The sequence below is a fragment of the Streptomyces sp. NPDC007945 genome, assembly GCF_042958885.1.
Lineage (GTDB): Bacteria > Actinomycetota > Actinomycetes > Streptomycetales > Streptomycetaceae > Streptomyces.
The window spans coordinates 55,823-112,330 of record NZ_JBIBJV010000014.1 but is presented as its reverse complement, the minus strand read 5'-3'; the positions used below and the strand labels follow the sequence as shown (position 1 = coordinate 112,330).

46 protein-coding genes and 6 pseudogenes (2 of these 52 only partly in view) are annotated in these 56,508 nt (G+C 73.6%); 18 read left to right on the top strand and 34 right to left on the bottom strand.

All coding sequences use genetic code 11. The features are described 5' to 3' along the window. The 11 genes from ACFZCF_RS30570 to ACFZCF_RS30520 form a co-directional block, all read right to left on the bottom strand. A protein-coding gene (locus ACFZCF_RS30570) for a dipeptide epimerase (RefSeq protein WP_388449629.1) crosses the window boundary here: on the bottom strand, nucleotides 1-101 show its 5' portion. It extends 907 nt beyond the left edge of the window; the window shows 101 of its 1,008 coding nt (coding positions 1-101); the start codon lies at nucleotides 99-101; its stop codon lies beyond the left edge, outside the window. Beyond that, nucleotides 98-1,474 (bottom strand): DUF6025 family protein, encoded by a 1,377-nt coding sequence (locus ACFZCF_RS30565; RefSeq protein WP_388449630.1) that lies wholly within the window; start codon nucleotides 1,472-1,474, stop codon nucleotides 98-100. Before ACFZCF_RS30565 ends, ACFZCF_RS30570 begins: the two co-directional genes overlap by 4 nt. Further along, nucleotides 1,471-4,047 (bottom strand): aconitate hydratase AcnA, encoded by a 2,577-nt coding sequence (gene acnA / locus ACFZCF_RS30560; protein ID WP_391290276.1) that lies wholly within the window; start codon nucleotides 4,045-4,047, stop codon nucleotides 1,471-1,473. The genes ACFZCF_RS30565 and acnA overlap by 4 nt, the downstream gene beginning before the upstream one ends. Next, the gene (locus ACFZCF_RS30555) at nucleotides 4,044-5,525 is read right to left on the bottom strand and encodes a citrate/2-methylcitrate synthase (protein ID WP_391290274.1); all 1,482 of its coding nucleotides are present in this window, start codon (nucleotides 5,523-5,525) and stop codon (nucleotides 4,044-4,046) included. Before ACFZCF_RS30555 ends, acnA begins: the two co-directional genes overlap by 4 nt. A gap of 67 nt (nucleotides 5,526-5,592) precedes the next feature. Then, nucleotides 5,593-7,155, bottom strand: a complete 1,563-nt coding sequence (locus tag ACFZCF_RS30550; protein ID WP_391290272.1) for an amino acid adenylation domain-containing protein — start codon at nucleotides 7,153-7,155, stop codon at nucleotides 5,593-5,595. A gap of 232 nt (nucleotides 7,156-7,387) precedes the next feature. Further along, nucleotides 7,388-8,611, bottom strand: coding sequence for an MFS transporter (locus tag ACFZCF_RS30545; protein ID WP_388449634.1), 1,224 nt, complete (start codon nucleotides 8,609-8,611; stop codon nucleotides 7,388-7,390). 64 nt (nucleotides 8,612-8,675) lie between these two features. Further along, entirely contained in the window at nucleotides 8,676-9,353 is a 678-nt protein-coding gene (locus ACFZCF_RS30540) for a response regulator (RefSeq protein WP_388449635.1), read from the bottom strand. Continuing rightward, a complete protein-coding gene (locus tag ACFZCF_RS30535) occupies nucleotides 9,350-10,141 on the bottom strand; it encodes a sensor histidine kinase (RefSeq protein WP_388449636.1) in 792 nt (263 codons plus the stop codon). Before ACFZCF_RS30535 ends, ACFZCF_RS30540 begins: the two co-directional genes overlap by 4 nt. A gap of 88 nt (nucleotides 10,142-10,229) precedes the next feature. After that, nucleotides 10,230-10,973: a signal peptidase I gene (gene lepB / locus ACFZCF_RS30530; RefSeq protein ID WP_388449637.1), complete on the bottom strand. Its 744-nt coding sequence runs from the start codon at nucleotides 10,971-10,973 to the stop codon at nucleotides 10,230-10,232. Between the two features lie 122 nt (nucleotides 10,974-11,095). Further along, nucleotides 11,096-13,087, bottom strand: coding sequence for an MFS transporter (locus ACFZCF_RS30525; protein WP_391290268.1), 1,992 nt, complete (start codon nucleotides 13,085-13,087; stop codon nucleotides 11,096-11,098). Between the two features lie 139 nt (nucleotides 13,088-13,226). After that, on the bottom strand, nucleotides 13,227-15,518 hold the full coding sequence (locus ACFZCF_RS30520; RefSeq protein WP_391290266.1) for a serine hydrolase: 2,292 nt from the start codon (nucleotides 15,516-15,518) through the stop codon (nucleotides 13,227-13,229). 306 nt (nucleotides 15,519-15,824) lie between these two features. Between ACFZCF_RS30520 and ACFZCF_RS30515 the strand changes: the two genes are divergently transcribed. The 3 genes from ACFZCF_RS30515 (at nucleotide 15,825) to ACFZCF_RS30505 (ending at nucleotide 18,096) form a co-directional block, all read left to right on the top strand. Next, a complete protein-coding gene (locus ACFZCF_RS30515; RefSeq protein WP_388449640.1) occupies nucleotides 15,825-16,523 on the top strand; it encodes a GPP34 family phosphoprotein in 699 nt (232 codons plus the stop codon). Nucleotides 16,524-16,745: 222 nt separating this feature from the next. Continuing rightward, nucleotides 16,746-17,606 carry a helix-turn-helix domain-containing protein gene (locus tag ACFZCF_RS30510; RefSeq protein WP_388449641.1) on the top strand — a complete coding sequence of 287 codons (861 nt, stop codon included), beginning with the start codon at nucleotides 16,746-16,748 and terminating at the stop codon, nucleotides 17,604-17,606. A 289-nt stretch (nucleotides 17,607-17,895) separates the two neighbouring features. Further along, nucleotides 17,896-18,096: a DUF397 domain-containing protein gene (locus ACFZCF_RS30505; protein WP_031013475.1), complete on the top strand. Its 201-nt coding sequence runs from the start codon at nucleotides 17,896-17,898 to the stop codon at nucleotides 18,094-18,096. 123 nt (nucleotides 18,097-18,219) lie between these two features. Here ACFZCF_RS30505 and ACFZCF_RS30500 read toward each other — a convergent pair whose 3' ends face one another. From ACFZCF_RS30500 to ACFZCF_RS30490, 3 genes are all read right to left on the bottom strand, one after another. Continuing rightward, the gene (locus tag ACFZCF_RS30500; RefSeq protein ID WP_391290263.1) at nucleotides 18,220-19,314 is read right to left on the bottom strand and encodes an ADP-ribosylglycohydrolase family protein; all 1,095 of its coding nucleotides are present in this window, start codon (nucleotides 19,312-19,314) and stop codon (nucleotides 18,220-18,222) included. A gap of 142 nt (nucleotides 19,315-19,456) precedes the next feature. After that, nucleotides 19,457-22,087, bottom strand: a complete 2,631-nt coding sequence (locus ACFZCF_RS30495) for a bifunctional FO biosynthesis protein CofGH (RefSeq protein WP_391290261.1) — start codon at nucleotides 22,085-22,087, stop codon at nucleotides 19,457-19,459. A gap of 53 nt (nucleotides 22,088-22,140) precedes the next feature. Beyond that, a complete protein-coding gene (locus ACFZCF_RS30490) occupies nucleotides 22,141-22,974 on the bottom strand; it encodes a TIGR03619 family F420-dependent LLM class oxidoreductase (protein WP_391290259.1) in 834 nt (277 codons plus the stop codon). A gap of 299 nt (nucleotides 22,975-23,273) precedes the next feature. On the opposite strand from ACFZCF_RS30490, the gene ACFZCF_RS30485 reads away from it, so the two are divergent. Next, a complete protein-coding gene (locus ACFZCF_RS30485) occupies nucleotides 23,274-24,041 on the top strand; it encodes a GNAT family N-acetyltransferase (protein WP_391290257.1) in 768 nt (255 codons plus the stop codon). Nucleotides 24,042-24,214: 173 nt separating this feature from the next. Next, nucleotides 24,215-24,430 carry a hypothetical protein gene (locus ACFZCF_RS30480; protein ID WP_388449646.1) on the top strand — a complete coding sequence of 72 codons (216 nt, stop codon included), beginning with the start codon at nucleotides 24,215-24,217 and terminating at the stop codon, nucleotides 24,428-24,430. A 92-nt stretch (nucleotides 24,431-24,522) separates the two neighbouring features. On the opposite strand, the gene ACFZCF_RS30475 is transcribed toward ACFZCF_RS30480, so the two are convergent. From ACFZCF_RS30475 to ACFZCF_RS30460, 4 genes and pseudogenes are all read right to left on the bottom strand, one after another. Continuing rightward, nucleotides 24,523-26,088, bottom strand: coding sequence for an amino acid permease (locus ACFZCF_RS30475; protein WP_391290254.1), 1,566 nt, complete (start codon nucleotides 26,086-26,088; stop codon nucleotides 24,523-24,525). Nucleotides 26,089-26,380: 292 nt separating this feature from the next. Beyond that, nucleotides 26,381-26,769: pseudogene (locus ACFZCF_RS30470) on the bottom strand (aldehyde dehydrogenase family protein); the annotation flags it as partial. A gap of 263 nt (nucleotides 26,770-27,032) precedes the next feature. After that, entirely contained in the window at nucleotides 27,033-27,980 is a 948-nt protein-coding gene (locus tag ACFZCF_RS30465) for a hypothetical protein (protein ID WP_391290252.1), read from the bottom strand. A 737-nt stretch (nucleotides 27,981-28,717) separates the two neighbouring features. Further along, nucleotides 28,718-29,943: pseudogene (locus ACFZCF_RS30460) on the bottom strand (amidohydrolase family protein). Nucleotides 29,944-30,479: 536 nt separating this feature from the next. On the opposite strand from ACFZCF_RS30460, the gene ACFZCF_RS30455 reads away from it, so the two are divergent. Together ACFZCF_RS30455 and ACFZCF_RS30450 are read left to right on the top strand one after the other, a co-directional pair. Then, nucleotides 30,480-33,350 (top strand): BTAD domain-containing putative transcriptional regulator, encoded by a 2,871-nt coding sequence (locus ACFZCF_RS30455; RefSeq protein WP_391290250.1) that lies wholly within the window; start codon nucleotides 30,480-30,482, stop codon nucleotides 33,348-33,350. A gap of 214 nt (nucleotides 33,351-33,564) precedes the next feature. After that, nucleotides 33,565-33,774, top strand: a complete 210-nt coding sequence (locus tag ACFZCF_RS30450) for a hypothetical protein (protein WP_388449650.1) — start codon at nucleotides 33,565-33,567, stop codon at nucleotides 33,772-33,774. A 223-nt stretch (nucleotides 33,775-33,997) separates the two neighbouring features. On the opposite strand, the gene ACFZCF_RS30445 is transcribed toward ACFZCF_RS30450, so the two are convergent. Continuing rightward, nucleotides 33,998-34,672, bottom strand: a complete 675-nt coding sequence (locus ACFZCF_RS30445; RefSeq protein ID WP_391290248.1) for a hypothetical protein — start codon at nucleotides 34,670-34,672, stop codon at nucleotides 33,998-34,000. Between the two features lie 132 nt (nucleotides 34,673-34,804). Beyond that, a pseudogene (locus ACFZCF_RS30440) lies at nucleotides 34,805-35,377 on the bottom strand (AMP-binding protein); the annotation flags it as partial. 71 nt (nucleotides 35,378-35,448) lie between these two features. On the opposite strand from ACFZCF_RS30440, the pseudogene ACFZCF_RS30435 reads away from it, so the two are divergent. Beyond that, nucleotides 35,449-36,227: pseudogene (locus tag ACFZCF_RS30435) on the top strand (enoyl-CoA hydratase/isomerase family protein). On the opposite strand, the gene ACFZCF_RS30430 reads toward ACFZCF_RS30435, so the two are convergent. Beyond that, nucleotides 36,193-36,789, bottom strand: coding sequence for a hypothetical protein (locus tag ACFZCF_RS30430; protein WP_391290247.1), 597 nt, complete (start codon nucleotides 36,787-36,789; stop codon nucleotides 36,193-36,195). The pseudogene ACFZCF_RS30435 and the gene ACFZCF_RS30430 sit on opposite strands and share 35 nt — an antisense overlap. A 140-nt stretch (nucleotides 36,790-36,929) precedes the next feature. On the opposite strand from ACFZCF_RS30430, the gene ACFZCF_RS30425 reads away from it, so the two are divergent. Further along, nucleotides 36,930-37,745 carry a hypothetical protein gene (locus ACFZCF_RS30425; RefSeq protein ID WP_391290245.1) on the top strand — a complete coding sequence of 272 codons (816 nt, stop codon included), beginning with the start codon at nucleotides 36,930-36,932 and terminating at the stop codon, nucleotides 37,743-37,745. Here ACFZCF_RS30425 and ACFZCF_RS30420 read toward each other — a convergent pair. Then, nucleotides 37,742-40,114, bottom strand: a complete 2,373-nt coding sequence (locus tag ACFZCF_RS30420; RefSeq protein ID WP_391290243.1) for a PQQ-binding-like beta-propeller repeat protein — start codon at nucleotides 40,112-40,114, stop codon at nucleotides 37,742-37,744. The two genes, ACFZCF_RS30425 and ACFZCF_RS30420, sit on opposite strands and share 4 nt — an antisense overlap. Before the next feature lie 123 nt (nucleotides 40,115-40,237). Further along, complete coding sequence (locus tag ACFZCF_RS30415; RefSeq protein ID WP_388449655.1) at nucleotides 40,238-41,128, bottom strand: VOC family protein; 891 nt, start codon at nucleotides 41,126-41,128, stop codon at nucleotides 40,238-40,240. Between the two features lie 244 nt (nucleotides 41,129-41,372). Between ACFZCF_RS30415 and ACFZCF_RS30410 the strand changes: the two genes are divergently transcribed. Next, a complete protein-coding gene (locus ACFZCF_RS30410) occupies nucleotides 41,373-42,020 on the top strand; it encodes a TetR family transcriptional regulator (protein WP_383817248.1) in 648 nt (215 codons plus the stop codon). A gap of 122 nt (nucleotides 42,021-42,142) precedes the next feature. Here the strand turns inward: ACFZCF_RS30410 and ACFZCF_RS30405 are convergent. Then, nucleotides 42,143-42,376: pseudogene (locus ACFZCF_RS30405) on the bottom strand (nitroreductase family deazaflavin-dependent oxidoreductase); the annotation flags it as partial. Here ACFZCF_RS30405 and ACFZCF_RS30400 point away from each other — a divergent pair. The 3 genes and pseudogenes from ACFZCF_RS30400 to ACFZCF_RS30390 all read left to right on the top strand — a co-directional run. Further along, nucleotides 42,377-42,745 (top strand): annotated as a pseudogene (locus ACFZCF_RS30400) (acetyl-CoA acetyltransferase); the annotation flags it as partial. It abuts the pseudogene before it with no gap. Nucleotides 42,746-42,807: 62 nt separating this feature from the next. Beyond that, nucleotides 42,808-43,470 carry a pyridoxal 5'-phosphate synthase gene (locus ACFZCF_RS30395; protein WP_391290240.1) on the top strand — a complete coding sequence of 221 codons (663 nt, stop codon included), beginning with the start codon at nucleotides 42,808-42,810 and terminating at the stop codon, nucleotides 43,468-43,470. A 32-nt stretch (nucleotides 43,471-43,502) separates the two neighbouring features. Continuing rightward, nucleotides 43,503-43,751, top strand: coding sequence for an SCO4226 family nickel-binding protein (locus ACFZCF_RS30390; protein WP_388449657.1), 249 nt, complete (start codon nucleotides 43,503-43,505; stop codon nucleotides 43,749-43,751). 31 nt (nucleotides 43,752-43,782) lie between these two features. Here the strand turns inward: ACFZCF_RS30390 and ACFZCF_RS30385 are convergent, their stop codons facing one another. From ACFZCF_RS30385 to ACFZCF_RS30365, 5 genes are all read right to left on the bottom strand, one after another. Further along, nucleotides 43,783-45,633 carry an AMP-binding protein gene (locus ACFZCF_RS30385; RefSeq protein WP_391290238.1) on the bottom strand — a complete coding sequence of 617 codons (1,851 nt, stop codon included), beginning with the start codon at nucleotides 45,631-45,633 and terminating at the stop codon, nucleotides 43,783-43,785. A 167-nt stretch (nucleotides 45,634-45,800) separates the two neighbouring features. Next, on the bottom strand, nucleotides 45,801-46,391 hold the full coding sequence (locus tag ACFZCF_RS30380; protein WP_391290302.1) for a TetR family transcriptional regulator: 591 nt from the start codon (nucleotides 46,389-46,391) through the stop codon (nucleotides 45,801-45,803). Nucleotides 46,392-46,539: 148 nt separating this feature from the next. Next, complete coding sequence (locus tag ACFZCF_RS30375; protein WP_391290236.1) at nucleotides 46,540-47,883, bottom strand: cation:dicarboxylate symporter family transporter; 1,344 nt, start codon at nucleotides 47,881-47,883, stop codon at nucleotides 46,540-46,542. A gap of 319 nt (nucleotides 47,884-48,202) precedes the next feature. Then, nucleotides 48,203-48,637, bottom strand: coding sequence for a UTRA domain-containing protein (locus tag ACFZCF_RS30370; protein ID WP_391290233.1), 435 nt, complete (start codon nucleotides 48,635-48,637; stop codon nucleotides 48,203-48,205). Between the two features lie 48 nt (nucleotides 48,638-48,685). Next, a complete protein-coding gene (locus ACFZCF_RS30365; protein WP_388449661.1) occupies nucleotides 48,686-48,952 on the bottom strand; it encodes a DUF4229 domain-containing protein in 267 nt (88 codons plus the stop codon). Between the two features lie 211 nt (nucleotides 48,953-49,163). Here ACFZCF_RS30365 and ACFZCF_RS30360 point away from each other — a divergent pair, with 211 nt between their 5' ends. Beyond that, entirely contained in the window at nucleotides 49,164-49,697 is a 534-nt protein-coding gene (locus ACFZCF_RS30360; protein WP_391290231.1) for a GNAT family N-acetyltransferase, read from the top strand. Between the two features lie 106 nt (nucleotides 49,698-49,803). Next, on the top strand, nucleotides 49,804-50,670 hold the full coding sequence (locus ACFZCF_RS30355) for a GyrI-like domain-containing protein (RefSeq protein WP_391290229.1): 867 nt from the start codon (nucleotides 49,804-49,806) through the stop codon (nucleotides 50,668-50,670). A gap of 59 nt (nucleotides 50,671-50,729) precedes the next feature. Here the strand turns inward: ACFZCF_RS30355 and mqnE are convergent, their stop codons facing one another. Both mqnE and ACFZCF_RS30345 read right to left on the bottom strand, forming a co-directional pair. Beyond that, nucleotides 50,730-51,893, bottom strand: coding sequence for an aminofutalosine synthase MqnE (gene mqnE / locus ACFZCF_RS30350; protein ID WP_388449715.1), 1,164 nt, complete (start codon nucleotides 51,891-51,893; stop codon nucleotides 50,730-50,732). A 50-nt stretch (nucleotides 51,894-51,943) separates the two neighbouring features. Continuing rightward, nucleotides 51,944-52,399, bottom strand: a complete 456-nt coding sequence (locus ACFZCF_RS30345) for an Lrp/AsnC family transcriptional regulator (RefSeq protein WP_128976305.1) — start codon at nucleotides 52,397-52,399, stop codon at nucleotides 51,944-51,946. A 125-nt stretch (nucleotides 52,400-52,524) separates the two neighbouring features. Here ACFZCF_RS30345 and ACFZCF_RS30340 point away from each other — a divergent pair, with 125 nt between their 5' ends. After that, nucleotides 52,525-52,650, top strand: coding sequence for a hypothetical protein (locus ACFZCF_RS30340; RefSeq protein ID WP_267883599.1), 126 nt, complete (start codon nucleotides 52,525-52,527; stop codon nucleotides 52,648-52,650). On the opposite strand, the gene ACFZCF_RS30335 is transcribed toward ACFZCF_RS30340, so the two are convergent. Genes ACFZCF_RS30335 through ACFZCF_RS30325 form a run of 3 tightly spaced genes read right to left on the bottom strand, consistent with a single transcriptional unit; the run spans nucleotide 52,647 to nucleotide 55,700 of the window. Beyond that, nucleotides 52,647-53,330, bottom strand: a complete 684-nt coding sequence (locus ACFZCF_RS30335) for a UbiX family flavin prenyltransferase (RefSeq protein WP_388449664.1) — start codon at nucleotides 53,328-53,330, stop codon at nucleotides 52,647-52,649. The two genes, ACFZCF_RS30340 and ACFZCF_RS30335, sit on opposite strands and share 4 nt — an antisense overlap. Nucleotides 53,331-53,340: 10 nt before the next feature. Beyond that, nucleotides 53,341-54,243 carry a menaquinone biosynthesis prenyltransferase MqnP gene (mqnP, locus tag ACFZCF_RS30330; protein ID WP_388449665.1) on the bottom strand — a complete coding sequence of 301 codons (903 nt, stop codon included), beginning with the start codon at nucleotides 54,241-54,243 and terminating at the stop codon, nucleotides 53,341-53,343. Then, a complete protein-coding gene (locus tag ACFZCF_RS30325) occupies nucleotides 54,243-55,700 on the bottom strand; it encodes a menaquinone biosynthesis decarboxylase (RefSeq protein WP_388449666.1) in 1,458 nt (485 codons plus the stop codon). The genes mqnP and ACFZCF_RS30325 overlap by 1 nt, the downstream gene beginning before the upstream one ends. Nucleotides 55,701-55,790: 90 nt before the next feature. Between ACFZCF_RS30325 and ACFZCF_RS30320 the strand changes: the two genes are divergently transcribed. Then, nucleotides 55,791-56,186, top strand: coding sequence for a PLD nuclease N-terminal domain-containing protein (locus tag ACFZCF_RS30320; RefSeq protein ID WP_388449667.1), 396 nt, complete (start codon nucleotides 55,791-55,793; stop codon nucleotides 56,184-56,186). 34 nt (nucleotides 56,187-56,220) lie between these two features. Further along, nucleotides 56,221-56,508, top strand: partial view of a LysR substrate-binding domain-containing protein gene (locus ACFZCF_RS30315; protein ID WP_391290224.1) — the beginning only. 594 nt of this gene lie beyond the right edge of the window; 288 of the gene's 882 nt are visible here — the first part of the coding sequence; the start codon lies at nucleotides 56,221-56,223; its stop codon lies beyond the right edge, outside the window.

Below are 56,508 nucleotides of genomic sequence, written 5' to 3'. Positions count from 1 at the left end.
GTGAGCTCGACGACGCGCTGGCGCACTTCGGTGGTGACGCCGGTGTTGCTGACGAAGGGCTCGCGCAGGGCGATGACGATCTCGTGGTGGGCGAGCCTCATCCGAGGACCTCCTCGAACGCGGCGACCGCGCCGCACGCCTGCCGGAAGGTCAGCGTCCGGAAGCCGTCGGGTTCGACGGGGACGGCGGGCTCCCGGACGGTGCCGTCGGCGGGTACGCCGCTGCCGCCGGCGAACCGGCCGCGCAGGTACGGCGAGAGCCGCTCGGCGTGGCCGTCGAGCCAGCGGAGCGTGGTGTCGTGAGCGGCGGCCGGGTCGGCGGCGGCGAGCCGGGCGAACAGGCCGGCCATCAGGTCGACGTCGCGGGGCGAGGTGCTGGGCGGGCAGAGCATGAAGGTCTGGGCGGGCAGCAGGACGAACGCCACCGGGCGGGCGGCCTCGAAGTGCGCGACCAGCGGGTCGGTGATGGCCCGCAGGGACCGCACGGTGGAGCGCCTCGTCAGGTAGCCGTGGCGGCGGGGCGGGCAGCCGGCCATGGCGCGGGCTCCCCAGTGCAGGTGGGTGATGAACGGCTGCTCCGGGGGGCCGGGCGGCGCGTCGGGGTGGTGCATGTCGAGGAGCGCGAAGAGGACGTTGGTGAGCTGGAGCGACATCACCGGCAGCAGCGGCGGCAGTTCGGGCAGCCGGGCGAAGAACGCGGCCGGGTCGACGAGCGCGTGGACGGTCACCATGACCGCCTCGGCGAGCGAGCGCGCCGAGGGGTGGTACTGGTCCTCCAGGAGGTAGCCGGAGCCTTCCGGGCGCACCCGGCAGCGGGCCACCTCGCCGTCGGAGCGCACGGCCTGGCTGATGAGTTCGGCGAAGGCCTGGTTGCGGCCCTGGGCGCCGGCCTGCTCCAGGAGCAGGGTGAGCATGTCGGTGACGAGCTCGGCGCGGTCGGTCAGGGCGGTGGCCCAGTGGCGGAAGCGGTAGCCGGGCAGGGCCTCCATCCGCTGCCGGTGGAGGTCGACGAGGGGGACGAGCTCCCCGTCGACCTCGGCCTGCACCAGGGGGCAGAAGAGTGGTGCGGAGCGGTCGCGGCGCACGAAGCGGGAGCCGTCCCAGGTGTGCAGCGGCAGGACGTGCCGCTTGCCCTGGTCGATGAGGGAGCCGGGCTGGTAGGCCTCGTCGCCGCCCTCGGTGTCGGCCTCGGTGCGGGTGAAGCCGTAGATCAGCGGGTAGCCGTGGCCGCCGCCGCAGATGGCGGTGTTGAAGTCCATCGGCCCGGCGCGGCCGGCCGCGATGTCCTCCCAGTTGCCGAGGTGGCCGGTGCGCGGCGGCAGCAGCGACGGGTCGTCGGCGAGGGCGTCCAGGAGCAGGCCGACGGGCAGGTCGTGGGTGCCGGTGTGGACGGGGACGAAGGTCTTGGCGCCCGCGGCGAGGGCGTCGGCCTCGACCGCGGCGCGCAGGCCCAGGGTGTCCAGGATGTGCGTCATGCCGGGTCCTCCGGTCGGGCGCCCATGGTCCGCAGCAGGTAGGGCAGGGTGCCGCCGGCGAGCAGGACGTCCCATTCGCCGGCGGACCGCACGTCGGCGCGTACGGCGAAGGCGGTGCCGTCGGCGGTGACGTGGGCCTCCCCGGTCTCGCGGACCCGCGACAGGTCGACGGAGAACTCCTCGCGGCCGGTGAGGCCGAGGTCGCGCCAGCTCCGCCCGGCGGGCAGGAGCAGCGGCAGGATGCCCATGGCGCACAGGTTGGCCCGGTGGATGCGCTCGAAGTCCTCGGCGAGGACCGCGCGGACGCCGAGCAGCCAGGGGCCCTTGGCGGCCCAGTCGCGGGACGAGCCCATGCCGTAGCCGCGCCCCGCCAGGACGATCAGGGGGGTGCCGCTCTCGGCGTAGCGGCGGGCGGCGTCGTAGACGGGCAGCCGTTCGCCGCCGGGCAGGTGGAGGGTGGTGCCGCCGCTGTCGCCGTCGCCGACGAGCAGGTTGCGCAGGCGCGGGTTGCTGAAGGTGCCGCGGGCCATCACCTCGTGGTTGCCGCGCCGGGAGCCGTAGGAGTTGAAGTCCCGTACGCCCCTGGCCCGCAGGTACTCCCCGGCCGGGGAGTCCGCCGGGACGGCGCCGACGGGGGAGATGTGGTCGGTGCTGACGTGGTCGCCGAGGGCCACCAGGGCGCGGGCACCGGTCAGGACGGGCAGCCCGCCCTCGGAGTCCACGTACGCGGGCGGCCGGATGTAGGTGGAGGTGTCGTCCCACGCGTACACCTCGCTGTCGGGGGCGGTGATCGCCTCCCACGCGGGCTGCGGCGCGGCGTCGGGGGCGAACACCTCGGGGGTGACGTACCGCTCCTCCAGTTCGCGCAGTTCGGCGGCGTGCGGCCACAGGTCGCGCAGGTGGACGGGGACGCCGTCGCGGTCGACGCCGAGCGGCTTGCTCTCCAGGTCGGTGCGGACGTCGCCGACGAGGGCGAGCGCCACGACCAGGGCGGGCGAGGCGAGGTAGCCGGCGCGGACCTGGGCGTGGACCCGGGAGGCGAAGTTGCGGTTGCCGCTCAGGACGGCGGCCACCGTGAGGCCGCCGCGGTCGACGGCCTTGCCGACGCCCTCGTTGAGGGGGCCGCTGCCGCCGTTGCAGGTCATGCAGCCGTAGCCGGCGACGTGGAAGCCGAGGGTCTCCAGGTGGGTGAGGAGCCCGGCGTCGGCCAGGTAGCGGGTGACCGCCCTGGAGCCGGGCGACAGGCTGGTCTTGACGTGGGCGGGGACCCGCAGGCCGCGTTCGACGGCGCGCTTCGCGAGCAGCCCGGCGGCGAGCATGGCCTTGGGGTTGGAGGTGCTGGTGCAGGAGGTGATGGCGGCGATGACGAGGTCGCCGTCCCGGACGCCGCCCTCGCTCCGCGGCCCCTCGGGGCAGAGCGCGGCCAGCGAACCGGGCAGGTCGCCCAGGGAGATGCGCTGGTCGGGGCGGCTGGGGCCGGCGAGGCCCGGGCCCACCTCGCTCAGGTCGAAGGCGATGCTCCGCCCGAAGACGGGCTCGGCGGCCTCCCGGAGCAGGCGCTGCTCCCGGCAGTACTCCCGTACGCGGGTCACCGCCGGCTCGTCGCGGCCGGTGCGCCGCAGGTAGGAGAGGGTCTCCTCGTCGACGGGGAAGAACGCCGACATGGCGCCGTACTCGGGGGCCATGTTGGCGACGGTGCAGCGGTCGGGGGCGGAGAGCTCGTCGACGCCGGGGCCGGTGAACTCCACCATCAGCCCCTGGACGTTCTCCTCGCGCAGGCGGCGGGTGAGCGCGAGGACGACGTCGGTGGGCGAGGTCCCGGGGCTGATGGTGCCGGTCAGCCGCACCCCGACGATGGCGGGGATGCGGATGGCCTGCGCCAGGCCCAGCATCTGCGCCTCGGCCTCCAGGCCGCCGACGCCCCAGCCGAGCACGCCGAGGCCGTTGACCATGGTGGTGTGGCTGTCGGTGCCGAGGACGGTGTCGGGCACGAGGGAGCCGTCGGGGGCCTCGGTCACGACGGTGGCCAGCTGCTCCAGGTTGACCTGGTGGACGATGCCGCGGCCCGGGGGGATCACGCGTACGCCGTCGAAGACGCCTTCGGCCCACTTGAGAAAGGCGTACCGCTCGCGGTTGCGGTCCATCTCCAGGGCCTCGTTCAGGCCGAGGGCGTCGGGGCGGCCCGCCCAGTCGGTCTGCACCGAGTGGTCGACGACCACGTCGACGGGGAGGGCGGGGTTGACGCGGCCCGGCTCGGCGACGCGGTCGCGGAGCACGGCCAGGTCGACCAGGAGCGGGATGCCGGTGTAGTCCTGCACCAGGATGCGGGCGGGGCGGAACGGCATCTCCAGGGCCGGGTCCTCGCCGAGCGCGAGGCGCTTGCCGAGGACCGCGGCCTGCGCGGGGTCCCCGGCCCGCAGCAGCGATTCCAGCAGGACGCGGCCGGTGTAGGGGACGGCTCCGAGGTCGAAGCCGTGCTCCGCGGCGAAGTCCGGCAGCCGCGCGGGCGCGGCGGCCGGCGTGGCAGGGGCGGCCGGGGCGGAGAGGCCGGAAGGGGCGGACGCGGGGCTCATCGCGCGGCTCCCGAGGGGTAGGTGAGGCCGCGCGGGCCCGCGTAGGCGAGCAGCGGGCGGATGAGGACGTTGTTGGCGTGCTGTTCCAGGGCCTGGGCGACCCAGCCGGGCGTCCGGCCGATGACGAACAGGGCGACGGCCAGGTCGTCCGGGAGGCCGAGGAGGCGGTAGGAGAGGCCGGCGTAGAGGTCGACGTTGGGGGCGACGCCGTGCCGCTGCCGGGGCCGCATCGCGGCGGCGACCGCGTCGAGGACGTCGAGCCCGGTGCGGTCGCCGCGCTCCTCGCTGAGCTCGACGACGCTGGCGCGCAGGTGGCGCATGCGCGGGTCCTCGGTGCGGTAGACGCGGTGGCCGAAGCCCATGACGGGTTCGCCGCGGCTCTGCAGGGCGGCGACGTGCGCCTCGGCGTTCTCGGGGGTGCCGACCTCGTCGACGAGTTTGATGGCGCGTTCGGCGGCGCCGCCGTGCACCGAGCCGGAGAAGGCGGCGATGGCGGCGGTGAGCGCGGCGGTCATGTCGGCGCGGCAGCCGATGGCGACGCGGGCGGTGAACGCGGAGGCGTTGGAGCCGTGGTCGGCGTGGACGACGAAGCCCTTGTCGATGACGCGTACGGCGGTGGGGGTGGGTTCCTCGCCGAGGAGCACGGTGAGGAACGCCTCGGCGTGGCCGGCGTCCTCGCGGGGCCAGCGCGGTTCGCGGCCGCTGCGGAAGGCGTGGTGCGCGGCGACGATCATCGGTATGCGCGCGATGAGTTCGATGCCGGCCTCGCGGGCCTCGTCGAGGGTCTCGTCGGTGCCCGCCGCCCGGTGCGGGCCGTACGCGCCGAGCGCGGAGACGCAGGTGCGCAGCGCCTCCATCGGGTGGGCGTGCGCGAGGGTCCGGGCGAGTTCCAGGACCGGCGCGGGCAGTGTGCGGGCCGCGCGCAGCTGCTTGGTGAAGACCTCCAGGGCGGCCGGGTCGGGGAGGTGGCCGTGGACCAGCAGGTGGGCGACCTCCTCGAAGGAGGCGTGCTCGGCGAGGTCGTGGATGCTGTAACCCCGGTACTCCAGGGTGCCTTCGGCGCCGTCGATGAGGGTGACGGCGGAGTGGTCGAAGGTGACGCCCTCCAGGCCCCGGTGGACGGTGACGGCGGGCGGGGTCGCGGGCGCGGGCCCGTCGACGCCCCCGGGGGCCGTACCGCTCACGGAGTCGGATCCGGTCGCGGAGCCGGTACGGCCGGCGCCCTCCGCGCCGGTCGCGGAGCCGTCGGCGGCGGTGCCGGCCAGGCCGTCGGCGAAGGCGCGGACCGCGTCGAGCGTGCGCAGTTCCAGCATGAGGTCGTCGTCGACCTCGACGCCGTACTCCTGCTCCAGGGCGACCATCAGCGCGACGTGGCCCAGCGAGTCCCACTCGCGGACGGACTGGTAGGCGAGATCCGCGGTGAGGCGGTCCTCGGGGATGCCCAGGGTGCGGGCGACGAGCTGGTCGACTGTGCTCACGATGGGCTCTCTTCGGGTCGCGGATCGCGGGGCGGGGTCGTCGGGGGCACGGATGAGGGGGTGCGGGTCACAGGCCCGCCCGGAGGAGGTCGCGGAGCGCGCCCCGGTCGGTCTTGCCGTTGCCGTTGAGGGGCATCTCGGGCAGCACGTGGATCCGGGCGGGCGTCATGTAGGACGGCAGCGCGGCCTCGCAGGCGGCGGTGAGCTCCGCGGGGTCGGCGTCGCCGCAGACGACGGCGGTCACGGTGTGGTCGTCGGGCCACTGCAGCGCGACCGCCTCCACGGCGCCGGCCCGCCGCAGGACCGCCTCGATCTCGCCGAGTTCGACGCGGTAGCCGCCGATCTTGACCTGCTGGTCGTTGCGGCCCAGGTGGACGTAGGCGTCGTCCCGCAGGCGCACCAGGTCGCCGGTGCGGTAGTAGGTGCGTCCCTCGTACGGAAAGTAGCGCTCGGCGGTGAGGTCGGGCGCCCGCCAGTAGCCGGGGGTGGTCTGCGGGCCCGCCACGCACAGTTCGCCGGTCCCGCCGTCCGCGACGGGCGCGCCGTCCTCGCCGATGACCAGCGCGTGCAGGCCCGGGTAGGGGCGGCCGATCGGCACGTTGCCGTGGACGCAGGACGCGGGGCCGGTCACCGGGTCCCAGCGGTGGACCGTGCAGGCGATGGTCAGCTCGGTGGGCCCGTACAGGTTCTCCACGACCGACCGCGGGGCGGCCGCCTGCCAGGCCTCGGCGGTCTCGCGGGGCAGCGCCTCGCCGCAGAACAGGCTCCAGCGCAGGGTGGGCATCGTCCCGGGCAGGAGCTTCCCGCGCCGCCGCAGCACGGCGGCGACGGACGGCACGGAGAACCAGACGGTGATCCCGTTGCGCTCCAGGTACCTGAACGGCGACAGCAGCTCGATGGGGTCCATCGAGCAGACCCGGGCGCCGTTCTCCCAGGCCATGAAGAGGTCGAAGACCGACAGGTCGAAGGTCTGGTCGAAGGTCTGCGTCAGCCGGTCGTCGGGGGTGAGCCGGTAGCGCTCCTGGTTGGCGTCGAGGAACGCGCGGACGTTGCCGTGGGTGACGGGCACGCCCTTGGGCTCGCCGGTGCTGCCCGAGGTGAACAGCAGGTACGCGAGGTCGTCGGGGGCGACCGGGGGCAGGTCCTCCAGCGGCGCCGCGGCCGCCAGGTCCCGGGCGTCCAGGACCCGCGCGTCGCCGAGGTCGCCGGCCTCGGCGCGCTCGGTGTCGGGGAGCAGCACGACCGGCGTGCGCGGCAGCCCCCGCAGGAGGCCGGCGAGGCCGGGCAGGGAGGCGGCGTCCACGACGAGCGCGTCGACGTCGGCGCGCTCCAGCATGGAGCGGGTCCGCTCGGCGGGGAACCTGCGGTTCAGCGGGACGAACGCGGCGCCCGCGTACAGCGCGGCGACGACTCCCAGGTAGGAGACCTCGCTGCGGTGGGCGAAGACCCCGACCCGGGCCGGCCGGCCGCCGGCGGCCTCGACCAGCGGGCCGGCCCAGCGGCGCGCGGTGGCGGCGGCCTCGGCGTAGCTCACCTCCCGGCGCCCCAGGGTCAGCGCGGTGCGGTCCGGCTGGACGAGCGCGTGCTTCAGGAGGCCCGCGCCCAGGCGTACGTCCGTTGCTGTGGTCATGTCTGTCCGAACTCGTCGACGGCGGATCGGCTCGAAGCTATCGACGGCCCGGGAGGGCGGTCCCGGTTGTGCGCACTGGCGCGCTAAACACCCTTGACCGGGGAAAAGCGCGTTCTGCTCGTTTTCCCCGCAGACAGGTGCGCCGGGTGCGCCGGGCGCGTCGGCGGACCACGCGACGGCGACGGCGACGCGCCCCGGGCCGGGGCACGTCGCCGTGGAGGGAGGGGCGCGCTCAGACGGTGGCGGCGTCCTTCGCCGGGGCCTCTGCCCTGCGGGTGCCGAGGGAGACGACGGCCGGGACGACGGCGCCGAGGACGGTGTAGGCGACGGCCAGGACGACCCAGCCGACGGCGCCGTGACCGATGATCAGCCAGGCGAGGACGGCGGGGGCGAACATCTTGCCGATGTCCTGGCCCATCTTGTACGTGCCTTGGTACTGGCCCTGCGCGTGGTCGGGCGCCAGGTCGAAGACGATGGTCCAGCTGCCCGCCGCCTGCCGGATCTCCCCGAACGCGTGCAGCAGCGCGCCGGCGGCGAGGAGCACGCAGGCGGCGACGACCTCGGCGCCGTCGGTGAGGGCGAAGAGCAGGCAGGCGGCCGCCACGCAGCCGGCGCCCTGGAGGCTCGCGAAGGACGCGGACCTCGGGCCGTCGACGCCGCGCGCGGCCCGGGTCTGGAAGGCCACCACGAGGACCGTGTTCAGCAGGAGCAGGGCCGCGCTGGTCCAGCGGGGCGCGTCCGTGTGGTGGACGACCCACAGGGGCAGCACGAGGTCGAGCAGCAGGGCGTGGGTGGCGAGGGCGCCGTCGAGGACGGTGAACGCCAGGAACGGCGTGTCCCGCAGGACCGAGAAGGCCGCGCCGGGCGTGGCGGGCGCCGGGGGCACGGGCCGCTCCTTGAGCGTGAGGAGTCCCGTGACCAGGAAGCAGAGGGCGGTGAAGAGGACGGCGCTCTGGTAGCCGACGCGTTCGTCCCAGACGAGGACGAGGCCGGCCAGGCAGGCGCCGACGGCGAGGGTCGCGTTGACCGCGGCCCGGATGTACGCCATGACGTGGACCCGCTTCTCCCGGGGCACGTTGGCCGCGATCATCGCCTTGCGGGCGTTGTTGCCGGCCCGGTAGGCGAGCCCCTGCACGGAGGTGACGACGAGGTACGACCAGAAGCCCTGCGCCGCGACCAGGGCGGCGGTCAGCGGGGCCAGGGCGAGGAACGACCACAGCTGCACGGTGCGCGGGCCGGCCCGGTCGGCGAGGTGGCCGAGCGGGATGCTGGACACCAGGACGAGGACGGCCGTGACGCCGAGGGCGACGCCCAGCTCGCCGGGCGACATCCCGACGACCGTCACCGCGTAGATGGCGCTGAGGGCCATCCACAGCCCCTGCCCCAGGCTCATCACCATGGTGATGAACGTCAGCAGCCGGGTGGGGCCGGGCTCGGGGAGTATGCGGATCGGCACTGTCGTCTTCCTGTCGCGTGGTGGAGGGTGCGGGGCGGTGCGGAAGGGCGGGCGGACCGCCGCCTCACGCCCGGGAGTAGAGGTGCTCGGGCCGGCCGCTGGTGCCGTACCGGAGGGTGAGCCGCAGCCGCCCGCGGTCGGCGAGGTGCTTCAGGTACCGCTGGGCGGTCGAGCGGCTGATGCCCGTCAGCTCGGACACCTCCTGGGCGGCGAGCTCCCGCCCGGCACCGTGCTCCTCGACCATGCGGGAGACGAGGTCCGCGGTGCGCTCGGAGAAGCCCTTGGGCAGGTCACGCACCGCGTCCGGCGGGGAGCCGCCGCCGAGGGTCCGGTCGACGGCGTCCTGGTCCATCTCCGTGGCGTCGGCGAGCGCGGCGCGCGTCCGGGCGTACGACTCCAGGCGTTCGCGGAGGTCCTCGGGGGTGAACGGCTTGACGAGGTAGTGCACGACGCCCGCGCGGCGGGCCGCGCGGACCGACTCGGGCCTGCGGTCGGCGGTGACCATGAGGACGTCGACGTCCAGGTCGAGGCCGCGGAGGCGGCGGGTGACGGAGAGTCCGCTCTCGTTGGGGAGGTGCTGGTCGAGCAGGACGAGGTCGATGCCGCCGCGCTCGACGGCCGCCAGGGCCGGGGCCGCGCTGTGGGCGATGCCCGCCACCCGGAAGCCGGGCGTCTCGGACACGTAGTGGGCGTTGATCCTCGCCACGTAGAAGTCGTCGTCGACGACGAGCACGTTGATCACCGGCCCTCCCGCGGCCGGCCCGGCGCGTCCGCCTCCCCCGGGCACGCCGCCCTCGGGCGGGCGCCCCGGTGCTGCTCGCCGGCGCGCATCCGGACGGTGAAGACGGCGCCGCCGCCCCGCCGGGCCCGCACCTCGACGGATCCGTCCCGCGCCTCTGCGACGGCGCGGACGAGCGCGAGGCCGATGCCGCGGGGGCGTTCGGCCGAGGCCGGTTTCGTCGAGGTGCCCCGCTCGAAGACCCAGCCGCGCAGGTGGGGCGCCACACCGGGGCCGTTGTCGTGGACGGAGAGGTCGACGGTTCCCCGCTCGTACCGGAGCGCGACCTCGACGCGGGGTTCCGGCCGTCCGGCGCCGGTGACGGCGTCCAGGGCGTTGTCGACGAGGTTGCCGAGGACGGCGCCGATCTCCCCCGCCGCCTCCAGGCCGTCGGGCAGCCGGGAGGCGGGACAGAGCCGGAGGTCCACGCCGCGCTCGGCGGCGGCGATGAGCCGGCCCACGGCCTGCGCGCGGACCAGGGGGTCGGCGATCCGGCGGGTGATCGCCTCGACCGTGGCGACCGGCACCCCGTAGGAGGCGGCGAAGGCGTCCGCCCGCTCCTCCGCGAACCGGGCCAGCACCTGCAGGCCCCTCAACGTGTGGAGCGCGTTGCGGCGTTCGTGCCGCCGCACCTCCGCGTCGACCAGGTGACGGGCGCTCTGGAGGCCGGCGAGCCAGGCGCGCTCCGCCGCCGTGGGAAGCGCGACCCGGGACTGCGGCGCGATCGCGTACAGCTGGCTGTGGTGGGTCATGACGGACTTTCCGTGGTCCTCGCACCGGTGAAGGTGAACCATTGGACCCGATCCCACCGAACACTTCAACGCATGTGGCGTGAATAGATCACCTCGCTCGGTTCTCCGGTGTGAAGGCGTCCGGGACCGGCAGGGTCGACCAGTTCGTCAGCGGCCAGGCCACGACGACGGCGCGGCCCACGACGTCGTCGAGGGGGACCATGCCGCCGTGCGGGTCGTCCTGGTGGTAGCGGGAGTCCTGGGAGGCCTGGCGGTGGTCGCCCATGACCCAGAGGTGCCCGGCGGGGACGGTGACCTTGAAGCGGCCGCCCTCGTCGTCGCTGCACGGGGTGTTGCCGGCGTACACGTACGGCTCCGTGAGCGGCGTCCCGTTGAGCTGGAGCGGGCCCGTGCCGGTGCACTCGACGGTGTCGCCGGCGACGCCGATGACCCGCTTGATCAGGTGCTGCTCACCGGCCGCGGGCATCAGGCCGACGAAGCCGAGGGCCTTCTGCACGGTGCTCGGGGGCCGCGTCTCGTGTCCGGCGAGCCAGTCGGCGGGGTCGCGGAAGACGACCACCTCGCCCCGGTCGGGTTCCGAGCCGAACCACGGGGTGAGCTTGTCGACGAGGACCCGGTCGTCCTCCTGGAGGGTGTTCTGCATGGAGCCCGAGGGGATCAGGAACGCCTGGAGCAGGAAGGTCTTGATCAGGAAGGCGAGGCCCAGGGCGACCACGGCGAGGAGGGGGTACTCCAGCCACGGGGAGAGGGTGCGGCGCCGGCCCTTCCGGGGGGCCGCCTCCGGTTCCGGGGCCGGCCTCGGCTCCGTCGACACGTCCGTGCTGTCCGTCATGTCCGCCCGCCCCGATTCAGTTGGTTCCTGCCGCATGGGTCGACCCTAGGGCCCGTGGCCGCCGTGGAGCAGTCCCCCGGCGGGTTCGCCCTCCTTACGGGTGACCCGCCGGCGGCGCGGGATCAGCGCAGTTCCTCCGGGCAGGCCGTGCCGCGCGGGAAGAGCTTGTACGGGGCGGCCAGGCGGTACGTGCCCGCCTTCGGGGCGACCAGTTCCGTCCACTCGTCGCCCTGCTCGTCCGGCTCGGCCTTCACCAGGCAGCCGTTCTCGTTGGCGAAGACCTTCGGGAGCTCCGTCTCGGACTCCTCCCGCGCCCGCTTGGACTCCTCGGTCTCCTGCGGGGGCTCCACCTTGCCGCCGTTCTCGTCCATCAGCGCCAGCCACGGCGAGTAGGGCACGCGGATCTTCACCCGGGCCGGGCGGTCCAGGTGGAGGACGACCTCGTTCTCGGCGGCGCGCTCGACCTGGGCCGGGGCGTCGGCGAGCGGGGTGGCGCCGGCGACCTCGTACAGCCGCCAGTTAGCGTCGGACCAGACCTGGTTCAGGTACGGCAGGCCCGCGCCGACCAGCTCGGCCTCGCGGGCGGCGCCCGAGTCGGGGGCGCCGGTCGGGAGGACGACGTACCGGACGGCCCAGCGGTGGAGCCACTCGCGGTAGTTCACGGCGTTGAGGGTGTCGTCGTAGAAGAGCGGGTTGCGCTCCATGTCCGCCTGGCGGTTCCAGCCGCGCGCGAGGTTGATGTACGGGCTGAGCGCCGAGGACTCGCGGTGGCTCGACGCCGGGACGACCTCGACGCGCGCCTTCCGGGCCTCCCGGACCTGGAGCTGGTTGATCAGCGGCGCCACCTCGAAGGCCCAGGAGGCGTCCGGGCGGGTGCGGATGACGTCGTCGACGCCCTTGAAGCCGATCCAGAGGTTCAGGCCGAGGAAGGCGACGGCCAGCGCGTACCAGCGGCGCGACCGCGGGCGCGTGTACGGCAGCGCCGCGAGCAGCGCCACGCCCGCGAAGAGCATCGGGAGCCGCGAGATGTTCGACCCGATCTGGGAGTCGATCAGCCAGGTCAGGAACGTGCCGACGGTGTAGCAGGCGGCGGCCGTGCGGACGGTGCGCCAGTCCCGCGGCACGAGGACGAGGACGAGGATCCCGAAGAGCAGCGGCAGCGACGTCGACGCGAGGGACATCGGCTGGGTGCCGGAGAAGGGGAAGAGCCAGGAGGAGAGCGCGACGACCGCGACCGGGGCGAGGCCGATGGCGTACGCGCCGGGCCTCCGCTTGTTCAGGAAGAGCGCCGCCGCGACCACCCCGAGGAAGAGGCCCGCGACCGGGCTGCACGCCGTCGCGAGCCCGGCGAGCGGCGCCGCGACGGCGGCCTTCGCCCACCGTTTGCGGCGCCAGCGGTGCGGCCAGCAGAAGACGGCGGCGACCGCGCCGAGCGCGAACATCATGCCGAGGCCGAAGGTCACCCGGCCCGACAGCGCGTTGCAGAGGAAGGCGAAGACGCCCGCGAGCGAGCAGGCCATCGGGTTCCGGACGGCCGGCACCCGGACCAGGATCAGCGCGGTCAGCGCGGCGGAGAGCGTCCCCGCGATCATCATCGTGGAGCGGACGCCGAGCACCGACATCACGTACGGCGACACCACGCTGTACGAGACCGGGTGCATGCCCCCGTACCAGGCGAGGTTGTACGCCGAGTCGGGGTGCCGGCCGACGAACTCCGCCCACGCGTCCTGCGCCGCGAGGTCGCCGCCGCTGTTCGCGAACCAGAAGAACCAGAGCACGTGGAGCAGCGCGGCGACGCCCGTCGCCACCATCACGGGATAGCGGCGCTTGCGGCGCCGCCGCGGGGGCGGGGAGACGGGCGCGGAGGCGGCCGGGGTCCGCTCGGGGGCGGAGCGCTGGTTCGGGAGCACTATTCGCGACGGTGAACCGGGAGTAGGGGGCGGCAGGGAGCCGGAGGCCGGGGCGGCCTCCTCCCCGCCATCCTGCGCGACGGGCGGCCCCGCGTCCTGCGGAGAGCGGCGGCGGGGGTCCGGACGCGTGGCGGTCCGGTCCGTGGCGGCCCCGTCCGCGGCGGCCTCGCCGCGGCCCGCGCGTGTCGGCTCGACGGTGGTCACTGCGGCCCTCTCCCGTGCTGCTTCCGTGCTGTCGTGTGCGGGTCGTCCCTCTCGCGGGGGCGCGGCCGGCATCCCGAAGACGCTAACAGCAGGGCGCCCCGGTCGTCCGGGGCGCCCTGTCGTCCGTACGGCCGCGGGCTCAGCCCACGCGGGTCAGCTTCTTGTCGAAGCCGGGCTCCACCAGGTCGGACCGGAGCGCCACCGGGGCGCTGATCCGGCCGGCGCCCTCGCCGACCGAGACCGTGCCGACGACGTCCCCGGCCTTGCCGGAGTGGGGGACGGCCTTGCCGCCGTCGGTCAGCTCCAGGTCGACCTTCAGGCCCGGCCAGCCGACGGCCTTGATCTCCTTCGTCGCCACGACGGGGGTCTGCCCGCCGAGCCCGTCGTCGACGTATCCGACGACCTGGCCCTTCTTCACGACGGCGGCGGAGGTGGTGTCGCCCTGCGCCTGCTTGATCAGCTCGTAGCTGTAGTCCAGCGACAGCTCCAGCTTCTTGTTGAGCGTCTCGGCGTTCTGCGCGCCCATCACGATGCCCACGATGCGGTGGGTCCTGCCGTCGACGACCGTGTTCGCCGACCAGAGCAGGTTGCCGCCCGCGGGGGTGGAGGAGCCGGTCTTGATGCCGGTCACGCCGTCCTTGAGCAGCAGTCGGCTGTTGTTGTTCTCGATGTAGCCGACGCCCTCGATGGTGGCGTTCGGCATGTCCACGATCTCGCGGAACACGTCGAACTTCATGACCGCCTTCGCCAGCTTCAGCTGGTCCTGCGGCGTCGACACGGTGGAGTCGAGCAGACCGGACGGGTCGGTGTACCGGGACTGGGTCATGCCCAGCTCCTTGGCGGCGGCGTTCATCTTGTCGACGAACGCCTGCTCCGAGCCCGCGTCCCAGCGCGCGAGCAGCCGGGCGACGTTGTTGGCGGACGGGATCATCAGGAGCTGCAGCAGCTCCTTCTCCGTGTAGGTCTGGCCCTTCTTCACCGGCGCCGTCGACTCGTGCGCCGCCTTCGCCTGGTCGGCGGCCTTCTGGTCCACGGTGATCCGCGGACCCTTCTGGTTCCCCTTGAGCGGGTGGTCGCGGAGGATCACGTACGCGGTCATCGTCTTCGTCACGGACGCGATGGGGGCCGGCTTCTGCGCGCCGTACGTGCCCATGGAGCCGACGCCCTCGATCTCCACCGCGCCCTGGCCCTCGCCGGGCCACGGCATCTTCAGGGGGCCGCCCGCGAAGGTGTACGTCGGCGTCCCGGAGAGCTTCAGGGCGGGCGCCGGGAGCGGGCGGACCATCTGCACGATCGCGAAGACGATCAGGAGGAGCAGGACCAGCGGGGTCCAGATCCTGACCCGGCGCAGGGTGGTGCGCCAGGCGTTCGGCGGCGGGGGCGGGGTGTTCGTCAGCTCGGCGAGCAGATCGAGCGGGGGCAGCGGGGGCAGCGGCTGCTGCCGCGTCCGCTCGGGCTCCGTGAGCGCGGGCGCGGGGGCGGCGGCCTCCGCCTTCGGCCGGGGCTCGGGGGCGGCGGCCTGCGGCTTCGCCGCCTTCTGGTCGGCCGGGACGTCCGGCCGCAGCGGCACGAAGGTGCTCGTCCGCTCGCTGTCGGAGTCGGGGCCCGCCAGGTCGCGCGGCAGCTTGAGCGCCGTCGTCGGCTGGTCCACGACCGGCGGCCGCACGGCCCGGAACATGGTGGTGGGCTGGTCGACGGGCTCCTCGGAGACGCCCGGCTCCGCCCCGGCGGGCTCCGTCCCGGCGGGCCCGGGCACCTCGGCCTTGGGGGCGTCGGGCTTGGGAGCGTCGGGCTTGGGGGCGTCGGCCTTGGGAGTGTCGGGCTTGGGGGCGTCGGACGGGGCGGCCATCGGCGCGTCGGCGGGGGCCGCGTCGGACTTCGGCCCGGCGGGTGCCGGGACCTCGGACCTCGGCGCCTCGGACGCCGACGGCGCGGCTCCGGAGGCATCGGTCTTCGGCTCGCCGGCCTTCGGCTCATCGGTCTTCGGCTCACCGGGCTTCGTGGCGGCGAACCACGTCGGTTCCGCCGCCTTCGGCGCCCCGGTGGGCGCGTCAGGGGCCGCCACGGGCTCGCCGGCCGCCCCGGGGGCCTCCGGGCGCTCCTCGGGCCCGGAGGACGCCGACGCGGCCTCCTCGGCCCTCGCGGACGCCTCGTCACCGGTCCCGGACGTCTCGCCACCGGTCCCGGGCGACGCGTCGGCGGGCTCGGACGTCTCGCGGGCGGGCTCGGTGGGCGCGGCGGGCTCGGTGGGCTTCCCCGCCGTGGCGACCCACGCCGCGACGGCCTGCTTCAGGCGGTCGCCCCCGGGCGCGGCGGCCCCGCCGGACTCCGGAATCGATTCCTCAGCCGGGCCGGACGGCTCCGCCGGCTCCGCGTCGTCCTCCGGGACGCGCGGCGCCACGGTCTTGAAGACCGCCGTCGGCTGGTCCACCGGCGTCGGCGCGGACCCCGCGGACGCCGGGGAATCCGAGGAGGCAACCGTCGACGACCCCGACGGCGTCCTCCCCTCCGACGACCCCTGCTGCTCCGCCCTGTCGGGGGACTCGCCCGCCACCGTGCCTCCTCCATGCGTCATGCGTACGTCCGAACCGTCTACCAGTGTCCTGTGTGAACCCCTTGGCCCCCGTGCTAGACGAGAACGACATACCTGCCGGTTCCCGGACGAACCGCACAGGCACTCTCGACAGATGAATGTGAGAGGGGTCACCCTGTCATTCATCCACGCGGGGAGGCATGGATGGGCAGGAGCCGCAGAACACTTCCGGAGGAGCTTCTGCTGCTCGCTCTGGACCCGACCACGGGTACCACAGCGCAGCCGCAGTCGCTCGATCTGGGCCTGGCCGGAGCACAGCTAGTAGAGCTGGCCCTGGCAGGACGGATAGCCCCTGACGGGGATCGTATCGCCGTGGTGATGCCACGGCCGACCGGAGATCCGACTCTGGACTCCGCACTGGAACTGCTGCGCAGGCGCGGCAGTCCGGTCCGGGCCGTCCACTGGATCGGCGGGCCCCGACTGGGGCTCCGCCAGACGTATCTCTCGCATCTGGAGCGATGCGGCATGGTGCATGCCGTGGAGGGCCAGATGTGCGGGGTGCTGCCGACGACTCGCTACCAGGCGACGGACACGGCGATCAGCCGGGAGATCAAGGCCCGGCTGGACAGTGCGATCCGCACCGGGGTACCCCCGGACCCGCGGACCGCGGCGCTCGCCGCACTGGCCCACGCGGTCGGTCTCGGCAAGCACCTGTACCCCGGCAACGAAGGACGGTCGTCGCGGTCCCGGCTGCGCGACCTGATCCGGCACGACCCCATGGGCGGTCTCGTCGCGCACGCCGTGATGGACGTCCAGAACGGCGCGGCGGCACAGCCGCGCCGGAGCGGCCAGGGCGTACCCGCCCAGCCGCGCGGCCCCATGGCCCGCGCCGCCGTCCACTGAGGCGGGCGCACGGCCCGGGGCACCACACCGCACCGCCGCACCACGACCCTTTCCGGGAGCCGCACCAGGTGTGCGGGGCGCCTCCGGGCGTCCCGCACATCGGCGTCCCCGGCCCCGGGTTGTCGGGTTTTCCCAGCGCACCCGGCACCTTTGGTGGCAGTCTGCCAAGCAGTAGATACTCACAGCTACGCATCGCAGACAGCAGCCGGAGGTGCAGTTTCCGTGGCGTCCAGTGTCAACCCCACCGTCAGGCGACGCCGATTGGGGCAGGAGCTGCGCAAGCTCCGCGAGGGCAAGGGCATGACGGCCGAGCAGGTCGCCGAGCGCCTCCTCGTCTCCCAGTCCAAGATCAGCCGGCTCGAGAACGGCCGTCGCTCCATCAGCCAGCGCGACGTGCGCGACCTGTGCGGGGTGTACGAGGTCGAGGACGAGGCGATGGTCAACTCCCTCATGCAGATGGCCAAGGACTCGCGGCAGCAGGGCTGGTGGCACGCCTTCGGCGACATCCCCTACAGCGTCTACATCGGCCTGGAGACGGACGCCCAGAGCCTGCGCGTCTACGAACCGCAGATCATCCCCGGCCTGCTGCAGACCCGCGCGTACGCCACCGCCGTCATCTCCGGCGCGCTGCCCGAATCGACGGCGGCCGACATCGAGAAGCGCGCCACCGTCCGCACCCGCCGCCAGGAGCGGGTCCGCGACGAGGAGCGCCCGCTGCGGCTGTGGGCGGTCATCGACGAGGCCGCGCTGCGCCGGGTCGTCGGCAACCGGCAGGTGATGGCCGAGCAGTTGGAGCACCTTGTCGAGCAGTCGCACCTGCCGCACGTGACCGTGCAGGTGCTGCCCTTCGACACGGGCGCGCACCCCGGCATCAGCGGCCAGTACTCGATCCTGGAGTTCCCGGACGCCTCCGACTCCAGCGTCGTCTACATCGAGGGCGTGACCAGCGACCTGTACCTGGAGAAGGGGCCGGACGTGGCGAAGTACAGCTTCATGTACGAGCACCTGCGGGCGCAGGCGCTGGGCGTGGAGCAGACGCGGGAGTTCGTCGCCGGGATCGCGAAGCAGTACGCGGAGGCCTGAGCCGGTCACGGCAGGGGCGCGGGCACGGGCAGGCCGGAAACGACCGTCGGGGCGCCGGCGGATCCGTCCCCTCCGGCGCGTCCCGCGGGCCCGGGAGGGTCAGACCACGGGGGGCAGGCACGGTACACCCCCGACTCGGTCCGACGGAAGACCAGTTGGAATATGCCACCCGGTCGTGTGAACGCCGGTCCCGCCGCTGGGGACCGGCGAGTAGCGTCGATCAGGCCGGTGGAGATCACGCCGGCACCGACTCTCACGCCCTTCGGGCAGAACCGGAGCTGAGCACATCATGGCCATCATCCAGGGTGCCACCGACAACTGGACCAAGTCCTCCTACTCCGGCGGCAACGGCGCCTGCGTCGAGGTGAAGTCCCCGGTCGTCGCCGCGATCGCCGTCCGCGACTCCAAGGCCCCCGAGGGTCCGTCCCTCTCTTTCGGACCGGGCTCGTGGAACGCCTTCGTCGGCCAGGTGAGCGACGGGGCCCTCTGAGTCCCGCAGCACCGCCCGCAGTACCGCAGAGCGCCCTCTCGTCCGGTCCGCCGTCCTGGCCGAGGGGGCACGCTCATGTCCGGGCCGGGACGCGCGCGTGGGCGCACGCCGGCGGCGACGGGGTCACGGCGTGGGGTAGCGGGTGTGCCAGGTGGGGGTGTGGAGGGTGGGGGCCTGGGTGAGCTCCATGGCGAAGTCGTCGGCGAGTTCGAGGATCGTCCCGCGCCCCTCCACCGCCGCCAACCACGCCGGCGGCAACGCCGTCTCGCCGTGCTGCGCCCCCAGCAACGCCCCCGCCACCGCCCCGGTGACCGCGGACGGCCCGTCGTGGTTGACCGCCAGCCGCAGCCCGTGCCGGACGTCCTCGCCGACGAGCGCGCAGTAGACGGCCGCCGCGAGCTGCCCCTCCGCCCGGTCCTCGTCCGCCCCGAGCGCCGTGACGCGCGCCGCGTCGGGGACGCCCTCGCGGACCGCCGCCAGCGCGCGCGTCAGCGCCTCCGTCACCGGCTCGTGGCCGGGGCGCGCGGCCAGTAGGCCCAGGGCCGTACCGACGGCGGCGTCGACGGAGGCGCCGCGGGCCACGCCGTGGACGGCGACGGCGAGCGCGCCGGCCGCGAGCGTCGCGGCGGGCGCGCCGTGCGTCTGGGCGGCGCACTCGACGGCCAGCTGGCAGACGAGCTGCGGCTCCCAGCCGACGAGCAGGCCGATGGCCGCGGAGCGGGCGAGGGTCCCGGAGTCGCCCGCGTCGGGGTTCTTGGGCCGGTCGGGCGTGCCGAGGCGTTCGTCGCCGAGGCCGGTGAGGCAGGCGCGGGGCGCGTCGCGGCGGGCGTACAGCCACTCCTGGCGGCCGAGCCAGCCGTTGTCGTGGCGGCGTTCGTCGGGGCCCCAGTCGCGTTGGGTGGCGGCCCAGCGCAGATGGGCGCGGTGGATCTCGCTCGGCGGGTGCCAGACGCCGCCGTCGCGGCGGACGTGGGCGCGGATGAGGCCGTCGACGGTGAAGAGGCTCATCTGGGTGGCGGCGGTCACGGGCAGGGTGCCGTCGGGGGGTTCGACGAGACCCGCGTCGCCGTGCGCCGTACGGATCTCCTCCAGCGTCCGTCCGTGGACGCCGGCCCCGAGCGCGTCGCCGACGGCCGCGCCGAGCAGACAGCCGCGGACGCGCGCACGGAAGTCCTGCTGTTCGGTGCGGCCCCACACGGCCGCGGCAGTGGTGGTCACGACGTGCCCTCCCCCGTCCGAGGTCCTGCTCTCTCGCCGTTCTGACACCGGTCTGCGCAGCACTCTAATCGACCGGATGTGCCCGCCCGGGGGTCGTTTCCTTATGTGAGCGGACGCCCTTCAGTCCGCTTTTGACCACAGTTCAGCCGTCGATCACCGGCAGCAGTTCCGGCAGGTGGCCGTCCGAGGCACGGGCGGCGGCCTGCCGCTCGGCGGGCACCCGCCCGTACAGGGTGGTGCGCGGCCGTGACGGGCGGCCGGCCGCCTCCGCGATCGCCTCCAGGTCGCGGATCGACCGGTACGAGCCGTAGCTCGACCCGGCCATGCGGGAGATCGTCTCCTCCATGAGCGTCCCGCCGAGGTCGTTCGCGCCGGAGCGCAGCATCTCCGCCGCGCCCTCCGCGCCCAGCTTCACCCAGCTGGTCTGGATGTTCGGGATGTGGGGGTGGAGGAGCAGGCGGGCCATCGCCGTCACCGCGCGGTTGTCCCGGACCGTCGGACCGGGGCGGGCGATGCCCGCGAGGTACACGGGCGCGTTGGTGTGGATGAAGGGAAGGGTGACGAACTCCGTGAACCCGCCCGTCCGCTGCTGGACGGAGGCGAGGGTGCGGAGGTGTCCGAGCCAGTGGCGGGGCTGGTCCACGTGCCCGTACATCATCGTCGAGGACGAGCGCAGCCCCAGCTCGTGCGCGGTGGTGATCACCTCGATCCAGGTGGCGGTGGGCAGCTTGCCCTTGGTCAGCACCCAGCGGACCTCGTCGTCGAGGATCTCGGCGGCCGTGCCGGGGATCGAGTCGAGCCCGGCCTCCTTCGCCGCCGCCAGCCACTCGCGGATCGACAGGCCGGTGCGGGTGGCGCCGTTGACGACCTCCATCGGGGAGAAGGCGTGCACGTGCATGCCGGGGACGCGTTCCTTCACGGCCCGGGCGATGTCGAAGTACGCGGTGCCGGGCAGGTCCGGGTGGATGCCGCCCTGCATGCACACCTCCACCGCGCCGACCTCCCACGCCTGCTGCGCGCGGTCGGCGACCTGGTCGAGGGAGAGGGTGTACGCGTCGGCGTCGGTGCGGCGCTGGGCGAAGGCGCAGAAGCGGCAGCCGGTGTAGCAGACGTTGGTGAAGTTGATGTTCCGGGTGACGACGTACGTCACCTCGTCGCCGACCACCGACTTCCGCAGGTCGTCCGCGACCGCGCACAGCGCGTCGAGCGCCGGCCCGTCGGCGTGGAAGAGGGCGAGGGCCTGCGCGTCGGTGAGCCTCGTCGGGTCGTCGGCGGCGACGGCGAGCGCCTCGCGGACGTCGGCGTCGATCCGCTCGGGGACGGCGTCGGGCACGAGGCCGGGCGCGGCGGCCTCCCGCAGCGCCTCCCAGTCGCCGTACACCTCGTCGAAGTCGTCGCGCCGGTCGCCCGTGCGGCCCTCGGTGTCGATCGTCGCGTGCAGGTCGGTGCGACCGGAGGCGGTGAAGGACTCGTCCGGCTCCTGCCACGGCAGGCCGCGGACGACCGCGTCGGGGTCGGCGAGACCGGTCTCCGGATCGGCGAGGGCCCGCACGTGCGGCACGATCCGCGGATCCAGCCACGGCTCGCCGCGCCGTACGAACTCCGGGTACACGCAGAGCCGTTCGCGCAGCTCGAAGCCGGCCGCCCGGGAGTGGGCGGCGAGTTCGTCGATCCGCGGCCAGGGGCGCTCGGGGTTGACGTGGTCGATGGTGAGCGGGGAGACCCCGCCCCAGTCGTCGATGCCGGCCGCGATCAGCCGCGCGTACTCCGCGTCCACGAGGTTCGGCGGCGCCTGGAGGCAGGCGGACGGGCCCATGATGAGCCGGGCGACGGCCACGGCGGCCACCAGGTCGTCGAGTTCGGCGTCGGGTGCCGCGCGCATCGCCGTGTCCGGCTTGGCGCGGAAGTTCTGGATGATGAGTTCCTGGATGCCGTGGTAGGCCCGCGCGATCCGGCGCAGCGCGAACAGCGACTCGGCCCGCTCCTCGTACGTCTCCCCGATCCCGAGGAGCAGCCCGGAGGTGAAGGGCACGGAGGAGCGTCCTGCGTCCTCCAGGACCCGCAGCCGCACGGCCGGTTCCTTGTCCGGGGAGCCGTGGTGCGGGCCGCCGGGCTCGGACCACAGCCGGGTGGCGGTCGTCTCCAGCATCATCCCCATCGACGGGGCGACCGGCTTGAGCCGCTGGAAGTCCGTCCACGACATCACGCCCGGGTTCAGGTGCGGGAGGAGCCCGGTCTCCTCCAGGATCCGCACCGACATGGCCCGCACGTACGCGAGGGTGTCGTCGTAGCCGTGCGCGTCCAGCCACTCCCGCGCCTCGGGCCACCGGTCCTCCGGCTTGTCGCCGAGCGTGATCAGCGCTTCCTTGCAGCCGAGGGCGGCGCCGCGCCGGGCGATGTCCAGGACCTCGTCCGGCGACAGGAACATCCCGTGCCCCTCGCGCCGCAGCTTCCCCGGCACGGTGACGAAGGTGCAGTAGTGGCACTTGTCCCGGCACAGTCGGGTCAGCGGTATGAACACGCTCTTCGAGTACGTGATCACCCCCGGCCGCCCCGCCGCCTCCAGTCCGGCGTCCCGCACCCGCCCGGCGACCGCCACCAGCTCGTCCAGGTCCTCGCCGCGTGCCCGCAGCAGCACCGCGGCCTCGCCGACGTCGAGGGCGACCCCGTCCCGCGCCCGCCGCAGGGCCCGTCGCATCGCGTTCCGCGTCGGGGGCGCCGTCGCGCCCTCGGCCCGCTGGTCGGCCTCCCGGCCGGTCTGGTGGTCCGTCATGCACCGAGCATACGAGCGGCGACGGGGCGCGGAGGACGGGTCCCCGCAGCTCGTCACCGCACGTACCGCGCGTACGCGTCGAGGACCCGCAGCACCTCGTCCTCCCCCGCCGGCGGCAGCTGGAGGACGGTCTCGGCGCAGCCGAGGTCCGCGTAGTGGGCGAGCTTGCCGGGGTTCGGCAGGACGGCGTACGGGACGACCTGGAGGGCCTCCGGGTCGCGCCCCGCCTCCTCCCAGGCCCGGCGCAGCACCGGCAGGTGCTCGGTGAGGCCGCGTCCGCCGACCGGCATCCAGCCGTCGGCCCGCGCGGCGACCGCGGCGAACAGCCTCGGGCCCGCCGCGCCGCCGAGGAGGACGCGCGGCGCCCCGCCGGCGGGCTTCGGCCAGGCCTCCGAGGCGCGCACGGAGTACCCGAACCGGCCCTCGTACGCGGTCGGTTCCGGAGCCCACAGGGCACGCATCAGGGCGAGCCGGTCGTGCACGAGGTCCCGGCGGGTGGCCCAGGCGACGCCGTGGTCGGCGGCCTCCTCGCGGTTCCAGCCGTAACCGACGCCGAGCGTGAAGCGGCCGTCCGAGAGGTGGTCGAGCGTCGCGATCCGCTTGGCGAGCGCGATCGGGTCGTGCTGCGCGAGCAGCGAGATGCCGGTGCCCAGCGCGAGCCGCCCGGTGACGGCGGCGGCCTGCGCGAGCGCGACGTAGGGGTCCAGCGTTCGCCCGTACTCCCGGGCGGCCTCGCCGCCGGCCGGGTGCGCGGTGTCCCGGGAGACGGGGAGGTGGGTGTGCTCGGGCAGGTACAGCCCGTCGAACCCGCGCGCCTCCAGCTCGCGGGCGAGCCGCACGGGGGAGATGGTCTCGTCGGTCAGGAAGATCGTGGTCGAGATCCGCATGACCGCACGGTAGGGGGTGCGACGCGGGTTTCCGAGGGGTACGGCGCGCGGCGGGCGGCGCGCCGCGACCCGTGCGCCGGGGGGGCGGGGAAGGGACGCGTCGGCACCGTGGGCCCGCGCGGGGTCGGGGCGGGGATACCCGTTACGGCACGGGGGCGAAGAAGGGACACGTCCGCCCCGGGGGCGCGGCCTCGCGTTACGGCATCGCGGGGTCGGGGAACGGAGGCGTCCGCGCCGTCGGCCCGCTCCCGGCCCGGGGCGGGGAAATCCGCGGGTGCCGCGGCGGCCGGCCTGCTTGGATGGCCCGCGTGCTGACGCGAATCGAGACGTACTACGACGCCGTGCCCCGCTCCTCCGCCCGCGCGGAGGACTTCGGCCCGCTGACCTTCTTCGTGCGGGAGGGCGACGACGGATGGCCGTTCTACGCCCGGCCGACCCTCGGGCACCGGGGCGGGGTGGCGGTGGCGGACGTGGAGCGGGTGCGGGCCCGGCAGCGCGAGCTGGGGCTGCCGGAGGCGTTCGAGTGGGTGGCGGAGACGACGCCGGGGCTGCGGGCCGCCGTCGAGGCGAGCGGCCTCGTCGTGCACGAGCACCCGCTGATGGTCCTGGACGGCGCGCCGCTGCCCGTGCCGGAGCCGGGGGGCGCGGCCGTGCGGACGCTCGGCGCGGACGACCCGGACCTCGCGGCCGCCGTCGCCGCCCCGTACGCGGCCTTCGGCGCGACGCCGGGCCCCGGTGACGCGGAGCGCGTCGCCGCCCGGATCGCGGCCGGCCTGACCGTCCTCGCCGCCGCCTTCGACGCGGCGGGCGGGGAGGCGCTGGCGGGCGGCCAGGTCCAGCCGGTCGGGGACGTGGCGGAGGTCGTCGGCGTGGGCACCCGCCCGGAGGCCCGCCGCCGGGGCCTCGGCCTCGCGGTGACCGCCGAGCTGGTGCGGCGGGCCCGCGCGGCGGGCGCCGAGCTGGTCTTCCTGACGGCCTCGGACGCGGACGTCGAGCGCCTCTACGCCCGCCTCGGCTTCCGCACGGTCGCCACCGCCCTCATCGCGGAGGCCCCGGAGGCGCCGTAGACGCCGCGGACGGGAGAGCCGTCGGCGCCCGGACCGGAAGGACGTCCGCCCCGTCCTCCGCCTCCCGCACGGACCCCTCCCGCTCGCAGCGGCATGCGGGCCGCACGGTCTTCCCCGCCGCGTCGGAGGAGCGGGGTCGTAACCGCCCGCACCCGCCCCGCGTTGGAGCGGGCATGAAGAAGCTCCTCACCGCGGCCGCCCTGACCGCCTTCGCCGCCACCGGCGGCCTCGCCTCCGCGGGTTCCGCCGCCGCCGACACCGGCGGCATGAACCTGCCCTCCGTCGTCCCCCTCAGCGGCGTCCTGAACCCGAAGCCCCTGCCGCCCCAGGCCGCCGACCTCCCCGAGGCCAACCAGGCCGTGGAGAAGCTGCTGCCCGGACGGAGGTAGCCCCGGCCGACGACGGACGGACGAAGGCGGCGGGACCCCCCACGGGCCCGCCGCCTTCGCGTTCTCGGTGACTCAGGTGTGTGGCGCGTCGGTCAGTCGGGGACCACCAGGGACGGGGTCTCCTTCGTCAGGACCTCGCCGCGGAAGAAGGCGGGGCTGCGGCGCTGCATCCACAGCATGATGACGGCGCCGAGGACGAGGAGGCCGACCGCGATGACGAAGACGGAGCCGACGCCGAAGACCGCGGAGCCGGAGCCGTAGGCCGGGTCCCACATGTCGTAGAGGGTCTTGCCGAAGACCGCGGTGAGCATGAGGCCGCCGAGGGCCGGCATGAGGCCCTTGAAGGTGAGGTCGCGGGCCGAGCGGAAGAGGTCGGCGCGGAAGTACCAGACGCAGGCGAAGGCCGTGATGCCGTAGTAGAAGCAGATCATGAGGCCGAGCGCGTAGATGGTGTCGACCAGGACGTGCTCGCTGACCAGGGTCATCACCGTGTAGAAGACGCCGGTGGCGACGCCGGCGACGACGGTGGCCTTGCCGGGGGTCTTGAAGACCGGGTGGACCTTGGTGAAGGACTTCGGCAGCGCCTCGTACGTGGACATGGCGAGGACCGTGCGGGCGACCGGGATGAAGGTGGTCTGGAGGCTCGCGGCGGCGGAGGCCAGGACGGCGACGAAGAGCAGGACGCCGAGGACGGGGCCCATGACGGGGCCGGCGAGGGCGGCGAAGACGTTGTCGGAGGTGTCCGGGTTGGCGAGGCCGAGGCCCTCCTCGCCGGAGCCGACGGCCATCTGCGCGGCGATGCCGGTGGCGAGGTAGGAACCGACCAGGACGACCATCGCGATGAGCGCGGCGCGGCCGGGGGTCTTGTCGCTGCCGACGGTCTCCTCGTTGGAGGCCATGCAGGTGTCCCAGCCCCAGTACATGAAGATCGAGAGGGAGAGACCGGCGGTGAAGGCGGCGAAGGACTGGACGGCGAAGGGGTTCATCCAGGACCAGGAGAAGTCGACCGAGGTCTCGAAGGAGCCCGCCTTGGAGAGGGCGAGGGCGACGAAGACGGCGAGGACGACGAGCTGGAGGACGACGAGGGTGTACTGGACGCCCTTGGTGGCCGTCATGCCGCGGTAGCTGATCGCGGTGGCGGCGGCGATGAGGGCGAGGCAGGTGAGGATGTGGACGGCCTTGTTGTCGTCCAGGGCGGCGATCGAGCCGTTGCCGGTGATCTCGCCGGCGAGGAGCCAGAAGTACGAGGTGGCGACGCCGGCCAGGTTGGAGAGCACGATGATCGTGGCGATCACCAGGCCCCAGCCGCACATCCAGCCGATCTTCGGGCCGAAGGCCTTCACGGTCCAGGTGAAGGAGGTGCCGCAGTCGGGCATGGCCCGGTTGAGCTCCCGGTACGCGAAGGCGACGAGGAGCATCGGGAGGAAGCCCGCGAGGAACACGGCGGGCATCTGGAGGCCGACCTCGCCGGCGGTGGAGCCGAGCGTGGAGGTCAGGCAGTACACCGGGGCGACGGTGGAGATGCCGATGACGGCATTGCCGAAGAGGCCGACGGAATTTCCGCCGAGGCCCTTCTTGCGGACGCCACCGGCGTCTCCCGGGGCGGTGGCGCCCCTTACCGTGTCTCCGGCCTGGGGCCGTGCTTCCACCTGAGTCATGAACAGGACGTTAAGTGCTGCGGTTTCCTTATCCGGAGGCTCGAACTCCGCTCAGTTGATCGATCATCACCTTGCATTGCGAGGGCGGAACGGGGCCCTCGCCAATGATTGAAAGATCGACCAACCAGGTGCACCGACCAACTGGTAGGTCGGCCGCCGGCCGTCCGATATGCGGGAACCGCAGCGAAGGCCGAAATGTCCGTTTCCAAATTTTCCCGAGGAATTTTCCCGGGCGACCGCCGGAGGGCCGGAACCCTTGGGAGGACTGGCTTCCGGCCTTTGTACCGACCGGTCAGCCCGGCCGGACGAGGGCCTGCGTCTCGCTGTAGGCGTGCAGGGCGTAGGACCCGACGTCCCGTCCGACCCCGCTCTTCCTGAAGCCGCCGAACGGCGCCTCCATGTTCCGGGCGACGGTGTTGATCCCGACCCCGCCGGTCCGCAGCCGCGCCGCGACCCGGAAGGCGCGGGCGACGTCGCCGGACCACACGTAGTCGATCAGGCCGTAGTCGCTGTCGCCGGCGAGCTCGATCTCTCCTCCTCGTCGTCGAAGGGGACGACCACGACGATGGGACCGAAGATCTCCTCCCGGACGACCCGCATCTCGCGGGTGCAGTCGGCGAGCAGCGTCGGGGCGACGTAGAAGCCCCGGGCGAGGTCCGGGCGCTCGCCGCCCGTGACGATGGGGGGCGGCCGGAGACCGGGGCAACGGCTGGAGGCGGGGAGACGGCCCGAGGCGGGGGACGGCCCCAGGCGGGAAACGGCCCGAGGCGCGGAGACGGCCCCAGGCGGGGAGACGGCCCCAGGCGGGGGGCCGGAAGTGGGGGACGGCCCGAGGCGGGGGGCAACGGCCGGAGGTGGGGGCGGTTGTGGCGCGCTCGCACGCGGGCCCGCCCGGGCAGCGGGGGCTGCCCGGGCGGGGGGAGCGGTGTTCGGGGGCCGGCGCGTCAGGTGCCGTCCGCCGCGGCCGCCGCCTTCGCGTGGCGCACCAGCGCCGAACCCGCGAGGAAGACGACGGCCATGGCGCTCAGCAGTGCCAGCGCCCTCGCCCAGGCGTACGTCGTACCGAGGCTCGGTCCCAGCAGGTCGACGGCGCGGGCGCTCTCGACCCCGTGGAGCACGATGACGACGACGGCGAGACCGGCGGAGGCGGCCCAGGCGGTCAGCGTGTCCCGAGAGGCGAGCCACACGGCACACACCAGGGACAGCACGCTGACGACCACGGAGAGCGTCTGGGCGTCACCGCCCGAACGCAGGCCCGCGAGGTCCGTCGGCAGGTGGACGAGTCCGCAGACGGCCAGCGCGACCGCCGCGGGCCAGCGCAGCGCCGACCGCAGCCCGGGCGACACGCCGTGGCTGCCGGGGCCCACGGCCAGGGCGCCGTCCAGAACCGACTTCCGCCCGGTGGCACCCTGGGCGGATTGCGGCTGGTCGACGGTGGCCACGGGGTCCCCCCGGCCGGGCCCGCCCGGCCGCGCCGAGGGGTCCCCGCCCGGCGAGGGCTGCCAGTCGCTGCTGTCGGCGCCGAGGATGCCGACGAGCTGGACCACGTCCTCGATCGGCCGGCCCACCGCCGCGGCGCGCAGCGTGGTCTCGGCCTGCTGGAGGTCGTACCCCGAGGCGTTGAGCAGCGCGAGCAGCTGGCGCACCTCCTCCAGGGGGCGGGTGACGGCGGCGGCGCGGAGCGCCACGTCCGCGGGGCTGGAGAGCTCACCGGTCTCCTGGAGCCGGGCCACCAGCGCGGCGACCTCCTCCACCGGGCGCTCGGTCGCCGCCGTCCGCAGGAGCGTGTGGACGGCCTCGTCGCCGGAACCGTCCTGGTCCGGCGCGTCCGCCTCGGCCCCCGCGGCCGAAGCCGCCCGCGCGTCCGCGTCGGCCCGTACCTCCGAGGCCACCCGCGCCTCCGAGGCGGTCGGCGGCTCCGAAGCGGCCTTGGCCTCCGAAGCCGTCAGCGGCTGCGCAGCGACCCGCGGCTCCGACGCGGCGAGGTGCTCCGGTTCGGCCGAGGGCTCCGGAGAGGCAGGGGGCTCCTGAGCGGAGGGACCCTCCCGCCGCTCCCGGCGGGCGGGGTCGGGCGTGGGGTGGGATGTGGACCCGCGGTCCGGCGCGGACGCGGACGCGGATGCGGCCGCGGACCGGGGCGCGGACGTGGGCACGGGTCCGGGAACAGACCCGGAGTCGGGAACGGACCCGGTGTCGGAAGGGGACCCGAGGCCGGGAGCGGACCCGGCGCCGGAGACGGCTCCGGCCTCGGCGACGCCGGGAGCGGGCCCGGATTCGGCCCGGAGGGTCGTCAGGACCGGGACGGTCGGTACGACGGGGGGAAGGGCGGGCCGTTCGGGGATCGGTGGCGTGCCGGGCGCCGAGGACGGGGAGACAGTCGGCCGACGTGCCGGTCCTGCGGTGGGCCTCTCGGTCGGCTCCGTGTCGTCGTCCGCCGACGGGATGTGCGGAAGGTCGGTGGTCATGTCAGGCTCCGTTCGTGGGCGCCCCGGAGGGTGTCCACCATGGCTGTCTCGTGGCGTACGTCAAACGCACACTCGACTACCAGTAGTGCGCACTTGGTGACGGGAAGCCATCAGGGAGCGGTCTCCTTGGGCCGGTGGAGTGAACGGGCCCCGGCGGACGCCCCCTAGGGCCGCCAGAGGCCCTCGGGAGACAGCCCCAGGAGGTCGATGGCGTTGCCGCGCACGATCCGCTCGACCACCTCCGGTGCCAGGTGGCCCATCTGCGCCTCGCCGACCTCCTTGGACCGGGGCCAGGTGGAGTCGGAGTGCGGGTAGTCCGTCTCGTAGAGGACGTTTCCCGCGCCGATCGCGTCGAGGTTCCGCAGCCCGAAGGCGTCGTCGAAGAAGCAGCCGAAGACGTGCCCGGTGAAGAGCTCCGACGGCGGCCGGGTGACCTTGTCGGCGACCCCGCCCCACGCGCGGTTCTCCTCCCGGACGACGTCCGCGCGCTCCAGGATGTACGGGATCCAGCCGATCTGGCCCTCCGCGTACATGATCCGCAGGTTCGGGAAGCGCTCGAACTTGCCGCTCATCAGCCAGTCGACCATCGAGAAGCAGCAGTTGGCGAAGGTGATGGTGGAGCCGACCGCGGGCGGGGCGTCCGCCGACGTGGACGGCATCCGGCCGGACGAACCGATGTGCATCGCGACGACCGTGCCGGTCTCGTCGCAGGCCCGCAGGAACGGGTCCCAGTGGTCCGTGTGGACCGACGGCAGCCCCAGGTGCGGCGGGATCTCGGAGAAGGCGACGGCCCGGACGCCGCGGGCGGCGTTCCGCCGCACCTCGGCGGCGGCCGGCTCCGGGTCCCAGAGGGGGACGAGGGTGAGCGGGATCAGCCGCCCCCGCGCGTCGGGCCCGCACCACCCCTCGACCATCCAGTCGTTGTACGCCCGCACGCAGAGCAGCCCGAGCTCGCGGTCGGGCGCCTCGGTGAAGGTCTGGCCGCAGAAGCGCGGAAGGTCGGGAAGCAGAGCGCGGACTGGACGTGGTTGACGTCCATGTCGGCGAGCCGTTCCGGCACGGAGAAGGAACCCGGACGCATCTGCTCGTACGTGATCACTTCGAGCCGTATCTCGTCCCGGTCGTAGCCGACGGCCGTGTCGAGCCGCGTGAGGGGCCGGTGAAGGTCCTCGTAGACCCACCAGTCGCCGAGCGGCCCGTCGTCGCCCTTCGCGCCCATGACGGGGGCGAACCTGCCGCCGAGGAAGGTCATCTCCTTCAACGGGGCGCGGACGATCCGCGGGCCGGTGTCGCGGTACCGCGACGGGAGCCGGTCCCGCCAGACGCGCGGGGGCTCCACGGTGTGGTCGTCCACCGAGATGACCCTGGGGAAGGTCTCCTGGGTCCCCATGCCCCTCACGGTAGCGGCGATCTGACGAACCATCAGCTGTCGTGACGCCCGGCCCCGGTCACAGCTCCTCCACAAGGACGCCCCGATGCTGACGCGCTCCCTCCGGACAAGGCAGACTGTCCGGGGCGATACCACCGGTAGGGGCAGGGGGAGCCATGGGTCAGGACAAAGGGCCGCGCGTCCCGGCGCAGGCCCTCGGCACACACGACGCCGGGGCCGCCCCCGGCGTACCCCGACGGCGGCCGGACGGGGGCCCGGACAGCCGCGGCCCGGCCTCCCCGGCGCACTCGGCGCCCTCGGCCTCTCCGGCACCGTCGGCACCCCCGGCCTCCTCGGCGCCCCCGGCACCCCCTGCCTCGTCGGCACCCCCTGCCTCTCAGGCACCCCAGGCACCCCAGGCACCCCCGGCACCGCCCGCACCCCAGACCTCGTCGGCACCCTCGCCGCCCCCTGCCTCCTCGGCGCCCCCCGCACCCCAAGCCTCTCCGGCATCCCCGCCCGCCCCCGCACCCCCCGCCGCCGGCCTCCGGTTCGGCGTGCTCGGGCCCGTGCGGGCCTGGCGGGGCGAGGAGCCGCTGGCCACCGGGTCCCCGCAGCAGCGGGCCGTGCTGGCCGCGCTCCTGCTGCGCGGCGGACGGACGGCGACGGCGGCCGAGCTGATCGACGCGCTCTGGGGCGAGGAGCCCCCCTCGCAGGCGCTCGCCGCGCTCCGCACGTACGCCTCCCGGCTGCGCAAGGCGCTCGGCGCCGAGGTGCTGGTCAGCGTGGACGGCGGATACGCCCTGCGGACCACCGCCCTCGACCTGACCCGGGCGCGGGAGCTCGCCGCCGAGGCCGAACGGCTGCGGACGGCCGGCGACCGGACCGGCGCGCGGGCGCGGCTCGCGGAGGCGCTCGACCTGTGGGACGGCGAGGTGCTGGCGGCCGTACCGGGGCCGTACGCCGAGAACCAGCGGACCCGCCTGGAGGAGTGGCGGCTCACCCTCCTGGAGACCCGGCTCGACATCGACCTGGAGGTCGGCGCGCACGCCGAGGCCGTCTCCGAACTGACCGCGCTCACCGCCGCGCACCCGCTCCGCGAGCGGCTGCGCGAACTCCTCATGCTCGCGCTCTACCGCGGCGGCCGGCAGGCCGAGGCGCTCGCCGTGTACGCCGACACCCGCCGGCTCCTCGCCGACGAGCTCGGCGTCGACCCGACGCCCGAGCTGTCACGCCTCCAGCAGCGCATCCTCCAGGGCGACGCCGAGCTGGCCCGCCCCGTCGAGGAGCAGGCCCCGGCGGCGGCGCCCCCGGCCCGCCCCGCGCAGCTCCCGGCCACCGTCCCCGACTTCACCGGCCGGGCGTCCTTCGTCCGGGAGCTGGGCGACCGGCTCGCGACCGCCGAGGGCTCGGTCATGGCGGTCTCGGCGCTCGCCGGGATCGGCGGGGTCGGCAAGACGACGCTCGCCGTGCACGTCGCCCACGAGGCGCGCCCGCACTTCCCGGACGGACAGCTGTACGTCGACCTCCAGGGCGCGGGCGCGCAGGCCGCGGCGCCGGAGACGGTCCTCGGTTCGTTCCTGCGCGCCCTCGGGACCCCGGACTCGGCGATCCCGGACTCCCTCGACGACCGCGCCGCCCTCTACCGCTCGACGCTGGACGGCCGCCGCGTCCTGGTCCTCCTGGACAACGCCCGGGACGCCGCCCAGATCCGCCCCCTGCTGCCCGGCACCGCGGGCTGCGCGGCGCTGGTCACCAGCCGGATCCGCATGGTCGACCTGGCGGGCGCGCACCTGGTGGACCTCGACGTGATGTCCCCCGAGGAGGCGCTGCAGCTCTTCACCAGGATCGTCGGCACGGAACGCGTCCAGGCGGAGCGTGAAGCGGCCCTCGACGTCGTCGCGGCCTGCGGCTTCCTGCCGCTGGCGATCCGCATCGCGGCGTCCCGCCTGGCGGCCCGCCGCACGTGGACCGTCTCGGTCCTGGCCGCGAAGCTGGCGGACGAACGCCGCCGCCTCGACGAGCTCCAGGCCGGCGACCTCGCCGTCAAGGCCACCTTCGAACTGGGCTACGGCCAGCTGGAGCCGGCCCAGGCGCGCGCCTTCCGGCTCCTCGGCCTCGCGGACGGCCCCGACATCTCCCTCGCGGCGGCCGCGGCCGTCCTCGACCTGCCCCTGTGGGACACCGAGGACCTCCTGGAGGCCCTGGTGGACACGTCCCTCCTGGAGTCCGCCGCACCCGGCCGCTACCGCTTCCACGACCTGGTCCGCCTCTACGCCCGCGCCTGCGCCGACCGCGACGAGCACCCGCCGACGGAGAAGGCCGCGGCCCTCTCCCGCCTCCTCGACTTCTACCTGTCGACGGCGGCGCGGGTGTACGCCATCGAGCGCCCCGGCGACCGCCTGGTCGACCACCTGGAACGCACCGCGTACGAGGGCCTCACCTTCACCGACCGCCACCAGGCCCAGGACTGGCTCTACGCCGAGTCCCACTGCCTCCTCGCCTGCGTCCGCCACTCCGCCGCCACCCCCACCACCCTCCGCCGCGCGGTCGACCTCCTGTGGGCGTCGTTGGACCTCGGCGAATCCGGGGCCGATTCGAGGGAGTTCGAGGCGACGGGCGCCGTCGTACGGGACGCCGCCCGTGCCTTCGGGGACGCCAAGGCCGAAGGCCGCGCCCTCATGGTCCTGGCGGGGGTCCACCACACGGCGGGCCGCTTCCAGGAGGCGGACCGCGACGCCGAGCTGGCGCTCCCCTGCGCGGAGAAGGCCGGCGACCCCGTCCCGGCGTGCTGGTCGGCCAACGCCCGCGGCATCATCGCGCTCTACCAGAACCGCTTCGCGGAGGGCGAGCAGCACCTCACCGAGGCCATCGAACGGTTCCGGGAGATCGGCGACGACCCCGGCGAGGCGAGCGCCCTCTGCAACCTGTCCCGCATGCACCTGGCCATGGGGCGGACGTCGAGCGCGATCGAACTGGCCCTCCGGGGCACGGAGATATACGACTCCATGGGGCACGCCCTCCGCGGCGCCAACGGACGGTACGCGCTGGGGCTGGCGCTGACCCAGGACAACCAGCTCGCCGCGGCGGCCGAGCGCCTGCAGGAAGCCCTGGACGTCTTCGCGGACAGCAGGCAGCGACTGTGGGAGGGCATGACGCTGTTCCGCCTCTCCGAGGTGGACCTCGCCGCCCGCCGGTACGGCCAGGCGGCGTCCAACGCCGAGATGGCGCTCACGGTGCTCCGGGGCATCGGGGGCGAGTGGCGGCGGGCCAACGTCCTCACGGTCCTCGGCCGCGCCCTCTACCACCTCGGCCAGAGCGGCCGGGCCGAGGCCTGCTGGCACGAGGCACTGGGCGTCTTCGAGTCCCTCGACTCCCCGGAGGCGGCCCAGGTGCGCGCGCTGCTGACCCCGGCCGCGGCCGCCTAGACGCCCCCCGCCAGCACGTTCATCGTTCGTTTATCGCCCCCCGGCATGCTGGTTCTCACAACAGGCCGCCGCGCCGGGGGGCAGGCGGCCCGGTGTCACGGCCGAGGACCCTGAGGTCTAGGGTGGTCGGCCCTGGAGATCCGGCCAGTCCTCCATGGGGGAAGGGCCGGCCGGATCTTCTCCTTTCTTATCCCACACGCAGGAGTTGACGAGCATGACCGATCCGCTGAACCAGGACCCGATCATCAAGCCCCTGGACATGCACGCCACTTCGACGCCGGCCGTCGACGCCATCACCGAGAAGATCACGGGTGGCGCCGAGTCGGACATCACCACCAAGGACATGCACGCCACCTCCGAGCCGGCCGTCGACGCCATCACGGAGAAGGTCGTCGGCGAGGGCCACCCCGCCCCGGCCAAGTAGAGCCACTCCCCACGGGGATGACGGTACCGGCGGCGACTTCGGGGGAGCCGCCGGTGCCATCCACAGGGGCCGGTCGACGGGGGAGCGCGCGGTCCGGGGGACGTGCGGCGGAACCAGGGGGGATCCGTCCGGACGGCGACCGCACGACGCGACCAGGCCACCGCAGAGGAGGGGCCGGGCACACGCCCGGCCCCTCCGGCGTGCCCGGGGTCAGGCCCACCCGCTAGTTCCGGGCGTACGAGCCCAGGCCCACCAGGCAGTAGACGTATTCGCTGATGGTGGTGCCGTTCATGGTGTAGCGGTGGGAGAAGGCGTACTCCGTCTTGGGGTTGGCGTTGCACCGGTTCATGTCGGAGGTCATGGGGAAGGTCTGGATGACCTTGTAGTGGGCGTCCGAGGCCGAGCAGGGGACCTCGTCGACACCGCTGACGGACTGGGCGGTCTCCGAGTCGGGGAGGGTGCCGTTGAGGCAGGTGCCCTTGTCGTAGGGGTCGGGTTCCTCCTCGGTGGGGGTGGGGGTCGCGGTGGGGGCGAGGTCGCCGAGGTCGAGGGTCGGGAAGGGGGAGAAGGAGAAGGTGGGGATGGTGGGGCGGGCGTCGGGCGTGTCCGTCCCGTCGTTGGCGTCGAGGAGGTAGGAGCCACCGATGATCGCGCCGATGACGAGGAGGGGGACGAGGCAGCCGGCGACGCCGGACCTGCGTCGGGCGGGGGCCGGGCCGCCGGCGACGGTGATGCGGAGGAGGACCGTTCCGCCGGCGAGCTGGACCGGGACGAGGTCGCCGTGGCGGCAGGGCGGGACGTGGAGCTGGGTGGGGCCGGTCGGCAGGGTGACCGGGATGACGACCCCGGCGGCGGCCTGCTGCGGGGTGAGGGTGAGGGGGATCTCCTGGGTGGGCACCTGCTGCTCCTCGGTTCGGAGGGGGACGGGGAGTGCGCGCCTCTATGACGTGTACACGCGACGGGCTGGTTGCGTCCCCGGCGGACTTTCTGTAATCGGATTCCAATCCTCCGGAAACGGCTCCCGTCCGCCTCAACCCCTCTTCCGCAGCTCCCCCTTGACCACCTTCCCGCTCGCGTTCCTCGGGAGTTCCGCGACGAACTCGACCTGCCCCGGCACCTTGCAGTTGGCCATCTCCCGCCGCGACCAGGCGATCAGGTCGTCGGCGGTGACCCCCGCGCCCGGGCGCCGTACCGCGAAGGCCTTGCCGACCTCGCCCAGGCGGGCGTCGGGGACGCCGATGACGGCGACGTCGACGATGCCCGGGTGCAGGCCCAGGAGTTGCTTGATCTCGGCGGGATAGGCGTTGAAGCCACCGACGATGAACATGTCCCTCAGCCGGTCGGTGATCCGGAGGTTGCCCGCCGCGTCGAGGACGCCGACGTCGCCGGTGCGGAGCCAGCCGTCGGGGTCGATCGCGGCGGCCGTGGCCTCCTCGTCCTCGAAGTAGCCGCGCATCACGTTGCGCCCCCTGACCAGGACCTCTCCCGCGTCGGAGAGGCGGACCTCGGTGCCGGGCACGGGGCGGCCGGCGGTGGTGGCGACGGTCTCGTCGGGGTCGTCGCGGCGGCACATGGCAACAAGGCCGCTCGCCTCGGAGAGGCCGGCGCCGCCGTCCGCGTCGCCTTCACCGAGATCGACGGCATCGCCGTCCCCCGCTGGCTCCTGGAGCGCGGATGACGATCTCGGTGGAGCGCGATCCGCGGGCCGGCGTCGCCGTCGTCGCCCTCGACCGGCCCGAACGGCTCAACGCGCTCACCCTCGCCATGGCGGGCGGACTCGGAACGGTCTGGCGGGGGTTCCGGTACGAGGACGACATCCGGGCGATCGTCGTCACCGGCGCCGGCGGGCGGGCCTTCTGCACCGGCATCGACCGCGACGACGCCGGCCGGGTGCCGCAGCCCTCGTCCCCGTACGCCCTCGACGACCCGCTCGTCGCCATCGGCCCCAAGGCCAACGACCTGTGGAAATTGGTGATCGCCGCGGTCGAGGGCATGGCCTGCGGCGGCGCCTTCTACCTGCTCGGCGAGGCCGAGTTCCTCATCGCTGGCGAGACCGCCGCGTTCTTCGACCCGCACACCACCTACGGCATCGTCAGCGCCTTCGAGACCGTCCACATGGCGCAGCGCATGCCCTTCGGGGAGGTCGCCAGGATGGCCATGATGGGCTCGGCCGAACGCGTCTCCGCCCGCCGTTCCTACGAGGCGGGCCTGGTCAGCGAGGTGACGGCCACCGGCGGGGCGCTCGTCGCGGCGCGGGGGGGGCGGCGGCCGTCCTCGCCTCCTACCCGACCGGGGCCGTACAGGGCACCGTGCGGGCCCTGTGGTCCGCCAAGGAGGCCGTCAGGTCGCAGGCCCTCGCCCAGGCCCCGCACCTCGTCACCCTCGGCAACCTGCCGGCGGAGCGGCAGGCGGAGCTGTTCAGGAGGCGGACGACGGGCTACCGGACGCGGTAGGCGTCGCGCCTGCCTCGACCGCCTCGCGGATGACGCACGACGTGACCTTGCCGACCAGGCGGGGCTTCGCCATCTTGACCTCGAAGTCCTTCCGCTGCCCGCCCTCCACGGTCACGACCGTCTCCGCCGTGTCCACGACCGAACCGGCGCGGTTCCTGAACTCCAGGGTCACCCGGTAGGTCTCGGTGGTGCTGTACAGCCCTTCGTTGACGATCCGCAGCGTCGCCGTGGTGTCCGCCTTGCGGGCGGGCTTGCCCTTGCGCTTCTTCTGCTCGGGCTTCACGCAGTCGACGACGAGGACGTCGACGCCGGGGCCGTAGGTGGCCGTGGCGGTGGCCGCCGGCTCGGCGGTGTACTCGCTCCCGCTGTTGCCGGAACCGGAACCGGAGCCCTGGTAGTCGTCGTTGTCCTTCTTGTCGCTGGAGCAACCGCCCCCGCTGCTCTTGCTCTTGCTCTTCCCGCTGCCGCCCTTGCCGCCACCGCTGCTGCTCGTCTGGAAACCGGTCAGCGCCAGCACCACCACCGTCAGCGTGGCCGCCATCTTCAGTCGGGTCCGTGCCACCTTCACCGTCTCCCCCGTCCGTCCGTCGTGTGCGCGCCACACCCTAGCGGGACCCGCGATCCCGCATGGCGGGCCCCCGGGACCGGGCGTAGCGTCGGAAGCGAGAGAGCCGGACCTCGCAGCCCCGAGGAGGACGATCGATGATCCGCAACGTCGTCGGCTCGGTCCTGGCCCTCGTCGGAGCGACGGCCGCCGTCTGGAGCCCCTTCCGTGCCTGGTACGACGGCCGTCACGGCAGCGACTACCGCATCGGGGACCTCTTCACCGGCATCACCGGTTCCGGCGGCGGAGTCATCGCCTCGATCCTGCTGCCGTTCGCCTTCGCCGCCCTCGTCACCCTGGTCGGAGTGGTGCTGCGCTCACGGCTGCTCGTCGCGATCGCCGCGGTGGTCGTCCTCGGCTTCACGGTCCTGTGGATGGTGCGGGTCGGGCAGGCCGAGGGCAGCCTGGTGGTCTCCGGAGGCGGCCGCGGCCTCGGCGACGGCGTCGCGAACGCCCTCGGCGGCGGACTACTGCTGCTGATCGGCGCCCTCGTCATGTCGGGCCGCCCGAAGCGCCGCCACCTCGAACCCGCCGCCGACCGGCCGCACGCCCACCCGCCCCTCGACGACGGCCCGCCCCCGGCCCCGTACGGAACGACCCGGGACCCCTACGACAGGGGACCCGAAACGACGGACCACGAAACGACCCGGGACCCGTACGCGACGGGACACGGGGCGACGGACCGCGGGACCGACGACCCGTACGCAACGGGACACGGGACGACGGACCGCGGGACCGGCGACCCGTACGCAACGGGACACGGGACGACGGACCGCGGGACCGGCGACCCGTACGACTCCGAGACCCGGTCCATGCCCTACGCCGCTCCCGGCCGCTCCGACGCCCCTGCGGAACGGCCGCGCGACCCGGACCGCCACCCCTGGGACGGCGACCCGGACGACCCGAGGACCTAGGCCCGGGCCGCCCCGGCGCGGCCCGAGGTCGCCGTGCCCTTCGCCGCGTCGAGCGCGTACACGCAGCGGTCCTTGCTGCACGCGTACACGACTCCGCCCTTCGCCACCGGCGAGCCGGTGATCTCGCCGCCGGTGGCGAGCTTCCAGCGGAGCTGGCCGCCGGTCGCGTCCAGGGTGTAGAGGACGTGGTCGGCGGAGCCGAAGTGGACCCGGCCGTCGGCGACGACCGGCGTGCCCACCAGCTCGGCGCCGGCCGCGAACCGCCAGCGGGGGGTGCCGGTGACCGCGTCCAGGGTGTAGAGCGCGCTGCCGCTGCCCACGTGCACGTTGCCGTCCGCGACGAGCACCGGCTCCGAGGACTGGCGCTGCTCGGTCGCGATCCGCCAGCGGTCCTGGCCGGTGGTGGCGTCGAGGGCGTAGACCGTGCCGAGGTGGTCGGCGAGGTAGACGCCGCCGCCGGTGACGGCCGGGCCGGGCGCGAAGGCGGGCGGCGAGAGGAAGACGGCGGGCGCCTCGAAGTGCCAGCGGACGTGCCCGGCGGCGATGTCGATCGACAGGACGCGGGTGCCGGCGGAGACGTACACGCAGCCGTCCTCGGCCGGGGCGACCCGGACCGGCACGTGCCCGCAGGAGGCGGCGTCGCCGACCGGGTACGACCAGCGCTCGACGCCCGTCCGGGCGTCGAGCGCCCTCAGCCGGGCGTCCTGCCACACGTACACGGTGTCGCCGTGGATCGCCGGGCCGGCCTCCGGGGTCTCGAAGTCCGTCTGACAGCCGGTGACCTCCCACAGCTTGGCGCCATTGGACGCCTCCCAGCCCTGCGCGCCGCCGCCCCGGGTGCCGGTGACGACGGTGCCCCGGTCGACCTTGAGGGAGTACACCCAGGCGTCGGTGCGCAGCCGCCAGCGTTCGCTGCCGTCGGTGGCGTCGAGCGCGTACAGCGTCGGTCCGTCGGAGGCGTGGATACGGCCCTGGGCCACCGCCATCGACCAGGCGACGTCCCTCGTCTTGAACTGGCGCCGCCCCGAGCCGGTGTCCAGGGCGTGCACCTCGAAGGAGGTCACGTACAGCAGGTCGCCGTCGACGACCGGCGTCCCCCACACGTCGTTCGACATGCGGAAGCGCCACGGCCGCCAGGGTCCGGGTCCCGGCTCGGGCTGCGCCGCCTGCTGGGGTACGGGGGCGGGCGCGGGGGCCGGCTCGGTGGCGCCGCCCGGCGGGCGGACCCAGCCGGTGGCGTGCGGGTCGGCGGCCTGGCCGAGGCGGAGCGCCGCCCGGGTGTCGGCGACCCGGGGGCCGGGCCCGATCGGCACGGTGGCGCCGCCGAGCCGCACCGGACCGCCGGACTCCGCCGCGGGCCCCGCGTGCCGGCCGCCCGCGGGGGCCGGCTCGGACGCACGCGGGTCGCCGCCCTCGTACGGGGCGGGCGGGCGCGGTGGCATGGGCGGCGGGGAGACCGGCGGCGGCGGGGTCGGGCGCCCGCCGCGCCGGGTCTCGATCATGGTGACGGCGGACTCGGGCAGCCACGCGGAGGCGGTGCCGCTGTCGTCGCTGCCCGGGCCGAAGAGGTGCGGGGCGAGCATGGCCTGGAGGTCGGCGGGGCTGGGCCGCTGGGCCACGTCCATCTGCATGCACGCCTCGATGAGCGGCCGCAGCTCGTCCGGGAGGCCCTCCAGGTCGGGGCCTTCGCGCAGCAGCATGAAGACGGTCTCGACCGGGTTGGCCCCGTGGAAGGGGGCGTGCCCGGTCGCGGCGAAGACGAGCATGGAGCCGAGCGAGAAGACGTCGCTGGCGCCGGTGACGCTGCGCGAGTCGCGGGCCTGCTCGGGCGACATGTAGGCGGGGGTGCCCACGGCGACGTTGGTCATCGTCAGCCGTGTGTTGGAGACGCCGGACGCGATGCCGAAGTCGATCACCCGGGGCCCGTCCTCGACGACGAGCACGTTGGACGGCTTGAGGTCGCGGTGGACGAGCCCGGCGCCGTGGATGGACTGCAGCGCCTCGGCGACGCCGGCGGCGAGCCAGCGGACGGCCTGGGCCGGGAGCGGCCCGCACTCGTTCACTATCTCTTCGAGCGAGGGCGCCGGGACGTAGGCGGTCGCCAGCCACGGCACGGCGGCCCGCGGGTCGGCGTCGACCACGGCGGCCGTGTAGAACCCGGACACCGCCCGGGCGGCCTCCACCTCACGGGTGAACCGCACCCGGAACAGCTGGTCCTCCGCGAGCTCGGTGCGGACGGTCTTGATCGCCACGCGCCGGCCGGACGCCGAACGCGCGAGATAGACCAGACCCATACCGCCCGCGCCGAGCCGGCCCAGCACCTCGAAGGGCCCGATGCGTCTCGGGTCGTGCTGCGTCAGCTGTTCCACTTGCCTGCCACCTCCCCGTACGGGCCACGACGATACGGCCCGGGCCTGATTCTTCCTGTCCGAGGCCCCGGTTGCGAACCCGGGGGCGGATCGGGGTGTCACAGGTCATACGGAGCGGATCGCTCACGGTTCGGCAGGGGGCTCCGAGAGGGTGGAGAGGGTGGGGGCGGGGCTGCCGAGGGGGGTGGGGTCGGTGGAGAGGGCGGCCGGTTCCTCGGGGGCGTCGAGGGGGGCGGCGGGGGTGGGTTCGGCGAGGACGGCGAAGCGGGCGCCCTGGTTGTCGTGGAGGACGGCGATGCGGCCGTAGGGGGTGTCGACGGGGGGTTCGGCGACCCGTCCGCCCAGGCGGACGGTGGTGGCGCAGGCCTCGTCGCAGTCGCGGACGGCGAAGTAGACGAGGACGTGGCCCGGCATCTCGGCGGGGAAGGCGTCGGTGATGACGGCCCGGCCGCCGAAGGCGGTGTCGTCGCCGGGGCGGGAGCCGGGCGGGGACCAGACGCGGTAGTCGAAGCCGGGCTCCTTGCCCTCCTCCTCCGGGTCGGCCTGGCGGCCCAGCCAGCCGAAGACGGAGGCGTAGAAGGTGTCCACGGGCCCGGGGCGGCGGGTGTACACCTCCATCCAGCAGAAGGAGCCGGGCTCGTCGACCACTTCGAAGCCGTCGTCCTCGCCCGACTGGCGCAGGCCGAGGACGGCGCCGCCGGGGTCGGCGGCGAGGGCGAGGACGCCGAAGGGGCCGACGGGGTAGGGCTCCATGACCATCTGCCCGCCGGCGGCCTTCACCCGGGCGGCGACGGTGCCGGCGTCCCGGGTGGCGAGGTAGACGGTCCAGGTGGTGGGCATGCGGCCGTCCCGTTTGGGGAGGAGCCCGGCGACCCGGCGGCCGTCGAGGAGGGCCTCGTCGCGGTCGTCGTCGAAGGTCCAGCCGAACAGCTCGCCGTAGAAGCGCTTGCCCGCCTCCAGGTCGGGGAGCTGCGCGTCCACCCAGCAGGGGGTGCCTTCCGTGTATACGGCCATGGCCCCACGCTAGGGCGGCGGGGGCGGGGACGCGCTCCGGTGTGCGCCGTCCGGGGCGCGGCCCCCGGGGGAGGCCGTCCACAGGCTGTGCACACGGAGGGCCGGCGGGTGGACGGCGCCGGGTCCTGGCGCGATCCCGTCGGGTGGCGCGCCGGGGAGACCCCCGCCGACCTCGGAGAACGGTGGGCACCCCATTTGCAGTCGGCCGAATCGCGCGCTGATCCCCCCTCGGTAAGCTGACGGCATGACAGGACAAGTACGCACCGTCGACGGCCGCGTGGCCGGACGACGCGGCCAGGCGACGCGGCAGAAGCTGCTCGACTGCCTCGGTGAGATGCTCAGCTCCTCGCCGTACCGGGACGTCAAGGTCATCGACGTGGCCCGGAAGGCGGGTACTTCACCCGCGACGTTCTATCAGTACTTCCCGGACGTCGAGGGCGCCGTCCTGGAGATCGCGGAGGAAATGGCGAAGGAGGGCGCCGGATTGACCGAGCTGGTCTCCGGCCGTTCCTGGGTCGGCAAGGCCGCCTGGCAGACCTCCGAGGAACTCGTCGACGGCTTCCTCGACTTCTGGCGGAGGCACGACGCGATCCTGCGGGTCGTGGACCTCGGCGCCGCGGAGGGCGACAAGCGGTTCTACAAGATCCGCATGAAGATCCTGAACTCGGTCACCAACTCCCTGACGGACGCGGTGAAGGAGCTCCAGGCCAAGGGCAAGGTCGACAAGGAGGTCAGCGCGGCCGCGATGGCCGGTTCGCTGGTGGCGATGCTGGCGTCGGTCGCCGGCCACCAGAAGGGCTTCACCACCTGGGGTGTGAAGCAGGCCGAACTCAAGCCGAACCTCGCCCTGTTGGTGCACCTGGGCATCACCGGCAAGAAGCCGGTGAGATAGGCCCGGGGCCGTACCGGAGCCCTTTCCTTCCCCCGTCCTGTCGTCGACGCCGACGCCGGCCACCGTCCCCCGCGAGGGGCGGGACCGCCGTCGGCGTCGTCGTGTCCGGACCCTTCCGCTCGTCTGCGGGTGAGCCGGAAGAGCCGGATCTCGCGCTCGACCCGGGCCTGGTAGGCGGCGTACGGCGGCCAGAAGGCGAGGGCCGCCCGCCAGGCCGCCGCCCGCTCCTCCTCGGTGAGCCGTTCGGCCCGTACGGGGAGCGTCTCGCCCTTCCAGCTGATCTCGGCGTCGAGGTGGGCGAGCAGGTTGGCCGTCCAGGAGGGGTGGCCGGGGCGGCCGAAGTCGGAGCCGCCGAGCGGCCGGCCCTCGAACGGGCCGGGGTGACGCCCGCGGACATCGACGTCGCCGAGATCTACGACGCCTTCACCTACATGACCCTGGTGACGCTGGAGGACCTGGGCTTCTGCCCGAAGGGCGAGGGCGGCGCGTACGTGACGGACGGGGCGACGGTCCCGTTCGACACCGACGGCGGCGGGCTGTCCGCCTGCCACCCCGGCATGCGGGGCCTCTTCCTCCTGGTCGAGGCCGTCCGCCAGCTCCGGGGCGAGGCACCTGGTCTCCAGGTCCGCCGCGCCGACGGCTCCCTTCCCGAGCTGGCCCTCGCCTCCGCCACCGGCGGCTGGTTCTGCTCCGCCGCCACCCTCGTCCTGACCACCCGCGCCTGACGCCCCGCGCCGGACCCCCCGCGCCTGCCCCCTCGCTCCGCCGCGCCGCCTAGGCTCGGCGCATGAGCGACTTCCGTGACGCGCTGCGTTCGCTGCGGGTGTGGGACACCGAGCTGCCCGCCTTCGACCCGGCCACCGCCCCCGCCGACCCCCTCCCCCTCTTCCACTCCTGGTTCCTCGACGCCGTCGCCGCGGGCCAGAGCGAACCGCACACGCTCTCCCTCGCGACCGCCGGCCCGGACGGCCGCCCCGACGTCCGCACGGTGATGCTCCACGACGCCGACGACCGCGGCTGGCACTTCGCCTCGCACGCGACCAGCGCGAAGGGCCGGCAGCTGGCCGCCAACCCGGAGGCCGCGCTCGGCTTCTACTGGCCGGTGCGGGGCCGCCAGGTCCGGATCAGGGGCCGCGTCGCCACGGCGAGCCGCGAGGAGGCCTACGCGGACCTGCACGCCCGCACCACCGGCGCCCTCGCCGCCGCGCTCACCGGCCGCCAGAGCGAACCCCTCGACTCCCCCGAGACCCTCGCGGAGGCGAGCGCCGCCGCGTGGGCGCGCGCGGAGGCCGAACCGGACGCCGACGCCCCCACCTGGACGCTGTACGTCGTCGAACCGGCCGAGGTCGAGTTCTTCCAGGGCGACGCCCGCCGCCGCCACCTCCGCCTCCGCTACCGCCGTACCCCGGACGCCCCCTCCGGCTGGGCCAAGGAGCTGCTCTGGCCCTGAGGGCGCACCATGGAGAGGGAGGTGTGAGAACCATGGCGACCTACATGGACGTGCACCGCGGCATGGTCGGGATCACGGCGGACCAGCTCCTCGAAGCCCACCGCGCCGACCTCGCGATCGAGAAGGAGGAAGGGGTCCACTTCCAGAAGGCGTGGGCGGATCCCGAGTCCGGCACCGTCTACTGCCTGTCGACGGGCCCCTCCGCCGACGCCGTGCGGCGGATCCACGAACGGACCGGTCACGCGGCCGACGAGATCCACGAGGTGCCCCTCACGGTGTGAGCGCGGCCGGGGGCGTCCACCGCGGGCGCCCCTACGCGTACTCCGAGCCGTACATCTCCTCGATCTCCCGCGCGAAGTCCCGCAGCACCGCCCGCCGCCGGAGCTTCAGGGAGGGGGTGAGGTGGCCCGAGGTCTCGGAGAACTCGGTGGTCAGGACGCGGAAGGCGCGGATGGACTCGGCCCGGGAGACCAGCCGGTTGGCGTCGTCGACCGCCTTCTGCACCACCGCGAGCAGTTCGGGGTCCCGGGTCAGCTCCCACAGCGCCAGGTGGTCCTTCTGCCGCATCCGCCGCCAGTGGGCGAGCCCCTCGTGGTCGAGGGTGATCAGCGCGGAGACGTACGGGCGGTCGTCGCCGACGACCATGCACTGGGCGACCAGCGGATGGGCCCGCAGCCAGTCCTCCAGCGGGGCCGGGGCGACGTTCTTGCCGGCGGAGGTGATGAGGAGGTCCTTCTTGCGGCCGGTGATGGTGAGGTAGCCGTCCTCGTCCAGCGCGCCGAGGTCGCCGGTCGGGAACCAGCCCCCGTCCGTGTGCGGGACGGCGGTGCCGCGCCGGGCGTCCCAGTATCCGGCGAAGACGTGCGGGCCGCGCAGCCACACCTCCCCGTCGGCGGCGATCCGCACCCCCGTGCCGGGCAGCGGCAGCCCGACGGTGCCGGCCCGGGGCGCGTGCGGCGGGGTGACGGTGGCCGCGGCCGTCGTCTCCGTCAGGCCGTACCCCTCGAAGACGTCGACGCCCGCGCCACGGAAGAACTCCGTGAGCCGGACGCCCAGCGGCGAGCCGCCGCAGATCACGTACCGCACGCGCCCGCCGAGCGCTGCCCGGATCCGGCGGTAGACCAGCGGGTCGTACAGGGCGCGCGCCGCCCGCACCGACAGCGACGGCTCCTCGGCGCGGCCGAAGCGGCGGGCGGCCCGCTCGGCCCGGTCGAAGGCGGCGCCCCTCCCGGAGCGTTCGGCGGTGGCCCGGGCCCGCCGGTGGACCTTCTCCATCACGTACGGGATCGCCAGCAGGAACGTCGGCCGGAAGCCGGCCAGGTCGGCGAGGAGGTCCTCGCCCTCCACGGACGGCGCGTGGCCGACGCGTACCCGGGCCCGGACGCAGCCGACCGCCACCATCCGCCCGAAGACGTGGGCGAGCGGCAGGAAGAGCAGGGTGGACGGCGGATCGCCGCCCTCGGGGGCGAAGACCGGGTGGAGGAGCTTGACCGCGTTGTCGACCTCGGCGAAGAAGTTGGCGTGGGTGAGGGCGCAGCCCTTGGGGCGGCCGGTGGTGCCGGAGGTGTAGACGAGGGTGGCGAGGGCGTCCGGGGTGAGCAGTCCGCGCCGGGCCGTCACCGTCTCGTCGGGGACCCGCGCCCCGGCCTGCCGCAGCTGCGCGACGGCGCCCGCGTCGAGGACCCAGAGGTGGCGCAGGCCGGGGATGAGGCGGCGCTCGGCGGAGACGAGCCGCGCCTGCCCCGCGTCCTCGACGACGCAGGCGACGGCGCCGGAGTCCTGGAGGATCCAGCGGGTCTGGAAGGCGGAGGAGGTCGGGTAGACGGGGACGGTGACGAGCCCGGCGGCCCAGGCCGCGAAGTCGACGAGCGTCCATTCGTAGGTGGTGCGGGCCATCAGCGCGAGCCGGTCGCCGGGGCGCAGCCCGTGGGCGATGAGCCCTTTGGCGACGGCGTGCACGTCGGCGGCGAAGCGGGCGGCGGTGACGTCCCGCCAGTTCCCCTCCTCGTCCTTCCGGGAGAAGACGACGGCGTCGGGTTCCCGCCGGGCGTTGTCGTACGGCAGGTCGGCGAGCGAACCCCGCTCGACCCGGGGCACGAGCGCGGGCGCGGAGACCTCCCGTACCCGTCCGTCGACGCGGAGGAAGGCGAGCTCGGTCGGCACGGGCGGCTCCTCGGTCTGCGCGATGGACGAAGGTCGTACGTCGTGGAGCAGAAGTGCGTGGAGCGGAGGTGCGTGAAGCGGAAGGCGTGGAGCGGAAGGGCGGCCGTTCGGGGTCCGGGGACCCGACGCGCGGGGAACTAGCCGGTAACCTTACTGCGCGGTAAGCCTCAACGGGGAGACCAGCGCTCGTTTTTCATGAGGTTCCCCAGCCCGGACCAGGCGAAGTTCATCAGCGTGGCCGCCGCCTCCCGCGCCGTCACGCCCGGCGTCTCGTTGGCCCAGGTCGCCAGCGACTCGGCGGACCCCACCAGCGCCTGCGCCAGCGCCGCCACGTCGCGCTCGCCGATCTCGACCGGCCCGTGCGCGGCCCGCGCGGCCTCGCCGATCAGACCGGTGACGAAGTCGGCGATCTCCTCCCGCATCCGCGCCGCCTCGGTCGCGAAGGGCTCGCCCTGGGTGCGGGCGTGCCGGCTGAGCACGGCCCACGCGTCGGGGTGGTCGGCGGCGTGCCCGAAGAAGGCGAGCAGTCCCGCCCACAGCCGCTCGTCCGGCGGGGCGGACCCGTCGGACACGGCCTCGGCGACGGCCGTGAGCAGGGCCTGGGCCTCCCGCCGGATGCAGGCGGTGAAGAGCTCCTCCTTGGAGTTCAGGTACAGGTAGACGAGCGGCTTGGACACGCCCGCCAGCTCGGCGATCTCGTCCATCGAGGCCGCCTGGTACCCCTGCCGGGCGAAGCAGGCCACGGCGGCGTCCATCATCTGCCGCTCGCGCACGGCCCGAGGCAGCCTCTTGGTCCTCGCCACGCGTCCCTCCGCCCCCGCTTCCACGATCGATCGTCCGCCCGCGAAAGCCTACGTGCCCCCCGCCCGGACGGGGGCGAGGGGCACGTGGCGCCGGGGGCGGTGGTCAGGCCGCGACCGCGACCTTCTCCGGGGCGGTCTCGCGGGCGTCCTCGGGGCCGTCGATCGGGGACGCCGAGGCGTTCTCGTACGCGGTGAGGTCGAGGATCTTCTCGCGGGCGGAGACGATCACCGGGACGAGCGCCTGGCCGGCGACGTTGGTGGCGGTGCGGATCATGTCGAGGATCGGGTCGATCGCCATGAGCAGGCCGACGCCCTCCAGCGGGAGGCCCAGGGTGGAGAGGGTCAGCGTCAGCATGACCGTGGCGCCGGTGAGGCCGGCGGTGGCGGCGGAACCGATCACCGAGACGAAGGCGATGAGCAGGTACTCCTTGACGCCGAGCTGGACGTCGAAGATCTGCGCGATGAAGATCGCGGCGAGCGCCGGGTAGATCGCGGCGCAGCCGTCCATCTTGGTGGTGGCGCCGAACGGGACGGCGAAGGAGGCGTACTCCTTCGGGACGCCGAGGCGCTCGGTGACGCGCTGGGTGACCGGCATGGTGCCGACCGAGGAGCGGGAGACGAAGGCCAGCTGGATGGCGGGCCAGGCGCCCTTGAAGAACTGGACCGGGTTCACCTTGGCGACGGTCGCGAGGAGCAGCGGGTAGACGCCGAAGAGGACCAGGGCGCAGCCGATGTAGACGTCGGCGGTGAAGGTCGCGTACTTGCCGAGGAGGTCCCAGCCGTAGTTGACGATCGCCTTGCCGATGAGGCCGGCGGTGCCGATCGGGGCGAGGCGGATGACCCACCACAGGGCCTTCTGGAGCAGCTCCAGGATCGACTCCGAGAGGGAGAGGATCGGCTGGGCCTTCTCGCCGAGCTGGAGGGCGGCGATGCCGGCGACGGCGGCCATGAAGACGATCTGGAGGACGTTCAGCTCGGTGAAGGGCGTGATGACGTCCGTCGGGATGATGCCCGTGAGGAAGTCGATCCAGCTGCCCTTGCCCTCGGGGGCCTTGCCGTCGGCGGGGGTGAGGCCGGTGCCGGCGCCAGGGTTGGTGAGCAGGCCGATCGTGATGCCGATGGCGACCGCGACGAGCGAGGTGATCATGAACCAGAGGAGGGTCTGGGCGGCGAGGCGGGCCGCGTTGTTGACCTTCCGGAGGTTGGTGATCGACACGAGGATCGCGAAGAACACGAGCGGGGCCACGGCCAGCTTCAGCAGCTGGACGAAGATGCCGCCGACCTGGATCAGGGTCTCCTTCAGCCAGGCGACGTCCTGGCTCCGGGCGATCCAGCCGAGCAGGACGCCGAGGACGAGACCGGCGACGATCTGGGCCCAGAAGGGGATCTTGGGTATCCGGGACGAGGGCTTGACCTCGGTGGCGGACGCGGACGCGGACACGGACACACTCCACTGATGCGTATCGGGACATACGGAAGGGGGGGTGCGGCACACTCGCACGCTCTCGCGCGGGGCGCCGCTGCATGCTGCCGGGGAGGCGGGGCCTCAGGACTCGCGGCGACAACAGGCCGCGGACATACAGCGGCAGAGATCGACGTGCAGGCGCGCCACGAGCGGGGTGCCCGCGGCGTCGAGGAGGCGCTCTGCTGTCGTCATGGTCGATACGTTAACACTTGAACTTTGAGAACCTCAAAGCCCTTCTTTGGGACGAGGAACCGGCCACCCCCGGCCGAAACGAGAACACCCCTGGTGAGAGCCATCCGGCTCACACCAGGGGTGCCCGACCTGTGAGGAACCTTACGCGTCCCCTACATCGCCCCGTCCGCCCACGGACAGCCGGTACCTGAGGTGCCGGGCGTCCGGCATGACCATGAGGGCCGCCTCCATGGGCGTTCCGTCGGCGGTCCGCTCCGCCAGGGCCGTGCCGCCGGCGATGGAGAGGGGGGTAGTAGGAGTCGGCCAGCTCCACCGGCACGTCGTCCAGCAGGATCAGCCGTCGTCGCACGACGACCCGCTCACCGAGGGACAACCCGAGGGCCGCCCGCACGACGTCGGGAGCGTCCACCTCGCCCGCCCGGAGCAGGCGCTGTCCGCCCCTGCGCCCCCGGCGAGCGGCCTCGTCGGTCCACGCGTCACTCTGCCCGGGCTCGCGCGGGGCCAGGTACGGCGCGGTCTCACCGATCCACGCGTCGCCCGTCATGCGCCTGCCTCCCCCTCGCCGTCGCAGCCACCCGGGTCCCGCCGCGTACTAGACCGCGTCCTCGCGGGTGCGGTTGTCGTGGAGGCGGCCCTTGGCGCGGTCGACCTTCTCGACGATGTCGGCGCTCAGGCTGTCGCGCTGCTTGCGGAGCAGGACGTAGCTCAGGGGGGCCGAGACGACGATGGAGAGGAGCAGGACCCACAGGAGGTTGGAGTCGCCGAGGCCGCGCGGGAGCGCGCCGACGTAGACGAGGCCCCACAGGGCGAGGAAGCACCCGGCGAAGATGCCGAGGCGCATCAGCGAGTAGCGGAGCATGACCCACTCTTTCGTTCCGAGGTTCCGGGGTTCCGGAGTTCCGGGCTGCCGGGGTGCCGAACCTTCCCATTACGGGACGAGCGTCCCCAGTGAAGCACGGGGCGGGAGGCCCGTCGGAGGCGGGGCCCGGTAGGCCCGCCTCCGGAGGGCGGGGCGTCCGAGGGGCGGAATCCCCTTGAGGGTCGACAGAAGTAATAGATACAGTCGAGCTATGACCCTTACTTTCGAGGCCGATCCGGCCGTCGACGCGGCCCTGACCGACGGCATCCTCGCCCTCTGGGCCGACGTCTCCAACGCCGGCGGCGCCGTCGGCTTCGTCCCGCCCGTCACCGCCGAGGAGATCCGTCCCTCCCTCCGCACGCACCTCGCCGCCATGGTCCAGGGCACCACCCGGCTCCTGGTCGGCCGGGACGAGGACGGGCAGGTCGCCGCCACCGCCTTCTTCACGTTCAACAGCCACCGCCTGATGACCCACTGGGTGTGGCTGTACACGGTGATGGTCCACCCGAGGCACCAGGGCAAGGGGTACGGTCTCGACCTCATGGCGGCCGTCGAGCGCACCGCCCGTACCGCCCCCGGCTTCGAGGGGATCGAGGCCATCCGGCTCGGCGTCCGCGGCGGCACCGGCGTCGACGCCTTCTACGCGAAGGCGGGGTACAAGGAGGTCGGGCGGGTCCCCGGCGCCATCCGCGTCGCCCCCGGCGACGACCGCGACGACATCACCATGCTGCTGCCCCTGACCTGACCCGGCCCGACCCGGTCCGACCCGACCCGAACGGGCATGGATGGTCGGGTGCCGGCCCACTCCCCGTTCCTACGGTGAGGACATCAGGAAACAGGAAGGACCAGCCGTGCTCGACGGACTGAACCGGGCTCTCGACCACATCGAGCAGCGCCTCGACGGCGACCTCGACCCGGCCGAGCTGGCCCGGATCGCCACCACGTCCGAGTACCACTTCCGGCGGCTCTTCTCCGCCCTCGCGGGGATGCCGCTGTCGGAGTACGTGCGGCGCAGGCGGCTCACCGTCGCCGGTGCCGAGGTGCTCGCCGGGGAGCGGACGCTCCTGGAGATCGCCGTCCGGTACGGCTACGGCTCCGGGGAGGCGTTCGCCCGCGCGTTCCGCGCCGTCCACGGCGTGGGGCCCGGCGAGGCCCGCCGCGCGGGCGCCGTGCTCACCGCGCAGCCGCGCATGTCCTTCCGCCTCGTCGTCGAAGGGAACAGCAGCATGAAGTACCGCGTCACGACCCGGGACGCCTTCCGGATCACCGGCAGCAGGGCCCGGGTCCCGCTCGTCCACGAGGGCGAGAATCCGGCGATCGCCGCGCAGATCCGGGGGCTCGGCCGGGAGACCCTGGACCGGCTCGCCGGCCTCTCGGCCGGGGAGCCCGCCGGGCTCGTCTCCGCCGTCGTCCACCTCACCGACAGCCGCGAGGAGGGCGTGGAGCTCGACCACTGGTACGGCGCGGTCACCGGCCCGCGGGAGCCGGAGGGGTACGAGAGCCTGCACGTGCCCGCCGGCACCTGGGCCGTCTTCGAGAGCGAGGGTCCCTACCCGCAGGCGCTCCAGCACCTCTGGCGGGACGTCTTCACCGAGTGGTTCCCGTCGAACCCCTACCGGAGCCGCCCCGGCCCCGAGATCCTCTCGGTCCGTCCGGCGGAGGACTGGAGGACGGCGGCCGCGGAGCTGTGGATCCCGGTGGAGCACGCGGCGGCATGAGAGAAGGGCCGGCGGGGGATCCCCACCGGCCCTTCCTCCGCGCGCGGAGACCGCGGACCTCAGACCCGCATCGCCTGCGGCGTCTCCCGCCGCCCGGCGTCCGGGCCCGGGTACTCGCGGATGATCTCGTACCGGGTGTTCCGCTCGACCGGCCGGAAGCCGGCGTCGCGGATCAGCTCCAGCAGGTCCTCGCGGGTGAGCTTGTTCGGCGTGCCGTAGTTGTCGGCGTCGTGCGTGATCTTGTACTCGACCACCGAGCCGTCCATGTCGTCGGCCCCGTGCTGGAGCGCGAGCTGGGCGGTCTGCACGCCGTGCATGACCCAGAAGACCTTGACGTGCGGCACGTTGTCGAAGAGGAGCCGGGAGACCGCGAAGGTCTTCAGCGCCTCCGCGCCGGTCGCCATCGTCGTCCGCGCCTGGAGCTTGTTGCGGACCTTGCCGTCCTGCATGTCCACGAAGTCGTGCTGGTAGCGCAGCGGGATGAAGACCTGGAAGCCGCCGGTCTCGTCCTGGAGCTCCCGCAGCCGCAGCACGTGGTCGACGCGGTGGCGCGGCTCCTCGATGTGCCCGTACAGCATCGTCGAGGGGGTCTTCAGACCCTTCTCGTGGGCGAGGCGGTGGATCCGGGACCAGTCCTCCCAGTGGGTGCGGTGGTCCACGATGTGCTGCCGGACCTCCCAGTCGAAGATCTCGGCGCCGCCGCCGGTCAGCGACTCCAGGCCCGCCTCGATGAGCTCGTCGAGGATCTCGGAGGCCGACAGGCCCGAGATGGTCTCGAAGTGGTGGATCTCGGTGGCGGTGAAGGCCTTGAGGGAGACGTTCGGCAGCGCCTTCTTCAGCTCGCTCAGCGACCGGGGGTAGTACCGCCACGGCAGGTTGGGGTGGAGGCCGTTGACGATGTGGAGCTCGGTGAGGTTCTCGTTCTCCATCGCCTTGGCGAGGCGGACGGCCTCCTCGATGCGCATCGTGTACGCGTCCTTCTCGCCCGGCTTGCGCTGGAAGGAGCAGTAGGCGCAGGAGGCGGTGCAGACGTTGGTCATGTTCAGATGCCGGTTGACATTGAAGTGGACCACGTCGCCGTTCTTGCGGGTCCTGACCTCGTGGGCCAGCCCGCCGAGCCAGGCGAGGTCGTCGGAGTCGTAGAGGGCGATGCCGTCCTCACGGCTCAGCCGCTCTCCGGCGAGCACCTTCTGCTCCAGCTCCCGCTTGAGCCCCGCGTCCATGCGGCCGCCTCCCATGTATCCGACGAAATCAGGCTTCACCCACCGTACTCTCAGGCCTCTTCGGGCAGGTCCCCGACCCGGTTCTCCCACTTGGTGGAGAGCACGATCGTCGTCCGGGTCCGCGACACGCCCTTGGTGCCGGAGAGGCGGCGGATGGTCTTCTCCAGGCCGTCGACGTCGTTGGCGCGGACCTTGAGCATGAAGGAGTCGTCGCCGGCGATGAACCAGCAGTCCTCGATCTCGGCGAGGTCCTTCAGGCGGCGGGCCACGTCCTCGTGGTCGGCGGCGTCGGAGAGGGAGATGCCGATGAGGGCGGTGACGCCGAGGCCGAGCGAGGCGGCGTCGACGGTGGCGCGGTAGCCGGTGATGACCCCGGCCGCCTCCAGGCGGTTGATCCGGTCGGTGACGGAGGGGCCGGAGAGCCCGACGAGCCGTCCCAGCTCGGCGTACGAGGCGCGGCCGTTCTCGCGCAGGGCCTGGATGAGCTGCCTGTCCACGGCGTCCATAGGTATACGACCTTCCATTGTCCAGCGATACCGCAAGTTTAGGTGTAGAATCTAAGGCATGCAGGGGTTTTGAGCCTGCGAATCTTTCAACAGATCAAAGACGATCTTTCAGGAGTGAGAACACCGTGTACACGATCGAGATGGCCTACGCCCGTATGCGCGAGCTTCAGGACCTGGCCAACCGCTCGCGTGCCCACCAGACCGCCTCCGCCTCGAAGCGCGCCCCGAAGAAGGCCGCGAAGAAGCGCTAACCGGCACGGGGAACCCCCGGAGCTCCTCCTCCGAGTTCCCCCCGCCACCGGCGGTACAGCCCGTGCGGCACCCCTGCCGCGTCGAGCACCCGCCCGGCGACGAAGTCCACCAGATCCTGGATGTGCGTCGCCCCCGCGTAGAACGCCGGAGAGGCGGGCAGCACCACGGCGCCCGCCTCGTCCAGCGCCACCATCTGCTTCAGCGTCTGACCGCTCAGCGGGGTCTCCCGCACCGCGACGACCAGCGGACGCCGCTCCTTGAGCGTCACGCTCGCCACCCGCTGCAAGAGGTCCTTCGACAGACCCAGCGCCACTCCCGCCACCGCGGCGGTCGAGGCCGGCACGATCAGCATCCCCTTCGCCGGGTACGACCCCGAGGACGGACCCGCCGCCAGGTCGCCGGCCGCCCAGTACCGCACGTCGCTCACGTCCACGTCGCCGTACGCGTCCGGCTTCCCGTCCGCGCCCCGGGCCAGCCACGCCGCCAGGTCCTCGCGCCAGTGCGCGTCCCGGAAACCGATCCCCGTCTCGTCGAGCAGCGTCAGCCGCGAGGCCCGCGAGACGATCAGGTCGACGCTCTCCCCCGCCGCGAGCAGCCCCCGCAGCACGGAAGCCGCGTACGGCGTCCCCGACGCCCCGGAAACCCCCACGATCCACGGGGTGCGCTTGCCGTCGTCCATGGCGCCGAGCCTAGAGGGTGAGCCCTCGGACCAGCAGGTCGAGGAGGGCGCAGACGAAGAGGCTGATGCCGATGAACCCGTTCGTCGTGAAGAACGCCCGGTTGAGCCGGGACAGGTCGTGCGGCTTCACGATGGAGTGCTCGTAGCAGAAGGCCGCGACCACGATCACCAGGCCGATCCAGAAGAACAGGCCCGCGTCCGTGGCCAGCGCGTACCAGACCAGCAACCCCGTGGTGACGACGGCGGAGGCGCGGGCGCCCCACAGCGCCGCCGGGACGCCGAAGCGGGCCGGCACCGACATCACGCCGTGCGCCCGGTCCGCCTGCACGTCCTGGCAGGCGAAGATCAGGTCGAAGCCGCCGATCCAGACGCCCACCGCGAGACCGAGGATCACCGCGTCCCACGACCACGCGCCGGTCACCGCGAGCCAGGCGCCGATGGGCCCCATGGCCTGCGCGAGGCCGAGGATCGCGTGCGGGAAGTTCGTGAACCGCTTGCCGTACGGGTAGACCACCATCGGGACGACGGCCAGCGGCGCGAGCGCCAGGCAGAGCGGGTTGAGCAGCGCGGCCGCGCCGAGGAAGACGACGACCGCGATCCCCGCCCCGGTCCACGCGGACCGCACCGACACCGCGCCCGTCACCAGCTCGCGCTGGGCGGTGCGCGGATTGCGCGCGTCGATCTCGCGGTCGATGATCCGGTTGCAGGCCATGGCGAAGGTCCGCAGCCCGACCATGCAGACGGTGACGAGGAGGAGCGTCCACCAGTCGATCGTGCGGTCGAGCCGGAACATCGCGGTGAGCGAGGCGATGTAGGCGAAGGGCAGCGCGAAGACCGAGTGCTCGATCATCACGAGCCGCAGGAAGGCCTTCGTGCGCCCCGGCTGCGCGCCCGGAACGGCGGCCGTCGCCATCACAGCCCGTACTCCTTCCAGCGGCGGTCCACCAGGGCCGCCGTCGCCGGGTCCGACTCCACCATGTCCGGCCAGCCGCCGTCCCGGGTGTAGCCCTCCTCCGGCAGCTTCCTGGTGGCGTCGATGCCCGCCTTGCCGCCCCAGAACTGCTGGTAGGAGGCGTGGTCGAGGTGGTCGACCGGACCCTCGACCACGGTCAGGTCGCGGGCGTAGTCGGTGTTCCCGAGCGCCCGCCAGGACACCTCGTGCAGGTCGTGCACGTCGCAGTCCTTGTCGACCACGACGATCAGCTTGGTCAGCGACATCATGTGGGCGCCCCAGATGGCGTGCATGACCTTCTGCGCGTGCTTCGGGTACTTCTTGTCGATCGAGACGATCGCGCAGTTGTGGAAGCCGCCCGACTCCGGCAGGTGGTAGTCGACGATGTCCGGCACGATGATCTTGAGGAGCGGCAGGAAGAAGCGCTCCGTCGCCCGGCCCAGCGGGCCGTCCTCCGTCGGCGGCCGGCCGACCACGATCGACTGGAGCAGCGGGCGCTTCCGCATGGTGACGCAGTCGATCTTCAGCGCGGGGAACGGCTCCTGCGGGGTGTAGAAGCCGGTGTGGTCGCCGAAGGGGCCCTCCGGCAGCATCTCGCCCGGCTCCAGCCAGCCCTCGATGACGACCTCGGCGTTCGCCGGGACCTGGAGCGGCACGGTCTTGCAGTCGACCATCTCGATCCGCTTGCCCTGCACGAAGCCGGCGAAGAGGTACTCGTCGATGTCGCCGGGGAGCGGGGCGGTGGAGGCGTACGTGACGGCCGGCGGGCAGCCGAAGGCGATCGCGACCGGCAGCCGCTCACCGCGCTCGGCGGCGACCGCGTAGTGGTTCCGGCTGTCCTTGTGGATCTGCCAGTGCATGCCGATGGTGCGCTTGTCGTGGCGCTGGAGCCGGTAGAGCCCCAGGTTCCGCACGCCGGTCTCGGGGTGCTTGGTGTGGGTGAGGCCCAGGTTGAAGAAGGAGCCGCCGTCCTTGGGCCAGGTGAAGAGCGCCGGGAGCCGGTCGAGGTCGACGTCGTCGCCGGTCAGGACGACCTCCTGCACGGGCGCGTCGGAGGACTTCACCTTCTTCGGCGGCACGTGGACCATCGAGCCCAGCTTGCCGAAGGCCTCCCGGACGCCGACGAAACCGTGCGGGAGCTCGGGCTTGAGCAGCCCGCCGATCTTCTCGCTGATCTCCTCGTAGGACTTCAGGCCGAGTGCCTTGAGGAGCCGCCGGTCCGTGCCGAACACGTTCATCGCGAGCGGCATGGCGGAGCCCTTCACGTTCTCGAAGAGAAGCGCGGGCCCTCCTGCCTTGTTCACCCGGTCGACGATCTCCCCGACCTCCAGGTACGGGTCGACTTCGGCCTTGATGCGCTTGAGGTCGCCTTCACGCTCCAGGGCCCTGAGCAGCGAGCGGAGATCGTCGTAAGCCATACGGGCAAGTATCGGTCACCGGCTACGCTGGAGTTGTCACCGGGGCCGACTCGACGCGCCCCCGCCACCTCTTCCAGGGGGCTGCTCCACATGCTTCGGGCGTTGCTGTTCATCCTGCCGCTGGCGCTGACGATCTATGCCTTCATCGACTGCCTGAACACCCCCGAGGACGAGGTCAAGCACCTGCCGAAGGTGGTCTGGGTGATCATCATCCTGCTGTTCTGGTTCGTCGGCCCGATCGTGTGGATCTTCGCGGGCAAGGCCCGGCGGACCACGGCGGCCGGCGGGCGGGGAGGGCGCGGCGGCAGGGGCGGCTGGGTGGCGCCGGACGACAACCCCGAGTTCCTGAAGTCCCTCTCCGACGAGAAGGCGGCGGAGAAGAAGGAGCGCGACGACGCCCTGTTCGAGGACTGGGAGGCGGACCTGCGCCGCCGCGAGGACGAGCTGAGGCGCCGCGAAGAGGGCGACGGGGAGAAGGACGCGTGAGCCGCGCGCCCTCCCGGCCGGGGACGCCCGCCTGATGGAGCTGCGCCTCCTCGCGACCTTCGAGAAGGTCGCCGAAGTCCTCTCCTTCACCCGCGCCGCCGCCGAGCTCGGCTACGCCCAGTCCAGTGTGACCTCGCAGGTCAAGGCGTTGGAGACGGCCCTCGGCACGGAACTGTTCGAGCGGCTCGGCGGCCGCATCCGGCTGACCGCGGCCGGTGAGCGGCTGCTGCCGTACGCGCGTCGCATGGCCGACCTCGCCGAGGAGGCGCGGGCGGCGGTCGCCGCCGGGGAGGCCGCGGGGACGATCACCATCGGGACGATG

Excerpts from the sequence above, each read along its gene's own strand:
- ACFZCF_RS30475 (WP_391290254.1), bottom strand. The coding sequence starts at position 26,088 with ATGACTCAGGTGGAAGCACGGCCCCAGGCCGGAGACACGGTAAGGGGC.
- lepB (WP_388449637.1), bottom strand. The coding sequence starts at position 10,973 with ATGACGGACAGCACGGACGTGTCGACGGAGCCGAGGCCGGCCCCGGAA.
- ACFZCF_RS30345 (WP_128976305.1), bottom strand. The coding sequence starts at position 52,399 with ATGGACGCCGTGGACAGGCAGCTCATCCAGGCCCTGCGCGAGAACGGC.
- acnA (WP_391290276.1), bottom strand. The coding sequence starts at position 4,047 with ATGAGCCCCGCGTCCGCCCCTTCCGGCCTCTCCGCCCCGGCCGCCCCT.
- ACFZCF_RS30365 (WP_388449661.1), bottom strand. The coding sequence starts at position 48,952 with ATGCTCCGCTACTCGCTGATGCGCCTCGGCATCTTCGCCGGGTGCTTC.
- ACFZCF_RS30505 (WP_031013475.1), top strand. The coding sequence starts at position 17,896 with ATGGCCATCATCCAGGGTGCCACCGACAACTGGACCAAGTCCTCCTAC.
- ACFZCF_RS30495 (WP_391290261.1), bottom strand. The coding sequence starts at position 22,087 with ATGACGGACCACCAGACCGGCCGGGAGGCCGACCAGCGGGCCGAGGGC.
- ACFZCF_RS30395 (WP_391290240.1), top strand. The coding sequence starts at position 42,808 with ATGAGCGACTTCCGTGACGCGCTGCGTTCGCTGCGGGTGTGGGACACC.
- ACFZCF_RS30360 (WP_391290231.1), top strand. The coding sequence starts at position 49,164 with ATGACCCTTACTTTCGAGGCCGATCCGGCCGTCGACGCGGCCCTGACC.
- ACFZCF_RS30380 (WP_391290302.1), bottom strand. The coding sequence starts at position 46,391 with ATGATGGACGCCGCCGTGGCCTGCTTCGCCCGGCAGGGGTACCAGGCG.
- ACFZCF_RS30390 (WP_388449657.1), top strand. The coding sequence starts at position 43,503 with ATGGCGACCTACATGGACGTGCACCGCGGCATGGTCGGGATCACGGCG.
- ACFZCF_RS30335 (WP_388449664.1), bottom strand. The coding sequence starts at position 53,330 with ATGGACGACGGCAAGCGCACCCCGTGGATCGTGGGGGTTTCCGGGGCG.
- ACFZCF_RS30515 (WP_388449640.1), top strand. The coding sequence starts at position 15,825 with ATGGGCAGGAGCCGCAGAACACTTCCGGAGGAGCTTCTGCTGCTCGCT.
- ACFZCF_RS30370 (WP_391290233.1), bottom strand. The coding sequence starts at position 48,637 with ATGACGGGCGACGCGTGGATCGGTGAGACCGCGCCGTACCTGGCCCCG.
- ACFZCF_RS30415 (WP_388449655.1), bottom strand. The coding sequence starts at position 41,128 with ATGGCCGTATACACGGAAGGCACCCCCTGCTGGGTGGACGCGCAGCTC.
- ACFZCF_RS30320 (WP_388449667.1), top strand. The coding sequence starts at position 55,791 with ATGCTTCGGGCGTTGCTGTTCATCCTGCCGCTGGCGCTGACGATCTAT.
- ACFZCF_RS30485 (WP_391290257.1), top strand. The coding sequence starts at position 23,274 with ATGGCCCGCGTGCTGACGCGAATCGAGACGTACTACGACGCCGTGCCC.
- ACFZCF_RS30425 (WP_391290245.1), top strand. The coding sequence starts at position 36,930 with ATGATCCGCAACGTCGTCGGCTCGGTCCTGGCCCTCGTCGGAGCGACG.
- ACFZCF_RS30490 (WP_391290259.1), bottom strand. The coding sequence starts at position 22,974 with ATGCGGATCTCGACCACGATCTTCCTGACCGACGAGACCATCTCCCCC.
- mqnE (WP_388449715.1), bottom strand. The coding sequence starts at position 51,893 with ATGGACGCGGGGCTCAAGCGGGAGCTGGAGCAGAAGGTGCTCGCCGGA.
- ACFZCF_RS30480 (WP_388449646.1), top strand. The coding sequence starts at position 24,215 with ATGAAGAAGCTCCTCACCGCGGCCGCCCTGACCGCCTTCGCCGCCACC.
- ACFZCF_RS30410 (WP_383817248.1), top strand. The coding sequence starts at position 41,373 with ATGACAGGACAAGTACGCACCGTCGACGGCCGCGTGGCCGGACGACGC.
- ACFZCF_RS30565 (WP_388449630.1), bottom strand. The coding sequence starts at position 1,474 with ATGACGCACATCCTGGACACCCTGGGCCTGCGCGCCGCGGTCGAGGCC.
- ACFZCF_RS30450 (WP_388449650.1), top strand. The coding sequence starts at position 33,565 with ATGACCGATCCGCTGAACCAGGACCCGATCATCAAGCCCCTGGACATG.
- ACFZCF_RS30550 (WP_391290272.1), bottom strand. The coding sequence starts at position 7,155 with ATGACCACAGCAACGGACGTACGCCTGGGCGCGGGCCTCCTGAAGCAC.
- ACFZCF_RS30325 (WP_388449666.1), bottom strand. The coding sequence starts at position 55,700 with ATGGCTTACGACGATCTCCGCTCGCTGCTCAGGGCCCTGGAGCGTGAA.
- ACFZCF_RS30535 (WP_388449636.1), bottom strand. The coding sequence starts at position 10,141 with ATGACCCACCACAGCCAGCTGTACGCGATCGCGCCGCAGTCCCGGGTC.
- mqnP (WP_388449665.1), bottom strand. The coding sequence starts at position 54,243 with ATGGCGACGGCCGCCGTTCCGGGCGCGCAGCCGGGGCGCACGAAGGCC.